The sequence below is a fragment of the Streptomyces sp. NPDC015130 genome (genome assembly GCF_043080005.1).
GTDB lineage: Bacteria > Actinomycetota > Actinomycetes > Streptomycetales > Streptomycetaceae > Streptomyces.
The window spans coordinates 538947-592329 of sequence record NZ_JBIBVC010000002.1 but is presented as its reverse complement, the minus strand read 5'-3'; the positions used below and the strand labels follow the sequence as shown (position 1 = coordinate 592329).

Sequence of the window (53383 nt, the reverse complement as noted above, 5' to 3'; positions counted from 1 at the left end):
GCACGTGCCGCAGCGGCCCTCCGTCGTGTACGGCTCCGGCCTCGGCCTCGGCGTCCGCGTCCGCGAGCTCCTCGGCGACGAGGAGGCGGCGCGCTCGGTCGTCCTCGGCTACGCGGAGACCGCCACCGCCCTGGGCCACGCCGTCGCCGACGGCCTCGGCCTCGCCCCGTACCTCCACTCCACCCGGCGGCCGGTGGCCGGGGTCGCCCGCGCGGGCGGCTTCGAGGAGTCCCACTCGCACGCGACCTCGCACCTCCTGCTGCCCGAGGACCCCGCGCTCCTCGCCGGCGGCGGGCCGCTGGTCCTCGTCGACGACGAGTTCTCCACCGGCAACACCGTCCTCAACACGATCAGGGACCTGCACGCCCGCTACCCGCGCGAGCGGTACGTCGTCGTGGCCCTCGTCGACATGCGCTCCGGCGCCGACCTCGGCCGCCTGGACGCCTTCGCTGAGGAGATCGGCGCCCGCGTCGACCTGATCGCCGCCGCCGCCGGGACCGTACGCCTCCCGGACGGCGTCCTGGAGAAGGGCCGGGCCCTGGTGGAGCGGCACGAGACCGCGCACCGCGCCGCCGCGCCCGCCGGCGGCACGCCGCCGCCCGTACGCATACCGCTCGACTGGCCCGAGGGCCTGCCCGACGGCGGCCGGCACGGCTTCACGCCCGAGCACCGGGAACACCTGGAGAAGGCCCTGCCGGCCCTGGCGGCCAGGATCGAGGAGGCCCTGCACCCGGCCACGGGCACGGAGAGCGGCCCCGCGGCGGTGTCCGGCCCCGCGGCCGGGACTCCCGGGCAGCAGCCCGGCATCCTCGTCCTCGGCTTCGAGGAGCTGATGTACGCGCCGCTGCGCCTCGCCGGCGCCCTCGAGGACGCCGGACACGACGTCCGCTACTCCACCACCACCCGCTCGCCCGTCCTCGCGGTCGACGACCCCGGGTACGCGATACGCACCCGGCTCGTCTTCCCGGCCCACGACGACCCGGCCGACGGCCCCGGCGAGCGCTACGCGTACAACGTGGCGGGCGCGGGCTTCGACACCGTCGTCCTCGTCGTCGACTCCGCCGCCGACACCCCGGAACTGCACGCCCCGGACGGCCTGCTCGCCCAGCTCGCCGCACACGTCCCGCGCGTCCTGCTCGCGGTAGTCCCGGCGTACGAGCCGCCCACGGCCTCCGTCGCGACGCCCGCCACCACGGACGAGCCGCCCGCCGCCTCGTCCACGCTCACGCCCACGGTCTCCGAAGCTCCCGAAAGGAGCTCCATGCTGCCCGAGCCCCTCCGCGGCCCCGCCTTCTCCTCGTACGCGCCCGAGGAGGTCGGCTGGCTGCTCCAGGACCTCTCGGGCGTCGAGCTGGAGGCGCCCACCGAGGAACGCGAGGAAGCCATCCAGAGCGGCGGCGCGCACTACGCCGAATCGCTCCCCGTCGAGTACCAGCCCAGCGCCCGCTACCAGGAGCTCTTCCACTCCGCCCTGGAGAGCTCCGCCGCCCGGATGGCCCGCGCGGTCGGCACCGTCACCGAGACCGTCCTCGCCGAGAAGCCGGGCCGCGCCCCCGTCCTGGTCTCGCTCGCCCGGGCCGGCACCCCCGTCGGCGTCCTCATGCGCCGCTGGGCGCAGGCCCGCCACGGCCTCGACCTCCCGCACTACGCCGTCTCCATCGTGCGAGGCCGCGGCATCGACGCCAACGCACTGCGCTGGCTCGCCGCCCACCACGACCCCGCCGACGTCGTGTTCGTCGACGGCTGGACCGGCAAGGGCGCCATCACCCGTGAACTCGCCGAAGCGATAAAGGAGTTCGAGACGGCCGAGGGGATATCGGGCTTCGACCCGGAGATCGCCGTCCTCGCCGACCCCGGCGCCTGCGTCCGCACCTACGGCACCCGCGAGGACTTCCTCATCCCCTCCGCCTGCCTCAACTCCACGGTCTCCGGCCTGATATCCCGCACCGTGCTCCGCTCCGACCTCGTCGGACCGAACGACTTCCACGGCGCCAAGTTCTACCGGGAACTGGCCGGTTCGGACGTCTCCGGCGCCTTCCTCGACGCCGTCGCCGCCCGCTTCGACGAGGTCGCCGAGACCGTCGACGTGGACGTCAAGGAACTCCTCGCCGCCGACCGCACCCCCACCTGGGAGGGCTGGGCCGCCGTCGAGCGGATCAGCGAGGAGTACGGCATCCACGACGTGAACCTGGTCAAGCCCGGGGTCGGCGAGACCACCCGCGTCCTGCTGCGCCGCGTCCCCTGGAAGATCCTGGCCAAGCGGGGCGCCGAGGCCGACCTCGCGCACGTCCGCCTGCTCGCCGAGCAGCGCGGGGTGCCCGTCGAGTTCGTCGACGAACTCCCGTACAGCTGCGTCGGCCTGATCCACCCTCAGTACACGAGGGGTGCGACGGGCGCCGACGGCAAGGCGGTGGTGTCCCAGTGAGCACGCCACTGACCACGACCCTGGTCGCGAGCGACCTCGATCGCACCCTCATCTACTCGAGCGCGGCCCTCGCCCTCGGCATGCCCGACGCCCAGGCGCCCCGGCTCCTCTGCGTCGAGGTCCACGAGTCCAGGCCGCTCTCCTACATGACGGAGGACGCCGCCGGCCTCCTTGAGCGACTGGCCGCCGAGACCGTCTTCGTACCCACCACGACACGGACCCGCAAGCAGTACCAGCGCATCCAACTCCCGGGCGCCACACCGAAGTACGCGATCTGCGCGAACGGCGGGCACATCCTCGTCGACGGCGTCTCCGACCGCGAGTGGCACGCGAAGGTGGTGACCCGGCTGGCCGAGGAGTGCGCGCCGCTCTCCGAGATCCGCGCCTACCTCACCGCCACCACGGACCTGTCGTGGGTCCGCAAGCACCGGGTGGCCGAGGACCTCTTCGCCTACCTGGTCGTCGAGCGCGAGCGGCTCCCCGAGGACTGGCTGGCCCGCTTCGGCGAGTGGGCGGGGGAGCGCGGCTGGACCGTCTCGCTCCAGGGCCGCAAGGTGTACGCGGTACCGAAGCCGCTCACCAAGAGCGCGGCCGTCCGCGAGGTCGCCCGCCGCATCGGCGCCACACTCACCCTCGCGGCGGGGGACTCGCTCCTCGACGCCGACCTGCTGATGGCCGCGGACCGGGCCTGGCGCCCCGGCCACGGCGAACTCGCCGAGACCGAGTGGACCGCGCCCCATCTCGACGTCCTCGCGGAACGCGGCGTCGCGGCGGGGGAGGAGATCCTCCGCCGCTTCCGCGCGGCCGCGGCGCCGGGGCAGTAGCTACGACGCCGGGGAAGTAGCCACGACGCCGGGGAAGCAGGGGCGCGCCGCCCCGCTCAGCCGCAGCAGCCCCCACCACAGCAGCCACCGCCGCCGCCACCGCCCTGAGCGGGGGCGGCGGCGCTGCTGCTGCCGCCGACGGCCACGGCCGAGAGCAGCTTCACGGTGTCGTCGTGCCCGGCGGGGCAGGAGGCAGGGGCGGAGGACTCGGCCATGGGACGGCTGAGCTCGAAGGTGTCGCCGCAGGTGCGGCAGCGGTATTCGTAACGAGGCATGGGAACAGGCTAACGGCGACGGGCCGCGGAGGGCAGGGCAGGAAGGGGCCCTCGACGAGCACGCGACGAGGAGCGAGAACGAGGCGCTCCACGACGAGCGAGACGAGGAGCGAGAACGAGGCGCTCCACGACGAGCGAGACGAGGACAGGACGAGCCCCCTCCCCCTCAGTCCCCCTCCCCGTCTCTCCTTCCCGCCGCCTTCTGACTCAATGCCCGGCGGCGGCGGTGCCCCGGTCCTCGCGGATCTGCTCGACGACCCGGGCGGCGTCGGTGCGGACGCCCTCCAGCTCGGTCAGGAAGTGCCAGTAGTCCGGGTGGCGGCCCTCCAGGGAGCCGACGGCCCGGTCGAGCCGGGCGACGGCCTCGTCGAGGGGCCGGGCATGACGGGGGTCGGGCGTGTTCCGCCCGGCCATCGCCAGCCGCTGGGCGTCCCGGACCGCGAAGCGGGTGCGGTCGACGTCCGCCGACGGGTCCTTCGCGACGGCGTCCAGACGGCGCAGCCGCTCACCGGCGGCTGAGACGGCCTCGTCGGTCGAGTCGAGGAGGGCGCGGACGGTGGAGAGCCGGGAGGTCGCGTCGGGCCACTGCTGCTCGGCGCGGGCCTTCGCGGCCTCGGCGAGCCGCTCCTCGGCCTGCCGGAGCGTGCCGGCGGCCTGCTCGGGCACGTGCTGGAGGTCCTGCCAGCAGGCCGCGGAGAACCGCCGCCGCAGCTCCGAGAGGACCGGCTCGACGCCCTCGGCGCGGGTGGTCAGCGCCTCGGTGCGGGTGCGGAGGGAGACGAGCCGCCGGTCGATCTCGGCGGCGCGCTGGGGGAGCCGCTCGGCCTCGGCGCGTACGGCCTCGGCGTCACGCAGGACGCGGTCGGCGCGCTGGAGGGTCTCGGGGACGCCGTGGCGTCCGGCGCCTTCGTTGAGCCGGGTCAGTTCGGGGCCGAGCTGGGCGAGCCGGAGGGCGAGGTCGTCGGCGCGCAGCCCCCCGTCCCGTACGGCGTCAAGGGCGGCGCTCGCGCCGCGCAGCGCCTGGCGGGCCCGCTCGACGGCGGGGACGAGCCGGGCGAGCTGGGTCTCGGCGCGGTCGAGGAGCGGCCCGAGGCCCTCCTCGAACCGGTCGAGCTCGCCCTTCACCCGGTCCAGCTCGTCCTTGGCGCGGGACAGCTCCGCGCGGGCGCGGTTCGCGGTGGCCGCGTCGAGCTCGTCGCGGTCGAGTTCGTGGGCGTCGACGGCGGTGATGTAGCCGTGGCTGACCTCGTCGATCCGGCGCCCGAGGGCCTCGAACCCCTCGACGGCGCGGCGGGCGTCCGGGGAGCTGTCGGCGGCGGTGATCGTCTCGATGGAGATCCGCAGTCCGCGCTGGGCGGTGTCGAGCTCGTAGAAGGCAGCGGCGGCGGCGTCCTTGGCGGCCTGGGCCTCGGCCCGCTGGCTCTCCCCGCGCCCGCCGAACCAGCGGCGCGTACCGCCGCCAGCGAAGGCCTGCGGGAGCAGCGCCCCGACCAGCAACGGCAGCGCGAGGGCCAGCCGGAACGTGGACGGAATCCTGGGCGCCGCACAGCCCCCAGGGGGTGTCCTGCCGTCGCTAGCCGCCACGTACCTCTCCCCGTGCTGTGTCCGCCGTCACCGGTCCGGTTCATTCTCCCACCCGGTAAGGACGAACACACGGGCCGATCAGTTCGCCGTTCGGACGGAGATGTCACCGTCGTCGGTGCGGACGCTCAGGGAGTGCTCGGCGCCGACGCGGCGGGGGACGTCGAGGCTGACGTCGCCGTCGCCGGTGGTGGCGGTGGCGTCGTACTGGGCGGTGGGCACGGTGACGGAGACGTCGCCGTCCCGGGTGACGACGCCGAGGCTGCGGGGCACGGACCCGAGGGTGACCTGCACGTCGCCGTCGTCGGAACGGGCGAGGACGTTCGGTGCGCGGGTGCCGCCCTCGATCTCCAGGTCGCCGTCCTTGCTGCCGAGATCGAGGTCCCCGGTGCTCCCGGTGACCCGGACGTCACCGTCGTCGGACCGGACCTTGAGGGGCGTGGCGAAGCCCTCGGCCGAGATGTCGCCGTCCTTGTTCTCGACGCTGACGACGACGTCACGCGGGACCTTGACGCGGTGCACGGCGGCGCAGTTGGAGGCGACGGCATCGCAGTCAACCCGCAGGGTGAGCCGCCCGCCCTCCAGCTTCCAGCTGGTGTCGGGCCCCGACCCCATGAACACCCATCCGTCGACCTGCCGCTCGACGAGGACGTCGTCGACGTCGGCGGGCACGAGGACGAGGTCGGAGTCGTCGGTGTCCACGACGAGGCTGTCGCCGTCGAACGCGAAGGTCTTCTTCTCGACCGGCGCCTCCCCGGCGTCGGCGGTCCCGCAGGCGCTGAGCGCGAACAGAGCGACGAGGACCCCGCCGGCGGCGAGGAGCGGGTGGCGTGCGTTCATGGCGTTCTCGATCCCCCAGAGGAAAGTGTCGTCACCCCGAAGGTACGAGCCCCGCACCCCCCGTCACGATCCGGCGACCCACCGTCCCCGGGGTAGGGCTACCCCCCTGCACCCCCTGCGGATTCGGCCCCCACCCGTCGGCCATGTACGCTGTTGTCTCTTCCACGGGTGCGTAGCTCAGGGGTAGAGCGCTGCTCTTACAAAGCAGATGTCGGCGGTTCGAAACCGTCCGCGCCCACCAGTGCAAAGGCCCCTCGCCGATCATGGCGAGGGGCCTTTGGCGTCTGCTTCGCTGGCCGCCGGGCGGACGGGTGGTGCGCGGCCCCGAGGTCCCCGCCGTCGAGGCGGTGATCGCCGGGCTCGGCGGACAATGGCGGCATGACGTTGACGATCTGGGTCGATGACTGGCAGATGCAGTGCTGCGGAGAGAGCGTCGCGCCAGGGGATGTCGTCTCGTGGACCCTGCTGGAGGTCGATCCGGAGGACTACGCCGACCTCGTCGGTGGCGAACGTGCGGAGGGGATCGACTTCCGCGAGGAGCACCACGGCCAGGGGGAGGGGCGCGCACCCACCTCGGTGGAGGTGGTGTCGGTCGTCGAGGTGCACTGCCGTTACGGGGTGCCTCCGGGAGCCACGAGCCGGGTGAACCACCCCGTTCCGGGCACGACCGTGCTGGTTCCGGTCGAGGAGGCGGACGGGTGGGCGAAGGCCAGGCCTGATGTGCGCTTCGCGGGTTACCTGGTGACCGCCCGACCTGTCACCGACCCGCCGGAGGGTCCGGCTGCTCGCGGGCGATGAGGGAGTCGGCGGAGCGGCCGGTTCATGTGCCTGCTGCCCGGGTTCAGGGTCGGTCGGTCGCTCGGGACTGGGCGGTCATGACCTCGTCGCCGTGTTCGAAGGCCCATGCGCCGAGTGTGCCGATCGGGTCCAGCAGCGTGCGGCCCAGGGCGGTGAGTTCGTATTCGACGCGTGGTGGCGCTTCGGGGTGGGCGGTTCGGGTCACCAGGCCGTTGAACTCCAGGCGGCGCAGCGTCTCGGTCAGGACCTTGGGGCTGATGCCGCCGATGCGTGTCCGCAGTTCGCCGGGGCGCTTGGGGCCGTCGCGCAGGACCCAGATCAGTACGGGGTTCCACGTGTGGGAGAGGAGGTCGAAGGCGAGGCGGGCGCGGCAGTCGGCTACGAAGGCGTCGGTCGTCGTCACTTACCGAATGGTGCCTGACGGGTTTTCTAGTGTCGTGCCGAACGTGGTGGAAGCGGCTGAGGAGGGGGACTTGTCGGTGAAGATCGGTGTGCTGGGTACGGGGAACATGGCGGACGCCCTGGCGACGCAGTGGGTGCGGGCCGGGCACGAGGTGTTCTTCGGGGGACGGAGCGAGCGGAACGCCCGGCGGCTCGCGACGCGGGTCGGGGGCGGCGCGGGGTACGGCAGTCTGCGGGAGGCGGTCGCGTTCGGAGAGGTGGTGCTGGCAGCGCTGCCGTACGGCGTGGGAGCCGGCGTCGTCCGGGAGCATCGGTCGGCGCTGGCGGGGAAGGTCCTGCTCGACTGTGCCAACCCGGTCGGGCCCGGCTTCCGGCTGCTGACGGAGGGCGGTCCCTCGGCAGCGCAGCGGCTGGCCTCGGCCGCGCCGGGCGTGCACGTCGTCAAGGCGTTCAACCTCTGCCACGAGGACGTGTGGCGGATGACCCCGCCGGTCTTCGACGGGCAGCCTCTGAGCGTGCCGGTCTGCGGGGACGACGAGGCGGCACTCGCCCTGGTGCGCGAGCTCGTGCGGGACCTGGGCTGTGAGCCGGTGGCCGGGGGCGGGCTGGACCGCGCCGGACTGCTGGAGGCGACCGCCGCGCTGTTCATCGGACTGTGGGTGGGGGAGCAGGCGGACGTCCGGGCGATCGCGCCGCCGTTGGCCTTCGCGGAAGGTCCACGTGCCGGGAGCGCGTGAGTGGTCAGGGTGGCGTGGCGGGAGGTGTCGGTGCAGCTGAGGGGGCGGGTCGGGAGTCGAACGGTTGAGCCCGAGTCGCCGGCGGTTGCGTAGGGTCGGAGACCATGAGCACTCGGACCCTTTATCTGTTCGCCTCGGCGGCCCCGCCGCTCTTCGACGTCGCCCGTGTCATCGAGGGTGCGCAGGCCGACGGCTGGGACGTCTGCCTCGGGCTCACCCCGACGGCCGCGCGGTGGCTGGCCGAGTCCCTCGACGGTCTTGCCGTGCTCACCGGGAACCCGGTGCGCTGGGAGTACGGGCTGCCCGGGCAGCCGGATCTGTGGCCGGCCCCGGACGCGGTCCTCCTGGCGCCTGCCACCTTCAACACCGTGAACTCCTGGGCCCTCGGCCTCACGGGCACCTTCGTCGTCGGGGTCGTCGCGGAAGCGATCGGCAAGGGCGTCCCCACCGTGACCGTGCCGTGTGTGAACGAGGCCCTTGTCCGGCACCCGCAGTTCGAGCGGTCGGTCGAGACCCTTCGCGGTGCCGGGGTCGCGGTGCTCCACGGCGAGCCCGGTCAGGGCGAGGCGGCGGGCTTCCCCTGGCAGGAGGCCCTTGACGCGGTGGGGCGAGTCGGCGCGCGGGCCTGATGTCGGACCTGACGAAGTCTGTCCTTGTGTGCGTGTGAAGTCGGCGAGGGTGAGGCGGGGCTGTGCGCGAGTCGGACTGGGACGACGACAGCGGCTACCGGGCGGCTGTGCGGCGTACGCGGATCTTGATGGGGTTCGGTCTGGTCGTCGCGGTCGCCGTGATCGGGGCTGTGGTGGTGACCGCTCTCGGGGTGGCCCTCGTTCTGGGGTGGGCGGGGATCCTCGACCGGTAGGCGGGGCCCCGTGTCGGGAAGTTGACGTGGGGCTCGGCCGGCCGGTGTACTCCCCGCATGGTTGACGTGGGGGACGCGCCCGAATCCGTGGTGCAGGGCGGCGAGATGACGCCGCAGCGGTACATAGAGACCCGGCTCGCGCAGTACCAGGAGTGGTACGACGTCAAGGCCACCCGGATGAAGGCGATGCACCTGCGGATGCGGACCGTGTCCGTCGTCGGCGGGGCGCTCGTACCGGTGTTCGTGAATGTGGACCTGGCGTTCGCCCGGGTCACGGCCACCGTGCTGAGCGTGGTGGTCGTCGCCGCCGTGTCGCTGGAGAGCGTGTACCGGTACCGGGAGCAGTGGAAGAACTACCGGTCGACCGAGCAGCTCCTCGGGCACGAGCGGGTCTACTTCGAGACCAAGGTCGGGCCGTACCACGGTCTGTCGAAGCGCGAGGCCTTCTCCGCGCTCGTCGCCCGCGTCGAGCGGGCCATCGCCGGCGAGAACTCGGCGACCCTGAACGTGATGACGCTCGGCGGGCAGGTCAACGCCGACGTGCAGCAGCACGGCGTGCCGGCCGCCCGGCAGGAGCCGGAGGGTTCCTGAGACGGCCGGGTTCCTGGGGCGGTTGGGCCTGGGACGGTCGGGTTACCGAGACGGCCGAGGGCCCCGGGTTCGCCGGGGCCCTCGGTACGTCAGACGCGGTGCTGCGTCAGCACCACTTGTAGTCGACCCGCGTCGAGTTGTACGAGCAGCTGTCGACCCACGTGCCGTTCGCCTTGCGCAGCGTCGCCGTGTCCTTGTCGTTGTTCCAGACGTACCAGCCACGGTTCTGGTAGACGTTCGCGGACGTGTTCGTGCCGCGGCCCGTGCGGACCGTCACGATCTTGCCCTTGCCGAGGGTGAAGTTGCCGAAGGTGTACTTGTGGTTCGCGGCGTCCTTCAGCGTCCAGCCCCGCAGGTTCACCGCGGCGCCGGTCGTGTTGCGTATCTGCACGTACTCGGCGTTGAGGCTCGAGTTCGCGCCGCGGTCCGAGCCCGGGCTGTCGTAGTAGATCTTGTACAGGTGGACCGAGCCGGCGGCCTGGGCCGGCGAAGGCAGCAGCAGAACGCCGGAGGCGGCGGCCGCGGTCACAGCCGCGAGCGTGCGTGCACGAAGCATGAATGTCCCTCAGTTTCTGCCGGGCACCCGCCGATGGGGCCCGACGAGCACACAGGATACGCACGTCCTTCACTCCGTCAGCACATGTTCGGCCAAGGCGAGAAAGGCGAGGAAGGGCGGGGAAGGGCGGCCTAGGGTGTGGGCATGGGTGCTGAGGGTTTTCGGGTTGTCGTTCTCGGGTCCGCCACGCCCTTTCCCCGGCCCGGCAACCCCTGTTCCGGCCTCCTCGTCGAGGGCGGCGGAGTCCGCGTCTGGGTCGACGCCGGGACCGGGACCCTCGCCGAGCTCCAGCGGCACCTCGCACTCGGCGACATCGACGCCGTGTGGATCTCGCATCTCCACGCCGACCACAGCGCCGACCTGCTCACCGCCTACTACGCCCTCCTGTACGCCGGGCTCGACGTGTCCGTGCCGATGCCCCTCTTCGGGCCCGCCGGCATCGCCGACCGGCTCGCCGGGTTCCTGACCAACGGGCCCGAGCGCAGCCCCGTCGAGCGGGCCTTCGCCGTCGAGGAGCTGTACGACGGGCACGTCACCACCCTCGGCGGGCTCACCCTCCGGACGCGGGCCGTCGAGCACGCCGGCCCGGACGCCTTCGCCCTGCGCGTCGACAGCGAGGACGGACGCTCGTTCGTCTACTCCGGGGACTGCGAGCCCTGCCCCCCGCTCGTCGAACTCGCCCGGGGCTGCGACCTGTTCTTCTGCGAGGCCGACGGGGACGTGCCGGGCCACCACTCCGCCGCGCAGGCCGGGGAGAGCGCCGCCGCCGCCGGTGCCGGGCGGCTCGTCGTGACCCATGTCGGAGCGGGTGTCGAGCCCGGCGAGGCCGTCGCCCTCGCCGGGGCGGAGTTCTCCGGCCCCGTCGCCCACGCCGACCCCGGCGCGCGGTTCGAGGTCACGCGTCGAAGTCGTACTCCAGGACGTACGACGACGAGTCCAGCGTCATCTCGTTGAGCTCCACCGCCACCCCCGGCCCCGTGAAGGCCGTCCGCCCGATCAGGACGACCGGCGTCCCGAACTCCAGGGCGAGCCGGTCCGACTCGTCCGCCGTCGGCATCCGGCAGCGGATCTCCTCGCGGAAGCGCACCGGCCGGTGCCCCAGCTCGGTCAGCCGGGCGTAGGTGCCGCCCGGACCCGTGTCCCGCTCCGTGATCGCCGTCCCGCGCACCAGCTCCGCGGAGAGGTACGAGACCGAGAGCAGCACCGGCTTGGCGTCCAGGACGAAACGGCGGCTGCGGACGCAGACGGGCGCGCCCGGCGCCAGGTTCAGCGCCCCCGCGACCCGGGCGCCGGCCTCCGTCTCCGCCACCTCGATCTGGTCCACGACCAGCTCCCGGTCCTCCACGTCCGCCGACCAGACCGAGCGGCCGCTGCCCCAGCGCTCCCCGGCGAGGCGCGGGATGCCCCGGCGGCGCAGCGGGCGGAAGACCCGGACGAAGACCCCGGCGCCCTTGCGCGCCTCGGCGAGGCCCTCGTTGCGCAGCACGGAGAGGGCCTGGCGCGCCGTCATCCGGGCCACCTCGTAGGTCGACATGAGGTCGTTCTCGCCGGGGAGCCGGTCGCCCGGCGCGAAGTCCCCTGACTGGATCGCGGTTCTCAACTCGTCGGCGATGCGCTGGTACTTGGGCCGACGAGCGCTGTCCTGGTCAGTCACGGGTGGACCACTCCCTTCATCTGCGGGACACCCTAGGCGCACCCCCGGTCCGGGGTGCACACGTGTGCGCCGTCCCGCCGGGTCGATCCATCCATCGGGGGACATCTCTAGAGATACGTTGACAGGGCGAGGTGTCCCCGCTTCTCTGGTGGTCCCCAGCTTCAGGATTCGGGACGGAGGGGATGCGTGCAGCCACTGCCGGAGGTCGGTGACCTCGTCCGTGACACCGCCACCGGGCGGGTCGGTTTCTACGTGGGGAGCGCCTCCGGACGCTTCCGGATCCGGGCCGTCCACGGTGGCGCCGAGTGGGACGCCGAGCCCGCCGACGTCCAGCCCGCCACGCCCCTGCGCGAGCTGCGGGCCCGCGCGGCCGAGATCAACGCGCGTAGCCGACGCGGTCTCGGGGCGTGACGGAGCGGTTGGTGCCGGGGCCCGGGGTGGTGCTGTCTGTGGGGCCCGGGGCGGTGGTCGGTCGGGCCTGGCGCGGTCTGTCGGTGGGGCCCAGGGTGGGTGTCGGTGGCGCCTGGCGCGGTCTGTCGGTGGGGCCCAGGGTGGGTGTCGGTGGCGCCTGGCGCGGTCTGTCGGTGGGGCCCGGGGCGGTTGTCAGTGGGGCGCGCCACACTGGAGGCATGTGCCGCAGCATCAAGACGCTCCGACCGCCCGCGCTGCCCGAGGAGGCGACCGAGGAGGACTTCCGCGCCGCCGCCCTGCAGTACGTCCGCAAGGTCTCCGGCTTCCGCGCGCCCGCCGCCCACAACCGCGAGGTCTTCGACCGCGCCGTGGACGAGATCGCGGACGCGACCGCGAGACTCCTCGCCGGCCTGGAGGTGCGCGGGGCGCACCCCGCCGTCACGAGACCGGTGCGGGAGCCGCAGCCGGACGCCGTATGAGGTACGCGGCGAGGCCGCCCGCCAGGAAGAGCGCGAGGGTCGACACCCCCGCGCTGAACCAGGTCGCGCCCAGCCACTGCCCGCCCAGCCAGCCGAGGCCCACGCTGTAGGAGGCCCAGGTCACGCCCGCGAGCGCCGACCACGGCAGGAAGTCCTTGCTCCTCCGCTTCGCCGCGCCCGCGCCCAGGGAGACCACGGAGCGGCCCGCCGGGGCGAAGCGCGCGAGCACCACGAGCAGCCCGCCGCCCCGGGCCAGCGCGGTGCCGAGACGTTCCTGCGCCAGGGAGAGGCGCCGCGAGCGGGCGATCGCCCGGTCCAGCCTGGCCCCGCCCCGCCGGGCCAGGCGGTACGCCAGGAAGTCGCCGAGCACGGACGCGCTGGCCGCGCAGAGGAGCAGCGGGAGGACCGAGGGCACGTCGGGGGAGGCCGCGGTGGCCGTCGCCGCGGCCGTGGCGGCGGTGATCACCAGGAAGCCGCTCGGCAGCACGGGCAGGAAGACGTCGAGCAGGATCGACGCCGTCACCACCGGGTAGATCCACGGGCCGGCGGTCAGCGACCGCAGCGAGCCGAGGCTGTCGAGCAGATTCACAGGGCCAGAGCCTACGCGGCGGTGGGGGAGACCCCGCCGGGCGGGTACCGGGGTGCCGCGTGGGGTGGTGGGGCCCCGCGCGCTGCCCGTGTCTTCGTACGGGAAAGGCCGGAAACCGTCCTCCGGTTTCCGGCCCGTCCGTGGGTGCGAGGCCTCAGGCAGCTATCGGCGCGCCCTGCTCCTCGTGCTTCCGGCCGGCCTTCGCGCCCGCGCCGCCCCGGGCGCCGAAGAGGCCGTCGAGGGCCAGCGCGCCCGGGCCGGTGAAGACCAGGAGCGCGAGGGCCCAGCAGAACAGGGCCGCGGTCTCGCCGCCGTTCTGCAGCGGGAAGAGGGCCTCCGGCTGGTGGACCTTGAAGTACGCGTACGCCATCGAGCCCGAGGCGATGAACGCGGCGCTCCGGGTGCCGAGGCCCGCCAGGACCAGGACGCCGCCGACGAGCTGGATCACGGCCGCGTACCAGCCCGGCCAGGTGCCGGCCGGGACGGTGCCGCCACCCATCGCGCCGCCGAGGACGCCGAAGAGCGAGGCCGCGCCGTGGCAGGCGAAGAGCAGCCCGACCACGATCCGGAAGAGACCGAGCGCGTAGGGCTGGGCCTGGTTCAGGCGGCCCGTGAGGCTGCTCGGCTGAGCGGTGTTGGAGCTGGTGTTCATGGGGGTGACCCTTCGGCCTGACCCTGTCCGTGGGGAGGACGGGGTGTGGGGGACGGAAACCGACGAGGCCGCAAGGTTAGGCACCCCTCACCAGTACTTGCAAGTTCAACATTCGGCCACCGGGGAGTGTGTGGTGAGGCTCACTCCCCGGGGCCGCCGGCATGACGCCGGTTCAGGAAGGGACGTTTCAGCAGCCGTTGAGCACGGACTGCAGGGCGCTCTTCTCGGCGGAGTCGACGCTGAGGTTCCAGTGGTGCTTCACGTGCACCCAGGCCCGGGCGTACGTACAGCGGTAGGCCGTGCGGGAGGGCATCCACTCCGCCGGGTCAAGGTCGCCCTTGGCCTGGTTGACGTTGTCGGTGACGGCTATCAGCTGGGGTCGGGTCAGGTCGTTCGCGAAGGCCTGGCGCTGCGCGGTGGTCCACGCGTTCGCGCCCGAGCGCCAGGCCTCGGACAGGGCGACGACGTGGTCGATGTCGAGGTCGGACGCGACGGTCCAGGTGGCGCCGTCGTACTCGGAGTACCAGCTGCCGCTGACGGAGGCGCAGCTGGAGTCGGTGACGACGTTCACGCCGTCGCGCTTGAGGACCGTCTCGCGGGTGTTGCACGCGCCGGACTGGGTGATCCAGTGCGGGAAGAGGTCCCGGCTGTAGCCGGTGGAGGAACCTTCCGCCTTGACCGTGAGGGCGGCGAGGTAGGTACGGGCGGTGGCCGCGCTGACGGGGGTGGGCATCGCGGCCTGGGCGGCCGGTGCCGTGGCGAGGAGGCCGGTGGCGGTGACGGCGGCGGAGGCGGTCAGTACAGCGAGTCGACGCGCGTAGATCATGCCGACGGGCATGTGAACTCCCTTGAGATGGGGGGACCTTGGCGGGTGCCGTCCCCTGTGGGGGTGCCGGGCGCTGGCCCGGTCATCGTGGCGGCGCGAGGTTTCCCTGGGGGATGCGCCAGGTAACAGGGTGGCGACATGGGCACGTCACATCAAGGGGTGCGGGCGGCCTGATGGAGCAACAAATTCCGCGCGCCGCCGCCGGGTTGCGGCGGGGCCCTACTGTGGCCGTGTGCTTCTGGACGTGACCGTCACCTTTGGGGCGGTACTCGCCGTCCTGCTCGCCCTCGCCGCGAGTGTCGTCGCCCTCACGCACCTCGGCCGGGCCCGCGACACCCTGCTCGCCGGCGCGCGCGCCGCCGTCCAGCTGGTCGCCGTCTCGCTCGTGATCGGCTGGGTCGTCCGCTCCGTACCGCTGCTGCTCTGCTTCCTGCTCCTGATGTACGCGGTGGCGGTGCGCACGGCGGGGCGGCGGGTCGTGCCCGCACCGGGGCGCGGCTGGTGGTGGGCGGGCGTGCCGATCGCCGCCGCCGTCGCGCCGGTCGTCCTCGCGCTCGTCGCCACCGGCCTCGTACCGGTGAAGGGGATCACGCTCGTGCCCGTGACCGGCATCCTCGTGGGCGGCGCGCTCACGGCCACCGTCCTCGCGGGGCGGCGCGCGCTCGACGAGCTGGAGACGCGGCGGGGCGAGGTCGAGGCGGGGCTCGCGATCGGGCTCGTCGGGCGCGAGGCGCGGCTCGAAGTGGCGCGGAAGGCGGCGGCGGACGCACTGCTCCCCGGCATGGACCAGACGCGCACGGTGGGTCTCGTCACGCTGCCGGGGGCCTTCGTGGGCATGCTGCTCGGCGGCGCGTCACCGCTGCACGCGGGCGCCGTCCAGCTCTTCGTCCTCATCGCGCTGCTCGCGGTGCAGGCGGTGGCCGCCGCGACCACCCTGGAGCTGGTCGCGCGCGGCCGGATCTCCCGGGAGGCGGGGGAGGGGGGAGCTACGCCAGGGCGGTCAGGGTGATCGTGCCGTCCGCCGTGGTGTCGACCCGCAGCCGGGTGAGGTCCTCGGCGTGGATGTCGGGGGCGAAGGCCGCCGCGCGCGGGCCCACGCCCACGATCCGCATGCCGGCCGCGCGGCCCGCCTGGATGCCGGCCTCCGAGTCCTCGAAGACGACGCAGTCAGCCGGGGCGAAGCCCAGCTCCGCCGCGCCCTTCAGGAAGCCCTCCGGGTCCGGCTTGCTCGCGCCGACGGACTCGGCGGTCACCCGCGTCGCGGGCATCGCCAGACCCGCCGCGCCCATCCGCGCCCGGGCCAGGGTCTCGTCGGCCGAGGTCACCAGGGCGTACGGCAGCTCGGCGATCGCGGCCAGGAAGGCGGGGGCGCCCGGTACCGGCACGACGCCGTCGAGGTCGGCGGTCTCCTCGGCGAGCATCACCCGGTTGTCGGCGTGGTTCTCCTCCATCGGGCGGTCCGGGAGGAGGACGGCCATCGTCGCGTACCCCTGGCGGCCGTGGACCACCTTGAGGACGGCGTCGGCGTCGAGGCCCTGCCGCTCGGCCCAGCTGCGCCAGCAGCGCTCGACGACGGCGTCCGAGTTGACGAGGGTGCCGTCCATGTCGAGGAGGAGGGCGCGGGCGGTGAGCGGTGCCGGGGTGGTGGCGGCCATCGAGGTCTCCAGGGAGGGGTGCGGAGAACGAAGCGGTCCCGCCCGCCGGTCAGGGAGTACGGGCGGGGCCACTTTGTTTTTCTACGATACAAAACCGGAGGTCGTCTTGGCCAGCCGGTCCCGCCCGCAGCGGTTCCCGTCCCGATCCGGCGGCGCGGCCGCCACGGAGCTCAGAGCCAGGTGCTCCGCTCCAGCGCCTCGCGCGTGTAAGGGCCGTAGACGCCCTTCGGGTCCTCCTCGATGAACATCCAGGACTGGTAGCTCTTCACCGCGCGCCAGACCCCCTGTCCGTACTCCCCGTCGATGGGGCCGTGGTACGCCCCCGCGAGCGTCAGGCGCTGCTGGAGCTCCTCCACCTCGGGGCCGCTGGAGCCGTAGCTCAGCGTCGCCGCGGACTCCTCGGTCTCCTCCGGCTGCGTCGGCTCCTCGGGTACCTGTGTGGCGGGCGGGGCCGTCGTCGCCGGGGCGGTCGTCGGGGCCGCGGTCGTCGGGGCGGCCGTGGTGGTGGCGGCAGGAGGGGCCGCCGCACCGGTCGTGGCGACGGGGGCGGTCCGGGAGGCGGAGGGGGTGGACGTGGCGGACGGGGAGGCGGACGTGGCCGTCGGGCGCACGGACGGCGACGACGAGCTCGGCTCCGGGGTCTCGGAGGAGGCGGACGGGGACGGGGCCTCCGACACGGCGACGTTCAGGGAGGCGCTCGTGGTGATCTCCAGGCCGGTCGCCCGGTCGTCGCCCTCGTCCCCGCCGCCGAGGACCGCCGCGGCGAGGGCGGCGGTGCCGACGACCGCGACGGCGGCCACCGCCGCGACGACCGTGCCGCGCCTGCGCCGCCGCGCCGCCGCGCGCTCGTCCGCCGGCCCGGCCCCGCGGTCGCCGCGGCCGACGCCGTGCAGCAGCAGGGGCATCGTCTCGGAGGGGTCGCCGCCGTGGTCCGCGGGGAGGTGGGCGCAGGGGTCCGCCTGCGGGTGGGCGCCGGAGCGGAGGTCGCCGTACGGGGTGCCGGGGGCGTCGGCGTACGGGGTGACGCGGGTGTCGGCGTACGGGTCGGGCTGTGCGGCGTACGGGTCGGGCTGTGCGGCGTACGGGTCGGGCTGTGCGGCGTACGGGTCGGGCTGCCGCGGGGTGGCGTCCGAGCCCCCGTGCACGGGAGAACCCGGGCGGATCGCCGACAGCTGGGCCGTCGGCGGGTCCTCCGCCGAGTCCAGCGTCACGTACGGCCTGATCCGCAGCGGATCGAAGTCCTCGGCCGCCGCCAGCTCCGCCCGGGCACAGGCGCAGCCGGGTCTGTGTACACCGCATTCAGGACAGGCATGTCCGGTCATGATGGGTCCCCTCCCCGAGACAACTGCGAGCGATTATGCAGCCCGTCCCTGTTTGACGGGTGAACGGCGTCACTCTCCGACAGGTCGTACCGGGGCATTCGGTTCAGGGCGGAGGAAACGCCCAAGGGGGACGCGTGCCCGCTCGCACCGCCCTGCGGACACCGCCCCGAATCCGCAACTCGACGGCGGCAAACCCTCTGTGACGGGCGCTCAGCGCCGCTCAGTAGGCTGTCCCCCTCCAAGATCGCAGCACAGGGGGATGGCAGGAATGAACAGCGGAGATCCACGTCACGCGAACAACCCGTACGCCGGCCAGGGCGGCCCCGGCGGACCCGGCGGGTACGTGGCGAACGGCGCGTACGGTACGCAGATACCGCCCGCCCCGGCTCGCGCGACCGCGAACCGAGGGGCCTGGATCGGCGCGGGAGCCACGCTCGTGGCGGCGGTCATCGGTGTGGTCGGTGCGTACCTGGTGAGCAGCAACAACAACGGCAACGCGAACCCCGCGCCGCCCGCCGCGCAGGGTCCGGCGACCGGGACCACCAGCCCCGGGGAAGAGGTCCAGGGCGGTGACAAGGCTCCCTCGGACTCGTCGGAGAGCCCGGAGGCCACCCGGTCCTCGGAGGTCTCGGAGGCCGCGGAGTCCTCGGAGCCCCCGGCTCCCGTGACCCCCTCCGGGAAGCCGGCCGGCACCGTCGAGTGGCAGGGTGCCCTGGCGCTCACCTACGCGGAGAACAAGGACCTGGACTCCGCGCCCCCCGTCCACTCCGGGATCAACGTGGAGAACGACGTCTCCATCTACACCTTCGGCACGACCCCGAGGATGCAGCTCGGGAACGAGGTCAAGGCGCTGGTGTGGAAGGACTCGACGAAGGTGCCCGCGTACGCGGACTGTGCCCGTGACATCGACACCCTGGGCACCTCGATGGAGGTGAAGCTGAAGACGGGCCTGGTCCTCTGCGCGAGCACGAACGACGGGCGGCTCGCCCGGCTCACCGTCAAGGAAGTGGGCGGGCTGGCCTCCGACACGAACGGTGTCTTCGACGTCGTCGTCTGGAGCCGCTGAACCGCCGCTCGAAGAGCCACGGGCCGGCAGGCCGCGGTCAGAGGTCCTTGCCGTACCAGACGTCCATGTACGGACCCGTGCAGTACGCCGGGATCTCGACGTACCCGTGCCGTGTGTACAGGGCGCGTGCCTCGACCAGGTCCAGGCGGGTGTTGAGGACCATCCGGCGGGCGCCGAGGCCGCGCGCCGCGTCCTCCAGCTCGCCGAGCATGGCCCCTGCCCCGCCGAGGCCGCGGAAGGCGTGGCGCAGGAAGACCCGGGTCAGCTCGGCGCGCCCGCCGTCGAGCAGCAGGACCCCGCCGCAGCCGGCCGGCTTGCCCTCGTACCGCGCGACGAGGAACTGCCCGGTCGGCGGGGTGAGCAGCTCGGCCCCGTCGTTCGTGAGCCCCTCGTCGAGCTCGGCGGCGGTCGCCGGGCGCTTCCAGTACCGGCTCGCGACGTCGTCGTAGTAGTCGCGGCGCAGGGCGGCGGCGTCCGGGGTGTCGACGCGCTCGGGGGAGAAGGTCCAGGTCATGCGCGCCATTGTGCGGCGCGCACGACCCGGGACGCAGCTCAGTTCTTGGGGGACGCCTGCTGGACGACCTCGAACGACCAGAGGGTGGACCCGGTGGCGGCGGGCTTCGGCCGCTCGCCGCCCTCGGCGCCCGCACCGCTGCCGCCGGCCCCGTGCGCGGCCTTCATCGAGCCGTTCATCCAGTTCTGGAAGTCCTCCTCGCTGCGCCAGCGGGTGTAGACGAGGTACTGGTCGGTGCCCTCCAGCGGGCGCAGCAGCTCGAACCACTCGAAGCCGTCGGAGCCCTCCACGGCCCCGGCGCGGGAGGCGAAGCGCTGCTCCAGGACCTCGCGCTGCTCGGCCGGAACGGTCAGGACGTTGATCTTCACCACGCTGGGCACTGGACACCTCTCACGACGTACGGATGTGTGTGCAGTCTCCTACACCGACCCGTCGGGACGGCGTGAGGTCCGCTCCCGGGCGCGGTCATGATGGTCCCGGCACGACACGACAGTGCGAGACGGACGGCAGGGGGCAGGGCATGGCCGGGTTCGGGTCGGCGGCGGGTGCGGAAGCGGTACGGGAGCTGGCGGCGCGGTGGCTGCCACGGCTCGGGGACCGGGACTTCGTCGTGTCGCCGGTCGGGCTGTGGACGGCCCTCGCGGCCGTCGCCTCCGGGGCCCGGGGGCGCACCGCCCAGGAGCTGGCGGGGCTGCTCGGGGTCGAGGGGGAGGCCGCGGCGCGGGCCGTGACCGAGGCCGGGCGCCGGCTCGGCGGGACGGACGGGGTCGCGGTGGCGACCGGGGTGTGGAGCACGGTGCCGGTGCTCGAATCCTTCCGTCGGGGGCTGCCCGGGGTCCGGTTCGGGGTGCTGCCGGAAACGGCGTACTTCGCGCTTCCCGACGCGGCCTTCGGGGCCACGGACGACATGTCCTGGGGCGAGGTCCCCGGCGCGCAGGAGGAGATCGACGCCTGGGTCCGGGCCGCCACCGGCGGGCGGATCCCGCGGCTGCCGCTCGCCCTCGACGGGTCCGAGGACCTCGTGCTGGTCAACGCCCTCGCCCTGAAGGCCTCCTGGCTGACCGCCTTCCCCGCGCACCTCACCCGCGACGAGCCCTTCACCGACGGGAACGGCGACACCAGGCCCGTACCGACCATGCGGCAGCGGATTCCCGCGGGGTGGGCGTGGCGCGTGGGCGAGGCCGTGGTCGTCGAGCTGCCGTGTGCCGGTGCCGGTGCCGGTGCCGGTGCCGGTGGCGGTGGCGGTGGCGGTGCCGAGGGCGAGGGCGAGGGCGAGGGCGAGGGCGAGAGTGAGGGCGCCCGGGTGCGGTTCGTGCTGGGGGCGGTGGGCGAGGGGCCCGGAGCGGTGCTGCCCGCCGCCTGGGCCGCTCCCCACGAGCGGGCGCCGCTCGGCGTCCGCTCGGTCGACCTCGCGCTGCCGCGCTGCACGCTCCGGACCGAGACCCTCGCCCACCGCCACCTCGACGCCCTCGGAGTCCGCCTCGCGCTCGGGCCCGAGGCGGACTTCTCGGGGCTCTCCGACACCGCCCTGTACATCGACAAGGTCGTCCAGGAGGCGGTGGTCGAGATCGCCGAGGAGGGCGTCGAGGCGGCGGCCGTCACCCAGGTGACGATGACCCGCAGCGCGGCCGCGCCCCGCCCCGTGGAGGTGGAGCGGATCGCCTTCGACCGCCCCTTCGGGCTCGTCGTCCTCGACGCGGCGGGCGAGGTGCCGCTGTTCGCGGGGTGGCGGCGGAGCGCGCCGGGGCACGACGCCCCCTGACCGCCTGTGTACGAAGCCCCCTGACTGCCGACCGCTTAGGGCGTGTTGCGAAAGTCCCGCCTGCCCGACGGCGCCTGGCACGCACGCTCGCCGCGTTGTCGGGATCACCCCGATACATCCAGTATCGGGGCGACCCTCCGCCTTGCGATCGCACGCACCAGACGCCGTCGGGCCCGCCCTTCGGGCGGCCGGCGCTACTTTCGCAACACGCCCTAGGCGACGACGCGGGCCAGCAGGAGGCCGTCGTACCCCTTCGTGCCGACCGTCTGGAACGCGGTGGCGTCCAGGCGGGGTTCGCGCGCCACCAGCTCGAACATCTCGCGGGTGCCCGTGATCGCCGGGTCGTCCGGGTGCGCGGTGGCGACCTTCCCGCCGCGCACGACGTTGTCGACGATGATCAGCGTGCCCGGGCGGGACAGCTTCAGCGCCCACTCCACGTACCGAGGGTTGTTGACCTTGTCCGCGTCGACGAAGACGAGGTCGAAGGGGCCCGCGCCCTCCTCCTCCAGGAGCGGCAGGCTGTCCAGGGCCGCGCCCGTACGGACCTCGACGAGCTTGTCGAGGCCGGCGCGGGCGATGTTGGCGCGGGCGACGTCCGCGTGGGCGGGGTCGTACTCCAGGGTGATCAGCCGGCCGTCGGCGGGCAGGGCGCGGGCCAGCCAGATCGTGCTGTAGCCGCCGAGGGTGCCGATCTCCAGGATGTTCCGGGCACCCTGCGCCGCGGCGAGCAGGTGCAGCAGCTTGCCCTGGTTCGGGGCGACCGCGATCTCGGGCAGTCCGGCCGCCGTGGACGCGGCGAGCGCGCCGGTCAGCGCCTCGTCCGCCGGGGCGAGCAGTTCGGTGACGTAGTGATCGACCGTGCTCCACTGGGGGTTCACCTGAGGGTTCGTCATGCGGTCGAACGTACACCGGGGGCGGGGTGCGAGCGCCGCCTCGACGCCCGTACGGCGAGGAGCGCCGCCGCCATGAGCAGCGCCCCGCCACCGACCGTCGCGAGCCAGGCCGGGACCTCGCCGCCGATCGTCAACAGGCGGTCGTTGTAGACGACTTCGCGGTACGGGGTGTCGGCGACGGTACGGAGGTGGTGGTCGTCGTCGATGCGCTCCGGGTGCGGGAACCTCTGCTCCAGGGCCGTCAGATGCGTCGGCGCGCCGCCGGTGAGGCGGGCGAGGGCGGCGCTCTCGTCGCCGTCGATCCGGCCCGCGAAGGTCACCTCGGGGCGGTCGCCGCCGATGGGGGAGCGGGGCTCCATCCGGTGGTCGGCGAGGACGTACAGGCCGAGCGTCTGCGGGGTGCTCGCGAGACGGGACAGCCGCATGGGGTAGACGAGTTCGGGGGAGGCGAAGCTGATCCGCAGCGGGGACAGCCGGCCGTACAGGGCGGCGCCCTTCTCCTGCGGGGCGAGGCGGACGGCGACGTACTCCCACTTCCGGTCCACGTAGGGCTTGAGCGCGCCGGGGAGCCGCTCGGGCAGCTCGAAGCCGTTGGTGCGCAGCCAGCCGCCGAGCGCGTCGGGGTCGGTGGCGGTCAGCCGGGCCACGTCGAAGGGGCCGAGCCGCTCGCGGCCGACGACGCCGACACCGGCTCCCGCGCCGGGCGGGGCGGCGGCCGCCCCGTCTCCGTACGAGCTGTCGAAGGGCCAGTCGCCCTCGCGCGGCCAGAAGTAGTACCGGTCGCGCTCCTCGGGCGCGGTGAGTGTCTCCAGTGCGTCGAAGAGGGCCGGGTCGCCGAGGTCGACCTCGGCGCGGCTCGGCACGGGCATGATCCAGGCGGCCCGCTTGGCGTTCCCGTGGACCTCGAAGCGCATCACGACGGTCTCGGTGCCGCCGTCCCAGTGGACGGCCGACTCCTCCCGGTCGACGCCGATGCGCTCGGAGCTGTCCGGGATCATCGCGCCGCAGCCGCAGGCGTACGCCGGTGCGATGAGCGAGCCGAGCTGGAGCGCGAGCAGCGCGACGAGCGTCGTCAGGATTCTGGTGGCCGGATTGCTTCTGTGTGTCCCCCGCATGTGGGATCGGACGCGGCCGGAGACGTTCCGGTTCCGGCCGCGCGCCGCTCCTGGGACACGTCCGGCCGGTCAGGCCGAGGTACGGACCCGGAGTTCCTTCACTCCGTTCAGCCAGGCCGCCCGCAGCCGGCGGGGTTCGCCCGCGAGCGTGAGGTCGGGCAGGACGTCCGCGACCGCGTTGAAGATCAGCTCGATCTCCTTGATCGCGAGTGCCTTGCCGAGGCAGAAGTGGGGTCCGCCGCCGCCGAAGCCCAGGTGCGGGTTCGGGTCGCGGGTGATGTCGAAGCGCTCGGGGTCGGTGAAGACCTCGGGGTCGTTGTTGGCGGAGGAGTAGAAGAGTCCGACGCGGTCGCCCGCGCGGATCTTCTGCCCGCCGATCTCGGTGTCCTGGGTCGCGGTGCGCTGGAAGGAGACCACCGGGGTCGCCCAGCGCACGATCTCCTCGGCCGCGGTCGCCGGCCGCTCCCGCTTGAAGAGCTCCCACTCGTCGGGGTGGGTGAGGAAGGCGTGCATGCCGTGGCTGATGGCGTTGCGCGTGGTCTCGTTGCCGGCGACGGCGAGCAGCAGCACGAAGAAGCCGAACTCGTCGGAGGAGAGGTTGCCCTGGCCCTCGGCGGCGACGAGCTGGCTGACGATGTCGGCGGCCGGACACTCCTTGCGGGCCGCGGCCATGGTCATCGAGTAGCCGATGAGCTCCATGGCGGCCTCGGCGCCGATCTCCTCGGTGATGGCGTACTCGGGATCGTCGTACGCGACCATCTTGTTCGACCAGTCGAAGATCCGGGAGCGGTCCTCCTGGGGGACGCCGATGAGCTCGGCGATGGCCTGGAGGGGCAGCTCGACGGCGACCTGGGTGACGAAGTCGAAGGTTCCGTCGGGGCCGGCGTTCCGCAGGGCCTCCTCGGCGATGGCGCGGGCGCGGTCGCGCAGCGCCGTCTCCAGGTTCCGGATCGCCCGCGGGGTGAAGCCGCGCTGGACGATCTGGCGGACCCGGGTGTGCTCGGGCGGGTCCATGTTGAGCATGATCAGCTTCTGGACCTCGATCTGCTCGCGCGTGACGTGCTCGTTGAAGCGGATCACGGCGGTGTTCGTGTTCGAGGAGAAGAGCTCGGGGTGCGTCGAGACGTACTTGACGTCCGCGTGGCGCGTGACCGCCCAGTACCCCTCGTCCTCGAAGCCCGTGACGCCGGCCGGCTGGGGGCACCACCACACGGGTGCGGTCTGCCGCAGCTGAGCGAACTCCGGGAAGGGTATGCGTGTACGGAGCAGGTCGGGGTCGGTGGCGTCGAACCCTTCGGGGAGATGGGGGCAGGGCATCGGCAACACGCTCCATTATCTGATGGCCCATCAGAAACTGCCGGGAAAGTTAGTAACGAGTTCGCCAAGTAGCAAGAGGCGGAGCGAGAACTGTTGCGGCCCGGACCCTTGCGTACCCGGGGTAGCAGTCATAAGACTGCACTCAGAACTAGAACGCGTACTAGTTCCCCCGGGACGCCGACCGGACGAGGTGCCGGGACACCCCGACCGGTCGAGGAGAGGACGAGCTCATGGCCGCGGAACCCGTCATCGTCGAAGCCGTACGCACCCCCATCGGCAAGCGCGGAGGCGCGCTCGCCAACCTCCACCCCGCCTATCTCCTGGGCGAGACCTACCGTGAACTCCTCGGCCGCACCGGCATCCACGCCGACTGCGTCGAACAGATCGTGGGCGGTACGGTCACCCACGCCGGCGAGCAGTCCATGAACCCGGCGCGGACCGCCTGGCTCACCATGGGCCTGCCCTACGAGACGGCCGCCACCACCGTCGACTGTCAGTGCGGCTCCTCGCAGCAGGCCAGCCACATGGTCGCCAACATGGTCGCGGCCGGCGTCATCGACATCGGGATCAGCTGCGGCGTCGAGGCCATGTCCCGCGTCCCGCTCGGTTCCGGTTCCAAGCACGGCCCCGGCAAGCCGTTCCCCGACGAGTGGAACGTCGACCTGCCCAACCAGTTCGAGGCCGCCGAGCGCATCGCCCGCCGCCGCGGCCTCACCCGCGAGCGCGTCGACTCCCTCGGCCTCCTCTCCCAGGAGCGCGCCGCGGTCGCCTGGGCCGAGGAGCGGTACAAGCGGGAGACCTTCGCCGTCCAGGTCCCCACCACCGAGGCCGAACAGGCGGCGGGACAGGGCATGTGGCGGCTCGTCGACCGGGACGAGGGCCTGCGCGACACCAGCATGGAGGGCCTCGCCCGGCTCAAGCCCGTCATGCCGACCGCCGTCCACACCGCCGGGAACTCCTCCCAGATCTCCGACGGCGCCTCCGCGATCATGTGGGCCTCCAAGCGCATGGCCCGCGCCCTCAAGCTCCGCCCGCGCGCCCGCATCGTCGCCCAGGCCCTCGTCGGCGCCGACCCGCACTACCACCTCGACGGCCCCGTCGACGCGACCCGCGCGGTGCTCGGCAAGGCCGGCATGTCGCTCAAGGACATCGACCTCGTCGAGATCAACGAGGCCTTCGCGTCGGTGGTCCTGAGCTGGGCGCAGGTCTTCGACCAGGATCTGGAGAAGGTGAACGTCAACGGCGGCGCCATCGCCCTCGGCCACCCGGTCGGCGCCACGGGTGCCCGGCTCATCACCACCGCCCTGCACGAGCTGGAGCGCACGGACAAGGAGTTCGCGCTCATCACCATGTGCGCGGGCGGCGCCCTGGCGACCGGCACGATCATCCAGCGGCTGTAGGGAACGGAAACGCCGCAGGCCCCGCCCCTCCGAGCGGAGGGCGGGGCCTTGCGGGTGCGCTGTGCGGCGGCTGAGCTCTTAGTACCAGCCGTTGGCCTGCCAGAACGCCCAGGCGGCGTTCGGGGAGCCGTAGCGCTCGTTCATGTAGTTCAGGCCCCACTTGATCTGCGTGGCCGGGTTGGTCTTCCAGTCGGCACCGGCCGAGGACATCTTCGAGGCCGGCAGGGCCTGGACCAGGCCGTAGGCGCCGCTGGACGAGTTGGTGGCGGAGGGGTTCCAGCCGGACTCGTGCGAGACGATCTTGCTGAAGGCCGCGTACTGCGAGGCGGGGACGATGTCACGAGCGAGCTCCTGCGGGCTGGCGGCCGAAACCGAGCCCGTCGTGCCGAGCACCGCACCCGAAGCGCCCAGCAGCACGGCTGCGGTGGCGGCGAAGGTCTTCTTGCGGGCGGCGACACGAGTGGTGAGCGAGCGGATCAACGTTTCTACCTAACTTCGGGAACAAGGGCCGCGCCGGGCGTTTTCGGCAAGCCGGAACCAGAGCCCGGGAGTCCCGGGAACTGGGGGGAACCGGCCGTCCGAGGCGCTGTGGTGAGCACCGGCTGCCTGGCGACGTCCTCAACAAAACCAGGGCCCGGGCCCCGGCGCAATGACCCCCTGTACGAGGAAGGTTCGGATTCGAGCGGAAGGTCCCGGGTGGTGGGGGTCGGGTGTTTCCGCAGGTCATGGCGGGATGTAGGGCGTTTTGGGTGGGTGTGCCCGTCTACTATTTCGCCTCGTACGTGACGTAGGTCCTGTGGGCCGCCTCACCCGGAGCGCCCCTTTTCGGGCCTTCGAATGTGACCTGGGCCTCGAAGTTCGCCCGTCGAGTGGCACGACGGAGGGCCTTCAGAAGCGTGGATCCGATGGTGAGCGTGAGGACGACGGTCAGAGCGGCGCGGCCGAGGTCCCAGCCGAGGGAGGTGGCGACGACATAGGCGAGGAAACGGACGAGGTTCTCGTGGAGCGGGGCACCCGGCTCGAAGGAGATCCCGCTGCTCAGGCCCTGGAGCAGGACCCAGCCCTGGAGGTTCATGACCGTTCCGTACGCGAACGCCGCCACGAAGCCGTACGCGGAGAGCATCAGCAGCTCACCCCTGCCCCGGAGCCGCTGCGGGGCCGGCAGGAGCCCGGCGCCCATCGTGAACCAGCCCATCGAGAGCATCTGGAACGGCATCCACGGGCCCACCCCGCCCGTGAGCAGGGCCGAGGCGAACATCGTCACCGAGCCGAGGACGAAGCCGAAGCCCGGCCCGAGGACCCGGCCGCTCAGGACCATCAGGAAGAACATCGGCTCCAGGCCCGCCGTCCCCGCCCCGAGCGGGCGGAGCGCGGCGCCCACGGCGGCCAGCACCCCCAGCATCGCCACCGCCTTCGCGTCCATCCCGCAGTCCGCGATCGTCGCGATCACGACCGCGACCAGCAGGGGGAGCAGGGCGGCGAAGAGCCAGGGCGCGTCCCCGGCGTGCGAGGTGACGGCCGAGCCGGCGTCCGCGAAGAGCGGCCAGGTGAAGGCCGCGGCCCCGATCAGGGAGACGAGGAGCAGGGCGGTGACGGAGCGCGGGCCGAGACGCAGGGGGCGACCGCCCGGGGGCTTCGGCTGGGCCTTGGCCGCGGGCTCCGTCGGGTGCCCCGCCGGGGCCTGCGTCGCGGGCTCCGGCGGGGGCTCCGTCGCGGGCTCCACCGGGTGCTTCGTCGGGTGCTTCGGCGGGCGCTTCACAGGGCCTCCTCGACCTGCTCGACGGTGAGCCAGGGCTGCGGCGCGAGGATCTTGGCGACCTGGGGGGAGAAGGCGGGGGAGGAGACGACGACCTCGGCGGTCGGGCCGTCCGCGACCACCTCGCCGTCCGCGATGATCACCACCCGGTGTGCCAGCTCCGCCGCCAGCTCCACGTCGTGCGTGGCCAGCATGATCGCGTGACCGTCCGCCGCGAGCGCGCGCAGGTGCGTGACGAGCCGGGCCTTGGCCGCGTAGTCCAGACCGCGTGTCGGCTCGTCGAGCAGCAGGAGCGGCGGGCGCCCGGTCAGGACCACGGCCAGCGCGAGCGCGAGCCGCTGCCCCTCGGAGAGGTCCCGGGGGTGCGTGTCGTCCGCGACGCCCGGCAGCAGCTCGGACACCAGGCCCCGGCAGGTCCCGGGCGTCGCGCCCGCGTCCGCGTCGGCCGCCGCGCACTCGGCGGCGACGGTGTCCGCGTACAGCAGGTCCCTCGGCTCCTGCGGTACGAGCCCGACCTGGCGGATCAGCTCGCGGGGGGCGGTGGTGTGGGGGGTGCGGCCGGCGACGCGGACGGTGCCGGAGGTCGGGGCGATCATGCCGACGAGGGTGGAGAGGAGGGTGGACTTGCCCGCGCCGTTCCGGCCCATGAGGGCGACGGTCTCGCCCGCCCGGACCTGGAGGCCCACCGAGCGGAGGGCTTCGACGCGGCCGCGGCGGACGGCGAGGCCTTCGGTGAGGAGAAGGGGAGCGGGGTTGGAGGTGGGGGTGGGGGTGGGGTCGGTAGTCGGGGTGGTCGGGCGGGTGCGGCGCCGTAGGAAGGGGAGGATTCCCCCACCCCGCCCTCCCCCAGAGCTTCGCCTGGGAGGTACCCCCATCCCGAAACCGGGGGCGATGCCCCCGGACCCCCGCGCCTCAAACGCAGGCGGGGCTGAGACTGCCCCGGCGGCGACGCTCGCCGGTTCCCGCCCCGCCAACCGCTCCTTCAGTCCGTCCGACCTCCGCCGCGCGTCCCGCACCGTCAGGGGCAGCGGGTCCCAGCCCGCCAGGCGGCCGAGCGACACCACCGGCGGGTGGACCGGGGAGATCGCCATGATGTCCGCCGGCGCACCCATCACACCCTCCGGCAGCAGGAGCACCTGGTCCGCGTACTGGACGACCCGCTCCAGGCGGTGCTCGGCCAGGAGGACCGTCGTGCCCAGGTCGTGGACCAGGCGCTGGAGCACCGCGAGGACGTCCTCCGCGGCCGACGGGTCCAGCGCGGACGTCGGCTCGTCGAGGACGAGGACCTTGGGGTGCGGGGTCAGGACCGAGCCGATCGCGACGCGCTGCCGCTGGCCGCCCGAGAGCGTGGCGATCGGGCGGTCGCGGAGCTCCGCCAGGCCCAGCAGGTCGAGCGTCTCCTCGACCCGGCGCCGCATGACGGCCGGGGCGAGCCCCAACGACTCCATCCCGTACGCGAGCTCGTCCTCCACCGTGTCCGTCACGAAGTGCGCCGAAGGGTCCTGCCCGACCGTCCCCACCACGTCCGCCAGCTCACGCGGCGGATGCGTGCGGGTGTCCCGGCCGTCGACGGTCACCCGCCCGGTCAGGGTGCCGCCCGTGAAGTGCGGGACCAGACCGGAGACCGCGCCGAGCAGGGTCGACTTGCCGACCCCGGACGGGCCGACGAGCAGGACGAGCTCCCCCTCGGGCACGGTGACGTCCAGGCCGCGCAGCGTGGGCTCGCGGTCCTCCTCGTACCTCACCGAGACGTTCTCGAAGCGGATCACGAGCTCTCCTTGGCAGCGGTGACGGCGACGGTGTCCTCGGGGACCGGGGCCACGAACGCCGGGACCAGGCCCACCAGGATCGAGACGGCCGGCCAGAGCGGCAGCTCCGGCCACTCCAGCGGGACGACCCCGGGGTGCAGCGCCTCCGGTGCGTACGCGTTCGCCCAGATCATCAGGACCGCGACCGTCACCCCGGAGCCCGCGACCAGCCAGGCCCGTACGCCCCAGCGGTCGGGCCGGTACCGGGTGCGCACCGTCCGCAGCCCGCCGAGCCGGAGCCCCGCCGTCGCCGCGAGGAGCCCGGCGGCCAGCAGCGGCAGCCCGTACCCGGCGCCCTCCGCCGCGAGCAGCCCGTACGAACCGGCGCAGACGCCGAGCAGCCCGCCCAGGGTCAGCACGTTCGTCGTACGGCGTACGGACACGGGGACCTGCGCCGTCCGGCCGTACCCCCGCGCGTCCATCGAGGCCGCCACCGCGATCGACCGCTCCAGGGCTCCTTCGAGCACCGGCAGACCGATCTGGAGCACCGCCCGGACCCCGCCCGTGGGGCGGCCCCGCAGCCGGCGGGCGGTCCGCAGCCGGACCACGTCGGCGACCATGTTCGGCGCGAAGGTCATCGCCACGACGACGGCGACCCCGGCCTCGTACAGCGCCCCCGGCAGCGACTTCAGCAGCCGCGCCGGGTTGGCCAGCGCGTTCGCCGCGCCCACGCAGATCAGCAGCGTCGCCAGCTTCAACCCGTCGTAGAGCGCGAAGACCAGCTGCTCGGCGGTGACCCGGCCCCCGATCCGTACCCCTTGCGCCCACTCGGGCAGCGGCACCTCGGGCAGCGTGAACAGGACGTGCGTCCCGGGGATCGGGGAGCCGAGCAGCAGCGAGAAGACGACCCGCAGGAAGACGACGAACAGACCGAGCTTCACGAACGCCCCGTACGAGCGCGCCCAGGGCGCGTCCGTGCGGCGGGCCGCCACGACGTACCCGGCGACCCCGACCAGCAGGCCGAGGAGCAGCGGGTTGGTGGTGCGCGAGGCGGCGACGGCCAGGCCGAGCGCCCACAGCCACCAGGCTCCGGCGTGGAGGGCGTTCGACCGGTTCGCCACGGGGGCCGTGAACGTCCGGCGGCTACGGGCGGGGCTCATGCGGGGCTCATCCGCGGCGGCGGGCCTTCCAGATCGCGGCGCCGCCGAGCGCGAGCACGGCCGCCCCGCCGGCGAGCACGCCGAAGGAGGGGCCGCCGCTCCCGTCGCCGGAGGCGCTGGTGGGGGCGGGGGAAGCGGCGGCGGACGGTGCCGTGGGCTGTGCCTTGCCCGGCTCGTCCGCCTCGCCCTCCGCGACCTGCTCGCCGCAGCCCCGCGCCGGATACCCGGCGATCCCGCACAGCATCGCCGCGGCGTCGTACCGCAGCGGCTTCGCCACCGCGGCCAGCGCCTCCGCGCCCGTCGCGTCCTCACGGACCTGGGCGCAGCCGGCCGTGACCGGCTTCGCCGGCGGCTGCTCGCCGGCCGGGGCGTCCTTCGGACCGCCGAAGTCGACGACGACGGCGATCCGCTTGCCGCCGTCCTTCTTCGCCACGCCCGCGCAGATCTTCGCGAAGTCGGGGGCGGCGGAGGGGCGTGAGGTGTCGTTCGTGCCCTGGCTGAGCGCGAAGCGGAAGCCGATCGACTCGCCGTCGGCGGGGCGGGCGGTGGCCGGCCCCTGCGAGGCGTAGGTCCAGGTCTTCCCGCCGTCGCTCTCCCAGAACGACCAGTAGCGGTAGCCGGCGGCCTGCGCGGGCGCCGCGGCGACGGCGGTGAACGCGAGAACGGCCCCGGCCACGAGGGCGCCACCGCGGGCGGCGACGGGGCGGAGGGCCGCGCTCCGGGCGGCGACAGGCCGGGCGTCGGGGGTGACGGTCCGGATGTCGTGCGCCTGGGTGGCGCCGGGCCGGGCGGTGCCGACCGCCCGTACGCGGCGCGTCCGGGTGGTGCCGGTCCGGGCAGCCGTGACGCCGGTGGCGGCGGCGCCGCCGATCCTGCTGTTCGTCACTTCTTGCGGCCGCTCACGAGGAAGCCGATGCCGACGCCGACGACCATGCCGATGCCGATGATCCACCACACGTCGAAGCCGGACTCGTCGTCGCTCGTGGCCGCGGCGGAGGTGTCCGGGGTCTTGGGCTCCGGGCCCAGGGCGTTGAGCTGCTCGACCAGGTCGGCCGAGCCGAACTCGCGCGGGTCGGCCTCCGTCGCGCGCGCGGCCAGGATCAGCTGCGCGTACGCGGCGGGGCCGCTCTCCTTCGCCCAGGCGGCGGAGTTCTTCTCCAGCCACTCCACCGCGGGCTGCGCCTCCTTCGTCGCGCCGGCGGCGGCGAGTGCCAGGACCGCGTCGGCGGTGTTGCCGATGTCCGGCTTCTCCGTCGTGTCGGTGGAGCCGGGCATCGGCGGGGCGGTGAGGTGGCCGGTCTTCGCGAGGGCCTTCGCCAGGTAGGAGGCGCCGTTGAGCGCGGCCCGCTCGGCGGTCGGCTTCGTCAGGTCCTGGCAGGTCGGGCTCTGCTCGGGGGAGGCCTTGGTGGAGACGATGCTCTTGCCGAGCCCGGCGAGGGTGGCCGCCGCGGTGGCGTCCGCGTTGGCGAGGAGCTTGCCGGTCTTGTCGGGCTGGTACGCGAAGGCTCCGGCGCCGGCCTTGTCGGTGCAGGGCAGCGCGAAGGTGAGGAGCGCGTCGTAGGGGGTGCGGCCCTCGACGGAGGTGTAGGAGCCGGGCTTGATCCCGGTCGCGCCGAGGGCGCCGACGACGAGCGAGGTGGAGTTCGCGTCGCTGGGGCCGCCGGGGGTGTAGCCCCAGCCGCCGTCCTTGTTCTGCACCGACCGCAGCCAGCCGTCGCCGGCCTTGACGGCCTTGTCGACCTTCTCCGGGAACATGGACTCGCGGCGGACGGAGCCGAGCGCCTGGACGGCGAGGGCCGTGGCGTTGGTGTCGCGCATGGTCTTCGCGTCGCAGGGGACGGTCGGGTCCGCGCGGTAGGCGCTGAAGGAGCCGTCGGCGCACTGCTGGTCGAGGAGCCAGTCCACGGCCAGGTCGGCGGGCTGGAAGCCGGCGCCCCGCTGGGCGAGGAAGGCGTACGACTGGCGCCACACACCGTCGTAGGTCGGGTCGTTCGTGCCGTACAGGCCGTCGGCGCGGCCGGACGTGGAGGGGGCCGGCGAGGGCGCGGCGGCGGCCGGCAGGGCCAGGGCCGCTCCGGTGCCGAAGACGACGGCGGCGGCTGCGAGCGCGGCTGCGCCGCGGCGGACGGTGTTCATGGGGCCCTCTCCTGCGGCCGGGCACCGGCACGCCACGGGGGCACCAGGCTCCGGCTCCGTATTCCTCGACGGTGCCGGCGGTCACGTCCCGGACGGGGCAGTCCGACTTGCCGCCCCTGGTGGGGGGTGGCTCACGGTTGCGGGTCAGTGCCGGATTCGCACCGGCTTCCCCCCGAACGGGCATGATGACGACCCGCTCACTCTACCGGCCCGTACGCCCGCCACCGGGAGGGTGCGAGGCGCCTCACACCGCGACGCGCGCCGCGCCACGGCCCGGGCCGCGAGTACCTCCGGGCCCCACATCGCGACGCGCGCCGCGCCACGGCACGGGCCGCGAGTACCTCCGGGCCCCACATCGCGACGCGCGCCGCGCCACGGCGGGGGCCGCGACTCCCGCCGGGCCTCACACGGCGACGTACGTGACCGGGTCCGTGCCGGCCACCGCCTCGGCGCGGCCCAGCTTCACGAGGCGGCGGACGTGGGCCTCGGCCTCGCTGACGGCGATGTTCCGGGAGCCGTGGGGGATCTCGGCCCAGGGGCGGTTCCACTCCATCCGCTCGGCGAGCTGCCAGGGGGTGAGCGGAGCGGTCAGCAGGCCGAGCAGCCCGGTGAGCCGTTCCTCGTGGTGGACGAGGAGCTCGTCGACCCGGCCGGCCGCGTCGGCGAAGGCGTACTGGTGGGCGGGGAGGACCTCGGCGACGCCGAGGCGGCCGATGCGTTCGAGGGAGTCGAGGTAGTCGCCGAGGGGGTCGGTCTCGTGGACCTCGCCCGGGTTCTCGTACAGCCCGATGTGCGGGGAGATCCCGGGCAGCAGGTGGTCGCCGGAGAAGAGCCGGCCGTGGCCCGGCAGCCCGGCGGGGTGCTCCTCCTCCAGGTGGAGGCAGACGTGGCCCGGGGTGTGGCCGGGGGTCCAGACGGCGCGCAGCCGCCGGCCGGCGAGGTCGAGGAGCTCGCCGGGGACGATCTCCCGGTCGGGCACGGCGGAGCGCAGCCCCGGCAGGGTCCGCATCCGGCCGGAGGCGCGGGCGGCCCGCAGCGGGGCGACGTGCTCCTCGGGGGCGCCGACGGCGGTCAGCTTCTGCGTCATGTAGTCGAGCCAGGTGCCGGGCTCGGCCTCGCGGGTGCGGCGGACGACGGCCGCGTCGGCGGCGTGCATGGCGATCCAGGCCCCGGACTCCTCGCGGACCCGGCCGGAGAGGCCGTGGTGGTCGGGGTGGTGGTGGGTGATGACGACCCCGTGGATCTCCTGGACCGACAGCCCCAGCGCGCCGAGTCCGGAGGTGAGTTCGCTCCAGGAGGCCGGGTCGTCCCAGCCGGTGTCGACGAGGACGGGGCCGCGGTCGGTGTCGAGGACGTGGACCAGGGTGTGGCCGAGCGGATTGTCCGGGATGGGCACCCGCAGGGACCAGACGCCTCCGCCGTGCTCGGTCACCTGGGTCATGTGCCCTCATCTCTCCAAGACCGTACGGAGCTTGCTCGACTCGTGCTGGACTCGTTGCCCATGATAACTAGAACTGATATCAGTTCTGAAGCACCGTCAGAAAGTCGGAGAACGAACGTCGGCGAAACTCATCTCCTCGGGAGGCAGCGGTCATGACCGAGCTTGTGGAGCACGGAAAGCTGTTCATCGGCGGCGAGTTGACCGATCCCCTGGGCGACGCGGTCATCGAGGTGATCTCGCCGCACACCGAGGAGGTCATCGGCCGCGTCCCGCACGCCTCCGAGGCCGACGTCGACCGGGCCGTCGCCGCCGCCCGCCGGGCCTTCGACGAGGGGCCCTGGCCGCGGATGGCACTGGAGGAGCGGATCGCGGTCGTCACCCGGATCAAGGACGCGATCGCCGTCCGGTACGAGGAGATCGCGCGCTCCATCAGCTCGCAGAACGGCTCCCCGTACTCCTGGTCCGTCCTCGCCCAGGCGCTCGGCGCGATGATGGTCTGGGACGCGGCGATCACCGTCGCCCGGGACTTCGTCTACGAGGAGCGGCGCGGCGGCGTGCTCGGCCCGCTGCTCGTCCGGCGCGAGCCGGTCGGCGTGGTCGCGGCCGTCATCCCGTGGAACGTGCCGCAGTTCACCGCCGCCGCCAAGCTGGGGCCGGCGCTCCTCGCCGGCTGCGCGGTGGTCCTCAAGCCCTCGCCCGAGGCGCCCCTCGACTCGTACATCCTCGCCGAGATCGCGGCGGAGGCCGGGCTGCCCGAGGGCGTGCTCAGCATCCTGCCCGCCGACCGCGAGGTCAGCGAGTACCTCGTCGGGCACCCCGGCGTCGACAAGGTCTCCTTCACCGGCTCGGTCGCGGCCGGCCGACGGGTCATGGAGGTCGCCTCCCGCAACCTCACCCGCGTCACCCTCGAACTCGGCGGGAAGTCGGCCGCGGTGATCCTGCCGGACGCGGACCTGGACACCGCCCTCGCCGGGATCGTCCCGGCCGCCTGGATGAACAACGGCCAGGCGTGCGTGGCCCAGACCCGCATCCTCGCGCCGCGCTCCCGCTACGAGGAGATCGCCGAGGCCTTCGCGGCGGCGGCGGGCGCGCTCGTCGTCGGCGACCCGCTCGACCCGGCCACCCAGGTCGGCCCGCTCGTCGCCCGGCGCCAGCAGCAGCGCTCGCTCGACTACATCGGCATCGGCCAGGCGGAGGGCGCCAAGGTCCTCGCGGGCGGCGGCCGCCCGGCCGGTCTCGACCGCGGCTGGTACGTCGAACCGACCCTTTTCGGCGGCGTCGACAACTCCATGCGGATCGCCCGCGAGGAGATCTTCGGCCCGGTCATCTGCCTCCTGCCGTACGAGGACGAGGCCGAGGCCCTCCGCATCGCGAACGACTCCGACTTCGGGCTCAGCGGCAGCGTCTGGACCGGCGACGTGGAGCGCGGCATCGACTTCGCCCGCGGGGTCCGCACCGGCACCTTCAACGTCAACACCTTCAGCCTGGACATGCTCGGCCCCTTCGGCGGCTACAAGAACTCCGGTCTGGGCCGCGAGTTCGGCCCCGAGGGCTTCGGCGAGTACCTGGAGCACAAGATGATCCATCTGCCCGCCGGATACGGGGACGCGTGATGGGGGACCGCTGGCACGTCGAGGTCGACCGGGGCGTCTGCATCGGCTCCGGGATGTGCGTCAACCACGCCCCGGCCGCCTTCCGCCTCGACACGGCCCGCCAGTCCCACCCGCGGGACCCGGAGACGGACGCGGGGGAACGCCTCCTCGCGGCGGCGGAGGGCTGCCCGGTCGAGGCGATCCTGATCACCCTCGCGGACGGTGGTGAACCGGTGTTCCCGCCGGAGGAGTGACCGGTCAGGGGCCGTTCGTGACGTACCGTCGTTTCCACGTGCAAAACTGTGCCCTTGAAAACGGGGGCAAGAGGCCTTCGTACATGCGTATTTGGGAGTGTCGTGCGCAAGGCGATGTGGGCGGCCGCGGCCGCTGGTGTGGTGCTGTTGGTCGCCGGTTGCGGCAGCGAGGGCGGTTCGGACAAGGGCGGTTCGGCGGCCGGGGGTTCCTCCTCGGCCGGTTCGGCCGCGACGGGCGGCTCGGGCGGCTCCGGCGGCGAGCGGCTCGACGGGGCCGCGGTCACCAAGGAGCTGACCGACGCGGCGACGGGCGCCGGCTTCACGCAGGACGCCTCGGGCGAGCAGATCCCGGCCGAGGCCAAGGACTGCATGGTCAGCTGGACGGCCGACGCCGAGAAGGCCGCGGACCCGGCGAAGTCCTACGCGGACACGGTCGCGACCCTGACCAAGGGCGGCTGGAGCGAGGAGCGGAAGACCGAGCAGGGCGGCTCGGTCATCAAGTCCCTGAAGAAGAGCACCTGGCAGCTCCAGGCCAGCAACCACTCCGCCGGCCCGCTGAAGCTGGTCATGTTCGTGGCCGTCGACGGCAGCCCGGAGTGCGCGGCGGCGATCGCGGGGGCCAACAAGGCCACGCCTTCGTCCTGATCCACCGGCGCCGCCCGCGCCCCCGGTGTGTGAACTCCCGGGGGCGCGGGCGGGATTCGTCAGCGGCCCCGCCGCCCCTGCTCCGGCGCGGAGGAGGGGTCCGGGGCCGTCAGGTCGATCAGCCGGCAGACCGTCTCGATATCGATCTTCACCTGGGCGATCGAGGCGCGCCCCGACAGCCAGGTGATCAGCGCCGAGTGCCAGGTGTGCTCGATCACCCGCACCGCCGACAGCTGCTCGGGGCTCGGGTGCTCCGCCCCCATCGCGTCCAGGATGATCGCGGTCGTCAGCCGCGAGACCGTGTCGACCTCGGGGCTCACCCCGCGGTCCGCGAAGGTCAGCGCCCGCACCATCGCGTCGGCGAGCTGCGGCTCGCGCTGGAGTGCCCGGAAGGCCCGCATGAGGGTCTCCGCGACGCGCTCCGCCGGGTCCGCCCCGGCCGGCGGCCGCTTCCTCAGCGTGGTGTGCATGTGCTGGAGCTGGTCCTGCATCGTCGCGACCAGCAGGTGGATCTTGGACGGGAAGTAGCGGTACAGCGTGCCGAGGGCCACCCCGGCCGCCTCGGCGACCTCCCGCATCTGTACGGCGTCGAAGCCGCCCCGCGCCGCGAGCTGCGCGCTGGCGTCCAGGATGCGGCGCCGCCGCGCCTCCTGGCGCTCCGTGAGAGGCGGTGCCGAGGGGCCGAGGCCCGCCCTGTTGTCTACGGTCATGGGTTCCCGTTCCGTGCGGTGGAGCGGCGGTGGGGCGACGGTGAGCGTCGGTCGGCGGCGAGGCGAGCGGCCGTGGGGAGCGACAGTATGGCGGCCCGGCCGCCGTGGCGCGAATCACCTGTTCCGGCTCTCACCATGGAGCTACCTGCCGGTAGATTCTGTCCTCCTTGAACGATCAAGCAGATCGTCCGAGGAGATCGAGAACGATCAAGTCTGTAACTTGTTCTAGATTAGCGCGAGCGGTTACGCTCCGGCGAAACACGCTCGAAGGGGGTCGCCGCATGACCGCGGAAGCCATAGAGGCAAGCCCGGCCGGCCCCCGGCAGGGTGTCACCGCGGACGGTGACGGTCCGTTGCGGATCGCTCTCCTCACGTACAAGGGCAACCCCTTCTGCGGCGGTCAGGGCGTCTACGTCCGCCACCTCTCCCGCGAACTCTCCCGCCTCGGCCACTCCGTCGAGGTCATCGGCTCCCAGCCGTACCCCACGCTCGACGACGGCGTGCCGCTCACCGAGATCGCCAGCCTCGACCTCTACCGCTCCCCGGACCCCTTCCGGACGCCGAGGCGCGAGGAGTACCGGGACTGGATCGACGGCCTGGAAGTCGCCACCATGTGGACCGGCGGCTTCCCCGAGCCGCTCACCTTCTCCCTGCGGGCCCGGCGCATGCTCGCCGCCCGCCGCGGCGACTTCGACGTCGTCCACGACAACCAGACCCTCGGGTACGGACTCCTCGGCGGCCCCCGGGCCCTCGGCGCGCCCCTCGTCACCACGATCCACCACCCCATCACCGTCGACCGGCAGCTCGAACTCGACGCCGCCGCCGACTGGAAGCGCCGCGCCTCCGTCCGCCGCTGGTACGCCTTCACCCGCATGCAGAAGCGCGTCGCCCGCCGGTCGGAGTCCGTCCTCACCGTCTCCGGCACCTCCCGCCAGGAGATCGTCGAGCACCTCGGCGTACGCGAGGACCGCATCCGGGTCGTCCACATCGGCGCCGACACCACGCTCTGGTCCCCGGACCCGGCCGTCGCCGAGGTCCCCGGCCGGATCGTCACCACCTCCAGCGCCGACGTCCCCCTCAAGGGCCTCGTCTTCCTGATCGAGGCGCTCGCGAAGCTCCGCACCGAGCATCCCGACGCCCACCTCGTCGTCGTCGGCAAGCGCGCCGAGGACGGCCCCGTCGCCCAGGCCATCGAGCGGTACGGGCTCGGCGGCGCCGTCGAGTTCGTCAAGGGCATCAGCGACGCCGAGCTCGTCGACCTCTACCGCTCCGCCCAGGTCGCCTGCGTCCCCTCCCTCTACGAGGGCTTCTCGCTCCCCGCCGCCGAGGGCATGGCCACCGGCACCCCGCTCGTCGCCACCACCGGCGGCGCGATCCCCGAGGTCGCGGGAGCCGACGGCGAGACCTGCCTCGCGGTGCCCCCGGGCGACGCGGGCGCGCTGGCCGCGGCGCTCGGACGGGTCCTCGGCGACCCGGAGCTCCGGGCGCGGCTCGGCGCGGCGGGGCGGGCCAGGGTCCTGGACCGGTTCACCTGGGCCAGGGCGGCCCAGGGGACCGCCGAGCTCTACCGCGAGGCGGTGGCCCGCCAGGGGGCCGGAGTCCGCCGGTGAGACCTCGCCATCGTTGCCGGGTGCAGCCCGGTGGGTGGGTTGTGCCCACCCTCCCCCAAGCTCTCGGCTCCGCTCGCGCAGGGGGGACCCCCATCGCCCGGCGGAACGCCTGCCCACAACGACTCTCCAACCGCGAAAGCAGGGTCCCGTGCTGACCGTCGACTTCACCCGCTTCCCGCTCGCCCCCGGCGACCGCGTGCTCGATCTGGGCTGCGGTGCGGGCCGGCACGCCTTCGAGTGCTACCGGCGCGGCGCCCAGGTCGTGGCCCTCGACCAGAACGGCGAGGAGATCCGCGAGGTCGCCAAGTGGTTCGCGGCGATGAAGGAGGCCGGGGAGGCCCCCGCCGGGGCGACCGCCACGGCCATGGAGGGCGACGCCCTCAACCTGCCCTTCCCCGACGACTCCTTCGACGTCGTGATCATCTCCGAGGTCATGGAGCACATCCCGGACGACAAGGGCGTCCTCGCCGAGATGGTCCGCGTCCTCAAGCCGGGCGGCCGGATCGCGATCACCGTCCCCCGCTACGGCCCCGAGAAGATCTGCTGGGCGCTCTCCGACGAGTACCACGAGGTCGAGGGCGGCCACATCCGCATCTACAAGGCCGACGAGCTCCTCGCCAAGATCCGGCAGGCCGGCCTCAAGCCGTACGGCACCCACCACGCGCACGCCCTGCACGCCCCGTACTGGTGGCTGAAGTGCGCCTTCGGCGTCGACAACGACAAGGCCCTGCCGGTCCGCGCGTACCACAAGCTCCTGGTCTGGGACATCATGAAGAAGCCCGCCCTGACCCGGATCACCGAGCAGCTGCTCAACCCGGTCGTCGGCAAGAGCTTCGTGGCGTACGCGACCAAGCCCCATCTGCCCGAGGCGGCTTCCTCGGACGCGGCCAAGTGACGAGCCCCGAGCGGATCGCCGAGCACCTCGTCCTGCCCGGCGTGCTCACCGCCGAGCAGGCCGCCGAGACCGTCGCCGGGATACTCGCCGTCCAGCGCGAGGACGGCGCCGTACCGTGGTTCCGGGGCCACCACCTGGACCCGTGGGACCACACCGAGGCGGCCATGGCCCTCGACGCGGCCGGCGAGCACGCCGCCGCGGCCCGCGCCTACGAGTGGCTCGCCCGCCACCAGAACGGCGACGGCTCCTGGTACGCGGCCTACCACGACGGCGACCCGGACGACGTCACCGACCGCAGCCTCGAGTCCAACTTCGTCGCGTACATAGCCGTCGGCGTCTGGCACCACTACCTGTCGACCGGCGACGACGCCTTCCTCGACCGGATGTGGCCCGTCGTCTACGCGGCCGTCGAGTTCGTCCTCGGACTCCAGCAGCCCGGCGGCCAGATCGGCTGGAAGCGCGAGCCCTCCGGCGAGGCCGTGGACGACGCGCTCCTCACCGGCTCGTCCTCCATCCACCAGGCGCTCCGCTGCGCCCTCGCCATCGCCGAGGTCCGCGAGGAGCCGCAGCCCGACTGGGAGCTGGCGACGGGCGCGCTCGGCCACGCGATCCGCCGGCACCCCGAGCGCTTCCTCGACAAGTCCCGCTACTCGATGGACTGGTACTACCCGGTCCTCGGCGGCGCGGTCACGGGGGCCGACGCGAAGGCCCGCATCGAGGCGGACTGGGACCGCTTCGTCGTCCCAGGCCTCGGCGTGCGCTGCGTCGTCCCCAACCCCTGGGTCACCGGCGGCGAGAGCTGCGAACTCGCCCTCGCCCTCTGGGCGATGGGGGAGTCCGACCGGGCCCTCACGATCCTCCAGGACATCCAGCACCTGCGCGCCGGGAACGGCATGTACTGGACGGGGTACGTCTTCGAGGGCGAGACGGAGAGCGACAAGGCCGTGTGGCCGGAGGAGCAGACCGCCTGGACCGCCGGCTCCCTCCTCCTCGCGGTCGCCGCACTCGGCGGCGAGGAGGCCACGGTCGCCGTCTTCGGCGGCGAACGCCTCCCCAGCGGCCTCGAACCGGACTGCTGCGGGGCCTGAGCGCGGCCCGGACGACGGAGACCGTGCGGGAGCCGGGCGGGAGTCGTCCGGAGGCCGTGCGGGAGCCGGCGGGAGTCGTCCGGAAGCCGGGCGGGAGCCTGCGCCGACTCCGTGCGAACCCGTACGGAGTCGTCCGGGTGGCGGGCGGTCGGGGGCGGGGTGAGGCTGGCGGACGCCGCTACCCCCAGGGAGGTCCCGCCGTGCCCCGAACCGTGTCCGAGCGCAGAGCCGTGTCCCGCCCCCTCACGCGGGGCGTCGTCGCCCTGGTGCTGTCCTGCACCCTGCTCCTGACGACCGCCGCCTGCGGCGACGACGACACGCCGAGCGCGAGCGCCGCCGCGACGCCGACGGCCACCGGCACCTTCGAGCAGCAGAAGCTGGCCAAGACCCGGTTCGTGGCCAACGCGGGTCTCGCCGCGGGCGCCGCGTACCAGTGGATCGTGAAGCCGTACCGCGCGGGCAAGTTCGCGAAGGGCGCGGACGGGCGGACCTTCGCCCTCGTGAAGGCGGGCCTCGCGGGCGCGTTCACCTACAACCGGCTCAAGGCGGCCGTGAACAACGCCAAGGGCGACCCGCTGCTCTCGAAGGCGGTCGCGCCGCTCTCGGCCGGGATCGAGTCGCTCAAGGACCTCGGGACCAAGCTCCGGAAGGGCGAGGCGGGCGCCGCGGACGTGGGGGCCTTTGAATCCGTCATCAACAGCGTCAAGGACGCCGGCAAGAGCGCCGGCGCCGAGGTGGTCGACCAGGTGCCCAGTACGGCCCAACTCGGCGGGTAGCTCAGGAGTTCAGCTCCGCCAGTACGCGGAGCGTCGCGGGGTCCGGTGAGGTGACCAGCAGGTCCGTCACCGGGCCCCGCCGCCATGCGTCCAGGCGCTCGGCGATCCGCTCCCTGGGGCCGACGAGCGAGATCTCGTCGGCGAATGCGTCCGGGACGGCCAGCACCGCCTCCTCGCGCCGCCCCTCCGCGAACAGCTCCTGGATGCGGGCGGCCTCCTTCCCGTACCCCATCCGCCCCATGAGGTCGGCGTGGAAGTTGCGGGCGGCGTGCCCCATGCCGCCGATGTAGAAGCCGAGCATCGCCTTGACGGGCAGCAGCCCGGCGGACACGTCCTCGCAGAGCTGTGCGCGGACCATCGGGGCGACGGTGAAGCCCTCGGGGAGCGTCTCCGGCAGCGCGTACACCTCGGCCCAGCGGTCCGGGGACCAGTAGAGCGGCAGCCAGCCGTCGGCGATGGTGAGGGTCTGCGCGATGTTCCGCGGGCCCTCGGCGCCCAGGAGGATCGGGAGGTCGGCCCGCAGGGGGTGCGTGATCGGCCTGAGGGCCTTGCCGAGCCCGGTGCCGTCCTCGCCGACGTACGGGTGCGGGTGGAAGCGCCCGTCGAGCGTGACGGGACCCTCGCGGCGCAGGACCTGGCGGATCACGTCCACGTACTCGCGGGTGGCGGTCAGCGGGGAGCGGGGGAAGGGGCGGCCGTACCAGCCCTCGACGACCTGCGGCCCGGACAGCCCGAGCCCGAGCATCATCCGCCCGCCGGAGAGGTGGTCCAGCGTGAGCGCGTGCATCGCGGTCGCGGTCGGCGTGCGGGCGGCCATCTGCGCGACGGCGGTCCCGAGCCGGATGCGCGAGGTGTGCGCGGCGATCCAGGTCAGCGCGGTGAACGCGTCGGAGCCCCAGGCCTCCGCCGTCCACACGGAGTCGTACCCGAGCCGCTCCGCCTCGCGGGCCAGGTCCAGGTGGGCGGGGGAGGGGCCGCGGCCCCAGTAGCCGAGGGCGAGTCCGAGACGCATGGCACGGAGCCTTTCTGACGATACGTCAGGTAACGGTGCTCGGGGACTGTACGCCAACGGCCCCCCGTCCGGAAGGGATTCCGGGCGAGGGGCCGTCGGGCGAGACGTGCGGGGTCAGCCGCGCTGGATGCCCGTGGTGTCCTGGAGGACGCCGCGGCGGCCGTCCTGCGTCTGCGCCACCAGGGCCTGGCCGCGCTGCTCGACCGCCAGGTACCAGGTGCCGGGCGCCAGCTCGGCGATCGGCGCCTGCGAGCCGTCCTCCGCGTACAGCTGACGGGCGACCGGGACCGCGAACCAGAACGGCGCGAAGTCCCCGGCCGGCTGCGCCTGCGGAGCCGGGGCCGCCTGCGGCTCGGGCTGCTGCGGGGCGTGCGGCTGAGGAGCGTGCGGCTGCGGGGCGCCCTGCGCGCCGAACGGCTGACCCGCGCCGTGCGACGGGTCCTGCGGGCCACCGGCACCGAACTGCTGCTGCGCACCCGGGTAGCCGTAGCCGCCGGGGACGCCCGGCTGACCCGGCTGGCCGGGCTGCATGCCGTACGGCTGCGGGGTCTGCGGGCTCGGCGCGCCCACGAGCGGGGCCTTCAGCGCGGGCACCAGCGGACCGGCGACGGCGGCACCGGCGAGCACGAGCGAGGCGATCAGGCCGAGGATGAGGCCCGCGCCGGCGTTGTTCGCCTCGAAGATCCACATGAGCAGGTTCCACGCGGAGGCGATGGTGAAGGCGGCGCCGACCTGGCCCAGCTCCAGACCGGCCACCTTGCGCTGCTGCGGCAGGGCGCGGGAGGCGACGACCAGGGCGGCGCCGGCGATGCCGAGGAAGAAGGCACCCCAGCCGAGGTAGGACACCTCCCACGAGTTCGGGGTCTCGTACTGCTCGCAGAGCGCGTCGGGCCCGTCGCAGCCTGCGACACCCAGGAACGAGGCGATGAGCAGCACCACCGCTGCACCGATCAGCACGCCATCGCCTCGGGTGAGGGAGCGGATATTCACGTAAGAGTCCTTCGTCGGGTCGTCGTCGCGTCGTCGTCGCGTCGGAGTGGCGCTCAAGGTCGTGGCACGGGGGCGGCCCCATGTTACGGAGCGAATCTATCGCTCGCCGGTTCTACCCGTTGAGGTAGGTGGCGATGCCGTCCGCGATTCCCTGGGCGGCCTTCTGCCGCCATGCCGCCGACGTCAGCAGCGCCGCATCCTTCGGATCACGCATATTGCCGCATTCGACGAACACCTTGGGCACGGTTGAGAGATTCAGGCCGCCGAGGTCCTTGCGGACGTCCAACCCCGTACCTCCGCCGAGATAGTTGGCGGGCTTCGTGCCGGTCGCGCGGGCGAACCGGTCGGCGACGGCCTCCCCGAGCTCACGGGACGGTCCGACGATCGGACCGGTGTCCGCCGCTCCGGCGCTCACCCGTGCGGGAAGGATCACATGGAAGCCGCGGTTGCCGACGGCCGAGCCGTCCGCGTGGACGGAGACGACCGCGTCGGCGCGGGCCGCGTTGCCGATCGCGGCCCGCTCGTCGATGCAGGGGCCCCAGGGGCGGTTGGCGTCGTGGGTGAACACGACCTTCGCGCCGCGCGCGGTGAGGAGGTCCCGCACCCGGTGGGAGACGTCCAGGGTGAAGGCTGCCTCCGTGTACGCGGCCTGCGCGGCCGTGCCGTTCGTGGACGTGCCGGTGGTGTCGCACTCCTTGCGGGCCGTGCCGATGTCCACCTTCGCGTTGATCTCCCGCGGGTGCTTGAAGTTCCCGGGGTTGTGGCCGGGGTCGACGACCACGGTCCGTCCGGCGAGCGAGCGGGACCCCTGCGCCCCGGAGGGGGAGGAGGGGACGGCGGTCGTGGACGCCGTGGGCGCCGTGGGCGTCGTGGTGGAGGCGTCGGGCGCGCCCGGTGCGGTGGGTGTGGCGTCGACGGCGGGGGGCGGGGTCGGCGTCCCGCCCTTCCCGGACGCGGTGGAGTCCTCGGACGCCTGGGAGGCTCCGCAGCCGGCGAGCGCGGCGCAGCAGCCCGCGAGGGCCAGCGCGAGGGCGAGGGTACGGGGGGCGGTCTTCCGGTGGTCGTACGGCACCCCGCGACTTTAGGCCCTGCGAGGGGCGGACGCCGGTAGCGGGTAGGTCGCAGCTTGGTCACCGGCTTCGCGGAACCGTGGACGCGTGTGCGTGGACCGTGAAGGGTAGGTGGAAGGAGTTGCGGTGGGGTGTCACCGCGCATTGGACCCACGAGGGGGAACCGTGGTGGGGGAAGAACCGAACGACGCACGTCCCGAGCCGTCCGACCGGGTGCCGGGAGCGGGAGACGGATCGTTAAACAGACCGCCGCAGGGCGGTGGCGCCGGTGGTACGGGTGCCGCGGGTGGTACGGGCGGGGGCTTTGGGGCTCCGGCGCCCTGGGAGGCCCCGCCCGGCGGCCCGCCGCCCGGTGGTCCGGCGCAGGGTCCCGCGAGCGCCTCCGGCCCGGGAGCCCACGGATTCCCGGGAGCACCGGGAGGCCACGGAGCCCCGGGAGCCCACGGAGCCTCGGCCCCGCCTCCCGGCTTCGGCCCGCCGCCCGCGGCCGGTGCCGGGCAGGGGTACGGAGCGCCCGGGTCCGCGCCCGCGACCGCGCCCGGCTGGGCCGGTGCGGGGACCCTGCCGCCACCGCCCGCCGCCCCGCCGGGGTACGGCCCGCCGCCCGGCCAGGGGCCGCGCGGTGAGGCGAACCCGGCGCAGGCCGCCCTGATCGGCCTGCTCAACCTCTCCTGCCTGGGCCTCGGCTACGTCCTCCTGCGCCACTGGATCGGCGCCGCCCTCTGCTGGGCCGCCACCGTGGCCCTCCTCGTCCTGGCGCTTCCCGCCGACGTCGACGGCGTGCCCGCCGGCCTCCTCATCGGCTACGGCGTCTTCCTGCTGGCCGTCGCCGCCGACGGCGCCCGGCGCGGACTGCGCGCGACCCTCCGGATCGGCGCCTCCTTCCGGCGCCTGGCCCTCCCGCTCGCCGTCGTGCTGCTCGCCGTCCCCGCGGGCGGCTCGCTCGCCTACGGGGCGGCCCGCGACGAGGCGCGCGAGCAGGCGCTGCTCGACCGGCTCGCCGCCGCCGACGCCGAGGTGAAGTCGACGGAGGGCCTGCCCTTCGACAAGGCCCAGCCGCTCCTCACCAAGGCGCTGGACGTGTACGAGGACCTCGGCACGAAGCACGCGGGCTCCAGGGCCGGCAAGCTGGTCCCGGCGCGGCTCGACGCGTACTACGAGACGGTCTCCGGACCGTACGAGAAGAAGACGTACTGCGAGGCGATCACCCCGCTCAAGCACCTGCGCGGGCTCGCCGACTCCTTCGACAAGGGCCTCCTGGGCTCCCGGCCCGCCAAGGCCGACGAGCCGCTGGCCCACTCCCTCTACGAGTGCGGGACGGCCGCGCTCGCCGTCGCGACCGCCAAGCCGACGGCCGCCGAGAGCCTCAACGAGCTCCTCGGCACCTTCCCGAAGTCGTCCCACGCCACCCGCGTCGAGCCCGCGGTCCGGGAGGCGGTCAAGAAGCGCACGAGCGTGCTCGACACCGTCCCCGAGCCCTGCGAGACCACGGCCGAGCTGCGCACGCTCAGGACGACCCTCAGGGACATGACGGACGCCTCGCTCGACGGCGTCACGCGCGAGGCCGTCGAGGGCCTCCGGCGCGGCGACTTCGCCTGCGGGACCGACCAGTTCAAGGACAAGGAGTACGAGGACGCGGCCAAGACCATGACCGAGTACGCGACGGCCTACCCGGACAGCCCGCAGGCCGCGCACGCCCGCTCCATCGCCATCGCCGCCGAGATCGCCGACGAGGAGCCCGCCGCCGGCAAGAGCCTGCCGCCCGCGGAGGCCCCCGGCGGCTCGCGCATGATCCTGGTCGTGAGCAACGACGGCCCGGGCGCGGTGGACCTGCTCTACACCGGACCGACGACCGGCAAGGTCACGCTCAAGACCTGCGCGACCTGCACCAAGTACCCCGGCCCGATCTTCTCCCAGGGCAAGAAGGTCAAGGCCTGCCAGGGCCCCGCCTCGAAGTACCCGAAGGCGACCCTGCTGCTGCCCGCCGGTGACTACCACTTCCTCCAGAAGCGGGCGGGCACCGGTTCCTCGTACAGCGACACCAAGACCAGCAAGGTCAAGATCGAACCGGGTTACAGCTACACCAACTGCCTGTACGTGACCTCGGGCTACTGATGTCGCCGGGGCCCCTCAGCCCCGGCGGCGCAGGACCCGCAGCGAGTCGGTGACCGACACCTCGTCGAAGTCGCCCGACTCCAGGGCGCGGAGGTAGATCCGGTACGGCGCCTGGCCGCCGTCCTCCGGATTCGGGAAGACGTCGTGGATGACGAGCAGGCCCCCGGGGGCGACCTTGGGGGCCCAGCCCTCGTAGTCGTTCGTCGCGTGCTCGTCGGTGTGCCCGCCGTCGATGAAGACCAGCCCGAGCTGACCGCCCCACGCCTTCGCGACCAGCGGCGACCGGCCGACGACCGCGATCACGTGCTCCTCCAGACCCGCCTTGTGGAGCGTCCGCCGGAAGGTCGGCAGGGTGTCCATCAGCCCCACCTCCGGGTCGACCACGGTCGGGTCGTGGTACTCCCACCCCGGCTGCTGCTCCTCGCTGCCCCGGTGGTGGTCCACGGTCACCGCGACCGTCCCCGCCTGCCGCGCCACGTCCGCGAGGAGGATCGTCGACCGCCCGCAGTACGTCCCGACCTCCAGCAGCGGCAGCCCGAGCTTCGCGGCCCCGGCGGCCGCCTCGTACAGCGCGAGGCCCTCCCCGACGGGCATGAAGCCCTTCGCGGCCTCGAAGGCGGCAAGGATCTCGGGCGCGGGCACGGACATGATGGGCTCCTACTGGCGAGTACGCGGGTTACGGGCGCCTATCGTGCCCTACGCGACCCCCGGCGCGCCCTCCGCGTCGCACTCGAACCACACCGTCTTCCCGGCGGCCGTCCCGTCGACCCCCCAGCGGTCCGTCACCGCCTCCACCAGCGCGAGCCCCCGCCGGGCCTCGTCCAGCGGCCCCGGCACGTGCCGCACGACGTTCGCGACGAGCTCGGTGAGCGCGAGCCCGGCGGCGTCGGCCAGCCGGTCGAGCTCCCACCGCGTGAGGTGGATGCGCAGGATGCGGCGCATGTGACCGGCGGAGTGCTCACCGACGGTGAAACCCATGCGGTAGCTGGTGGCAAGTGCCGGGGGATAGAGGTCAGCGTCAGCGGGTACTGGAGCGAGAGGTGCCGCCGCTGGTGTGGGTCGTCTTGAGCGAGGCGGTGTTGCGTCAGGAAATCGGGGGCCGGGAGGTCATGCGTAACCAACTCCGGCACCTGTTGGACATGCAGGAGCGGGAGTGGGTGAAGATCCAGATCCTGCCGTTCGAGGCTGGCGCGCATGCGGGATCGATGGGCTCCTTCAACCTGTTGCGCTTCGAGGACGACCCTGATCTCGTCTACACGGAGGACTTCGTCCAGGGGCATATGACCGCCGATTCGGCTGCGTTCAGGGAAGGGTCACTCCGTTACGATCACTTGCAGGCTGCGGCTCTCTCGGTGGAGGACTCGGCCGACCGGATCGCTCGCGCCATGGAGGAGCAGTATGGGGACCAACCAGAACCTGACGGGCGCGCACTGGCGTAAGTCGCCCTACAGCGGCGACACCGGGGGAAACTGCATCGAGTGCGCCCCCCTCGGCACCGCCGCCTGGCGCAAGTCCTCCTACAGCGGCCCCAACGGCGGCGAGTGCATCGAAGTAGCCGATCTCACCGCCCACATCGCCGTCCGCGACTCCAAGAACCCCCAAGGTCCCGCCTTCCTCGCCCGCCCCGCCGCCTTCACGGCCTTCGTGGTGGCCGTGGCCGAGGGGCGGATCGGCGGGCGCTGACCGTGACGACCCTCTTAGGGACGATGATCCTCGCCATCGGCCTGCCGGCCTGGGCGGGGATCACCTACGTCGGGCTGGTCCGGGCCCGGCGGGGCAACGCGCTGCCCGAGCCCCGGCTGCCCCGCGCCCGCCGCACACCCGCCAGGAAGGCCGCGTACCTCGCCGCGCTCGCCTACCTCGCCGGTGGCGCGCTGCACGTGTACGGGCTGTCGTACCTGCCGTTCCTCCAGCCCGAGGACGCGTGCTGGTTCAACGCGGGGGCGATGGTCGTCCCCGACTCCAGCAGCGCGCTGCCGGTGAGCCTGGTGTGCCACGGCGAGGAGATCGTCCCGCCGTGGGTCAACCCCGGGCTCCTCGTCCTCGCAATCACTGCCGTCGGCGCCACCGCCACGAGCATCGTCCTGGCCCTGCGGACACGCGCCGCGAGGCGAGCTCTCCGGAGAGCGGACTCCCGTTCCGCTTGACGGACTTCGCTATCAACTCGTGCCCAGGGATGTCTACTCGGGGTTGGGTAGCGCTGTGCGCGTCCGGGGCCGACCATCCCGTCGTGACGCGCCTACGTCATCTGCGGTCGGGGGGACAGCACCGCCACGGGGAAGGCCGGCCACGCCGACGAAGGAGAAGCGCATGAGTGACCCCGAGTTCGATCTGCCCCCTCAGGCGGCACCCGAAGTCATCGCCGGGTGGAACGACCTGGCCGACGGGGTCTGCCGCGAGCTGACCCGGGCCGGCCTGCCCGCTCGCAGGGGCGACCTCGACGGCGGACCACAGTTCAGGCCGGGCGCAGAGGTTCACGTGGATCCCCTCGCCGACGGCGGGGTGTACGTGGACTGGGAGACGGACGCGGAGCTGCGGATTCCCGCCCTCGAACTCTTCGCGAAGGGCATCGACTACGCGGATCCGCCTGCCGTCGTGCGCCACCACCGGAACGTCCACGCGTTCATGCGGGACGCCATGACCGGGATTCTCGCCTCGGCCGGATTCCAGGTGGAGGAAGCGGATCCGCACACGCACGGAGGTGCTTTGTACGTGAAGGGCCGGCGTCCCTGATCCACCGGGCGGCTCGATGAAACCGAAGCCCCGCCGGGAGAACCCCGGCGGGTCTTCACGCCCCCGCGAGGACCCCGCGCAGCTTCCGTATCCCCGCCTTCCACTCCTCGCCGTCCGACTCCTCCCACAGCTCCAGGAGCTCCGATTCCGGGCCGAGTACGCGGTCGAGGGCGGCCACGGCCAGGGGGCGGAGGTCCGTCGGGAGTTCGGGCAGGGGCTGCTTCGGGGCGTACGAGGTCGTGACAGGGTCGCCGCCGGGGCACTGCGCGGCGAGCAGGGCGGCCGAGGCGACGGCCTTCTCCGCGAAGTACGAGTCCAGGAAGGCGTCGTCGCGGGTCGCGGCCACCTCCTGGAAGGCCGCGCGCAGCACCTCCGCGCGCTTGTCCGCCGGGGCCTCGTCCACGCTGTACGAGAAGTCGGCGGCGGTGTCGTTGTCGAACGGACCGATGTCCCAGGTGCCCATGGTGTGTTCGTTCCTTCTGCTCGTGATCCTTCGCGATCTGTGGGCATCGTGACAGGCCTCACTGACAACGCCCCGGGCGCGGACGGGCGTGCGAGGATGCGCCGTCTGTTACCGATCATGAAAGGACGTGCCCATGCGCGCGTCGTTCAGAGCGCTCCTCGCCGCGCTCTTCTCGACGGTCCTGCTGCTCGCCGCCGGGACCGGGACCGCCCGGGCGGACGAGGTCACGCCGGAGACCGCGAAGCCCGTGCGGTTCATCTCGTACAACGTGTGCGGGGCGAAGTGCCCCCTCCCCTTCCCGCAGAACGCGACGGAAGCCCAGAAGGACGCCACCAGGGCCGCGTGGGTGTCCGGGCTCGTCGCCGAGGTCGACGGCTGGGACTCCGACCTGGTCATGCTCCAGGAGCTCTGCTACGGCCAGTGGAAGCTGATACGTGACGCCCTGGCCCCGGCGCAGCGCGCCGGAAAGGCCTCCTACGACACGGTGTGGGGCGCGGCGCTGCCCTCCGCCTCCGCATGTGCCCAGTGGGACAAGGACGACCACCGCTTCGGGCTCGCGATCTTCTCGAAGGGCGCGGGCTCGGTGGTCCCCAACACCCGCACCGTGACGTTCCTGCCCGAGGTGGAGGGTCTCCCGACGGAGGACCGCATCCTCCTGTGCGCCCGGACCGCGCTGGACGGCCGGACGGCCCGCGCCTGCAACACCCACATCGATCCCCACGACGCGACCACGGCTGTCCAGGTCCCCAAGGTGGCCCAGCTCGTCGAGGCCGGCCGGGTGGACGGCGAGCCCGTCGTCCTCGCGGGGGACTTCAACCAGGTGCCCGAGCACCAGGACATGGACACCCTCTACAACCACGGCACGGGGTCGACCGGCCTGTTCCAGGAGGTCGACGAGAACGACGCGTCGCAGTTCACCAAGAACCCCGACTGCTCCGGGACGGCCGTCCGCTGCCGCAGCGGTGAGGACACCGCCACCACGGTCTGCTCGGCTGGCACGCCCTCGGACGCCAAGATCGACTACGTCTTCCTGAGCTACGACTGGTTCAAGACCGTGCAGGGGGACGCCCTGCCCTGCACGGCGGGGTCGTCGCTCTCCGACCATCACCTCCTGCGCGGTGCCGCCGCCTGGGAGAAGTAGCCCCGGCGGCGCGCATCGCAGCAGGAATCCCCGCGGGTACGTATTGTCGCCAGCGCTGCACCCGCACACACAGAGAGAAGAGGAACCCATGGGAGTCACGCGAGACGTCATCGAGGCCGGTGACGGCCAGAACTTCCCCAAGCCCGGCGACGTGGTGACGATGCACTACACGGGCACGCTGGAGGACGGGACGAAGTTCGACTCCTCCCGCGACAGGGGCGAGCCGTTCGTCAGCCAGATCGGCGTCGGCCGGCTCATCAAGGGCTGGGACGAGGGCGTCCCCCAGATGTCGGTGGGCGAGCGCGCCAAGCTGACGATCACCTCCGACTACGGCTACGGCGACCGTGGCGTCCCCGGTGTCATCCCGCCCGGTGCCACGCTCGTCTTCGACGTGGAGCTCATCAAGATCGGCTGAGTTCGTCCCGGCGGACGCCCTCCCGCATTCCGATCCGTATCTGACCTTCCGTCAGAATGGAACGTGTTCTAGTCTGCGGCGCATGGGCATCGCCATCACGCACGAACAGCGGGAGCTCGCCCGATCCGTCCGCGGCTGGCTCACCCGCGCCGTACCTCCCGAAGAGGTCCGCAAACACCTGGACGTCCCCGGCGCCTCCGCCGGACGGCCCGCCTACTGGGACGCCGCCGTCGGGCAGGGGCTCCTGGGGCTCCACCTCCCCGAGGAGCACGGCGGCGGGGGCGGCGGTCTCGGAGACCTCGCCGTCGTCGTGGAGGAGACCGCCCGGGCCCTGCTGCCCGGGCCGTACCTGCCCTCCGTCCTCGCCGCCGAGGTCCTCCACCGCGCCGGACAGGGCGCCCCGGCCGCCTCGGTCGCCGCCGGGGAGCGGATCGCGGCCGTCGCCCTCGGCGGTACGGGCGGCCTCACCGCCGTCCGTACCGCGAGCGGATGGCTCCTCGACGGCTCCCCGCCCCCCGTCCTCGGCGGCGCCCAGGCCGGGCTCCTGGTCCTCCGGGCCGCCACCGCCGACGGCTCCGTCTGGCTCGCCGTCGACGTCACGGACACCCAGGGCCTCACCGTCCGGGCCCACGAGAGCGCCGACCCGACCCGGCCCACCGGCGAGATCACCGCCCGCGCCGCGCACGTGCCCGCCGCGTGCGAACTCGCCCTCGACACCGCCCTCGTCCACGACCTCGCCGCCGTCCTCCTCGCCGCCGACGCCTGCGGCACCGCCGCCCGCGCCGTCGAGACCGCCGCCGAACACGCCCGAACCCGCGAACAGTTCGGGCGGCCCATCGGACAGTTCCAGGGCGTCAAACACCTCTGCGCCGACATGCTCGTCCGGCTCGAACAGGCCCGCGCCCTGACCTGGGACGCCGCCCGCGCCGGAGACGACGAGGCCGAGGTCCGTTCCCTCACCGCCGCGCTCGCCGCCGCCACCGCCCTCGACGCCGCCTACACCTGCGCCAAGGACTGCATCCAGATCCTCGGCGGCATCGGCTTCACCTGGGAGCACGACGCCCACCTCCTGCTCCGCCGCGCCGTCGTCGCCCGCCAGCTCCTCGGCACCGGCGACCACCACCGCCTCACCGCCCTGCGGCACGCCTCCGACGGCGTCCGGCGCGGCCTCCGCCTCGACCTGCCGCCCGAGGCCGACGCGTACCGCCGGGCGGCCCGCGAGGCCCTCGCCCCCGCCGTCGGGCTCGCCCCCGCCGACGCCCGGCGCGCCCTCGCCCCCACCGGCTACGCGGCCCCGCACCTCCCGGAGCCGTACGGACTCGGCGCGGACCCGCTCCGCCAGCTCGCCGTGCAACGGGAGCTGGAGGCGGCCGGGATCACCCTCCCCGGGCTCGGGATCGGCGCGTGGGTCGTCCCCTCGCTCCTCACCCACGGCACCCCCGAGCAGCAGGAGACGCACCTCGGCCCGACCCTGCGCGGCGAACGGCTCTGGTGCCAGCTCTTCTCCGAACCCGGAGCCGGCTCCGACCTCGCCTCCCTCCGCACCCGTGCCGAGCGCACCGAGGACGGCGGCTGGCGGATCACCGGGCAGAAGGTGTGGACGAGCGCCGCCCAGTGGGCCCACCACGGCATCCTGCTCGCCCGCACCGACCCCGCCGCCCCCAAGCACCAGGGGCTGACCTACTTCCTCGTCGACATGCGGAACACCCCCGGCATCGACATCCGGCCGCTCAAGGAGATCACCGGGGACTCCCTCTTCAACGAGGTCTGGTTCGACGGCGCGGTCCTCCCCGCCGACGCCGTCGTCGGCGAGGTGAACGACGGCTGGCGGGTCGCCCGCAACACCCTCGGCAACGAACGCGTCCACATGGCCGACCAGGTCGCCTTCGACACCGGCCTCGAAGCCCTCATCGAGCGGGCCGGGCGCCACGACAGCTCCGTCCGCGCCCGGATCGGCGGCCTCGTCGCCGAGGCGCACGCCCTCGCCTGCATCGGCCTGCGCACCACCCTGCTCCAGGTCTCCGGCCTCGAACCGGGCGCGGGCGCCAGCGTCCGCAAGCTCGTCCAGACCCTCCACCAGCAGAAGG

Annotated in this window: 58 protein-coding genes, 1 tRNA gene, 1 pseudogene and 1 riboswitch (2 of these 61 only partly in view); of the genes and pseudogenes, 30 read left to right on the top strand and 30 right to left on the bottom strand. The window is 73.4% G+C overall.

The features are described from left to right. Both ACF08F_RS05990 and ACF08F_RS05985 read left to right on the top strand, forming a co-directional pair. A protein-coding gene (locus ACF08F_RS05990) for a phosphoribosyltransferase (protein WP_392297257.1) crosses the window boundary here: on the top strand, positions 1 to 2425 show its 3' portion. Its footprint begins 140 nt before the window's first position; 2425 of the gene's 2565 nt are visible here — the last part of the coding sequence; its start codon lies beyond the left edge, outside the window; its stop codon occupies positions 2423 to 2425. Further along, positions 2422 to 3249, top strand: coding sequence for an HAD family hydrolase (locus tag ACF08F_RS05985; RefSeq protein ID WP_392297256.1), 828 nt, complete (start codon positions 2422 to 2424; stop codon positions 3247 to 3249). Before ACF08F_RS05990 ends, ACF08F_RS05985 begins: the two co-directional genes overlap by 4 nt. A 56-nt stretch (positions 3250 to 3305) precedes the next feature. Here the strand turns inward: ACF08F_RS05985 and ACF08F_RS05980 are convergent, their stop codons facing one another. The 3 genes from ACF08F_RS05980 to ACF08F_RS05970 all read right to left on the bottom strand — a co-directional run bounded on the left by ACF08F_RS05980 (position 3306) and on the right by ACF08F_RS05970 (position 5945). After that, positions 3306 to 3524: a zinc ribbon domain-containing protein gene (locus ACF08F_RS05980; protein ID WP_392297255.1), complete on the bottom strand. Its 219-nt coding sequence runs from the start codon at positions 3522 to 3524 to the stop codon at positions 3306 to 3308. Between the two features lie 207 nt (positions 3525 to 3731). Next, entirely contained in the window at positions 3732 to 5057 is a 1326-nt protein-coding gene (locus tag ACF08F_RS05975; protein ID WP_392297331.1) for a hypothetical protein, read from the bottom strand. Between the two features lie 129 nt (positions 5058 to 5186). After that, entirely contained in the window at positions 5187 to 5945 is a 759-nt protein-coding gene (locus ACF08F_RS05970; protein ID WP_392297254.1) for a DUF4097 family beta strand repeat-containing protein, read from the bottom strand. A 166-nt stretch (positions 5946 to 6111) separates the two neighbouring features. Between ACF08F_RS05970 and ACF08F_RS05965 the strand changes: the two genes are divergently transcribed. Together ACF08F_RS05965 and ACF08F_RS05960 are read left to right on the top strand one after the other, a co-directional pair. Next, positions 6112 to 6186 (top strand) — tRNA-Val (locus tag ACF08F_RS05965). A gap of 137 nt (positions 6187 to 6323) precedes the next feature. Continuing rightward, a complete protein-coding gene (locus ACF08F_RS05960; protein WP_392297253.1) occupies positions 6324 to 6743 on the top strand; it encodes a DUF6578 domain-containing protein in 420 nt (139 codons plus the stop codon). Between the two features lie 43 nt (positions 6744 to 6786). Here ACF08F_RS05960 and ACF08F_RS05955 read toward each other — a convergent pair whose 3' ends face one another. Continuing rightward, a complete protein-coding gene (locus ACF08F_RS05955) occupies positions 6787 to 7146 on the bottom strand; it encodes a winged helix-turn-helix transcriptional regulator (protein ID WP_392297252.1) in 360 nt (119 codons plus the stop codon). 76 nt (positions 7147 to 7222) lie between these two features. Here ACF08F_RS05955 and ACF08F_RS05950 point away from each other — a divergent pair, with 76 nt between their 5' ends. The 4 genes from ACF08F_RS05950 (at position 7223) to ACF08F_RS05935 (ending at position 9335) form a co-directional block, all read left to right on the top strand. Next, positions 7223 to 7882, top strand: coding sequence for an NADPH-dependent F420 reductase (locus ACF08F_RS05950; protein WP_392297330.1), 660 nt, complete (start codon positions 7223 to 7225; stop codon positions 7880 to 7882). Positions 7883 to 7986: 104 nt separating this feature from the next. Continuing rightward, entirely contained in the window at positions 7987 to 8511 is a 525-nt protein-coding gene (locus ACF08F_RS05945) for a flavoprotein (protein WP_392297251.1), read from the top strand. Positions 8512 to 8573: 62 nt separating this feature from the next. Next, complete coding sequence (locus ACF08F_RS05940; RefSeq protein WP_392297250.1) at positions 8574 to 8744, top strand: hypothetical protein; 171 nt, start codon at positions 8574 to 8576, stop codon at positions 8742 to 8744. Between the two features lie 57 nt (positions 8745 to 8801). Then, complete coding sequence (locus ACF08F_RS05935) at positions 8802 to 9335, top strand: DUF4231 domain-containing protein (protein WP_392297249.1); 534 nt, start codon at positions 8802 to 8804, stop codon at positions 9333 to 9335. Between the two features lie 106 nt (positions 9336 to 9441). On the opposite strand, the gene ACF08F_RS05930 is transcribed toward ACF08F_RS05935, so the two are convergent. After that, complete coding sequence (locus ACF08F_RS05930; protein ID WP_392297248.1) at positions 9442 to 9891, bottom strand: lamin tail domain-containing protein; 450 nt, start codon at positions 9889 to 9891, stop codon at positions 9442 to 9444. Positions 9892 to 10035: 144 nt separating this feature from the next. Between ACF08F_RS05930 and ACF08F_RS05925 the strand changes: the two genes are divergently transcribed. Beyond that, positions 10036 to 10845 (top strand): MBL fold metallo-hydrolase, encoded by an 810-nt coding sequence (locus ACF08F_RS05925; RefSeq protein WP_392297247.1) that lies wholly within the window; start codon positions 10036 to 10038, stop codon positions 10843 to 10845. Here the strand turns inward: ACF08F_RS05925 and ACF08F_RS05920 are convergent. Next, a complete protein-coding gene (locus ACF08F_RS05920) occupies positions 10787 to 11545 on the bottom strand; it encodes a GntR family transcriptional regulator (RefSeq protein WP_392297246.1) in 759 nt (252 codons plus the stop codon). The genes ACF08F_RS05925 and ACF08F_RS05920 overlap by 59 nt on opposite strands. A gap of 186 nt (positions 11546 to 11731) precedes the next feature. Between ACF08F_RS05920 and ACF08F_RS05915 the strand changes: the two genes are divergently transcribed. Further along, on the top strand, positions 11732 to 11956 hold the full coding sequence (locus ACF08F_RS05915) for a hypothetical protein (protein ID WP_392297245.1): 225 nt from the start codon (positions 11732 to 11734) through the stop codon (positions 11954 to 11956). Positions 11957 to 12174: 218 nt separating this feature from the next. Then, positions 12175 to 12435, top strand: coding sequence for a DUF2277 domain-containing protein (locus ACF08F_RS05910; protein WP_392297244.1), 261 nt, complete (start codon positions 12175 to 12177; stop codon positions 12433 to 12435). On the opposite strand, the gene ACF08F_RS05905 is transcribed toward ACF08F_RS05910, so the two are convergent. From ACF08F_RS05905 to ACF08F_RS05895, 3 genes are all read right to left on the bottom strand, one after another. Then, a complete protein-coding gene (locus ACF08F_RS05905; protein ID WP_189504777.1) occupies positions 12395 to 13018 on the bottom strand; it encodes a DedA family protein in 624 nt (207 codons plus the stop codon). The two genes, ACF08F_RS05910 and ACF08F_RS05905, sit on opposite strands and share 41 nt — an antisense overlap. Positions 13019 to 13178: 160 nt before the next feature. Continuing rightward, the gene (locus ACF08F_RS05900; RefSeq protein ID WP_392297243.1) at positions 13179 to 13676 is read right to left on the bottom strand and encodes a DoxX family protein; all 498 of its coding nucleotides are present in this window, start codon (positions 13674 to 13676) and stop codon (positions 13179 to 13181) included. Between the two features lie 187 nt (positions 13677 to 13863). Then, entirely contained in the window at positions 13864 to 14514 is a 651-nt protein-coding gene (locus ACF08F_RS05895) for an HNH endonuclease family protein (protein WP_392297242.1), read from the bottom strand. Between the two features lie 220 nt (positions 14515 to 14734). Here ACF08F_RS05895 and ACF08F_RS05890 point away from each other — a divergent pair, with 220 nt between their 5' ends. Beyond that, on the top strand, positions 14735 to 15511 hold the full coding sequence (locus tag ACF08F_RS05890) for an ABC transporter permease (RefSeq protein ID WP_392297241.1): 777 nt from the start codon (positions 14735 to 14737) through the stop codon (positions 15509 to 15511). On the opposite strand, the gene ACF08F_RS05885 is transcribed toward ACF08F_RS05890, so the two are convergent. Both ACF08F_RS05885 and ACF08F_RS05880 read right to left on the bottom strand, forming a co-directional pair. Continuing rightward, entirely contained in the window at positions 15489 to 16157 is a 669-nt protein-coding gene (locus ACF08F_RS05885) for an HAD-IA family hydrolase (RefSeq protein ID WP_392297240.1), read from the bottom strand. The two genes, ACF08F_RS05890 and ACF08F_RS05885, sit on opposite strands and share 23 nt — an antisense overlap. 170 nt (positions 16158 to 16327) lie before the next feature. Beyond that, the gene (locus ACF08F_RS05880) at positions 16328 to 17479 is read right to left on the bottom strand and encodes a peptidoglycan-binding protein (RefSeq protein WP_392297239.1); all 1152 of its coding nucleotides are present in this window, start codon (positions 17477 to 17479) and stop codon (positions 16328 to 16330) included. A gap of 268 nt (positions 17480 to 17747) precedes the next feature. Between ACF08F_RS05880 and ACF08F_RS05875 the strand changes: the two genes are divergently transcribed. Continuing rightward, the gene (locus ACF08F_RS05875; RefSeq protein ID WP_392297238.1) at positions 17748 to 18545 is read left to right on the top strand and encodes a hypothetical protein; all 798 of its coding nucleotides are present in this window, start codon (positions 17748 to 17750) and stop codon (positions 18543 to 18545) included. Positions 18546 to 18582: 37 nt separating this feature from the next. Here ACF08F_RS05875 and ACF08F_RS05870 read toward each other — a convergent pair whose 3' ends face one another. Both ACF08F_RS05870 and ACF08F_RS05865 read right to left on the bottom strand, forming a co-directional pair. Further along, positions 18583 to 19068 carry a GNAT family N-acetyltransferase gene (locus tag ACF08F_RS05870; protein WP_392297237.1) on the bottom strand — a complete coding sequence of 162 codons (486 nt, stop codon included), beginning with the start codon at positions 19066 to 19068 and terminating at the stop codon, positions 18583 to 18585. A gap of 29 nt (positions 19069 to 19097) precedes the next feature. Beyond that, complete coding sequence (locus ACF08F_RS05865; protein WP_392297236.1) at positions 19098 to 19439, bottom strand: antibiotic biosynthesis monooxygenase family protein; 342 nt, start codon at positions 19437 to 19439, stop codon at positions 19098 to 19100. A 140-nt stretch (positions 19440 to 19579) separates the two neighbouring features. On the opposite strand from ACF08F_RS05865, the gene ACF08F_RS05860 reads away from it, so the two are divergent. Further along, the gene (locus ACF08F_RS05860) at positions 19580 to 20821 is read left to right on the top strand and encodes a serpin family protein (RefSeq protein ID WP_392297235.1); all 1242 of its coding nucleotides are present in this window, start codon (positions 19580 to 19582) and stop codon (positions 20819 to 20821) included. A 212-nt stretch (positions 20822 to 21033) separates the two neighbouring features. Here ACF08F_RS05860 and ACF08F_RS05855 read toward each other — a convergent pair whose 3' ends face one another. From ACF08F_RS05855 to ACF08F_RS05845, 3 genes are all read right to left on the bottom strand, one after another. Continuing rightward, complete coding sequence (locus tag ACF08F_RS05855) at positions 21034 to 21714, bottom strand: O-methyltransferase (RefSeq protein ID WP_392297234.1); 681 nt, start codon at positions 21712 to 21714, stop codon at positions 21034 to 21036. After that, positions 21711 to 22829 carry a DUF2330 domain-containing protein gene (locus tag ACF08F_RS05850; RefSeq protein WP_392297233.1) on the bottom strand — a complete coding sequence of 373 codons (1119 nt, stop codon included), beginning with the start codon at positions 22827 to 22829 and terminating at the stop codon, positions 21711 to 21713. Before ACF08F_RS05850 ends, ACF08F_RS05855 begins: the two co-directional genes overlap by 4 nt. A gap of 69 nt (positions 22830 to 22898) precedes the next feature. Further along, positions 22899 to 24146: a cytochrome P450 gene (locus ACF08F_RS05845; protein ID WP_392297232.1), complete on the bottom strand. Its 1248-nt coding sequence runs from the start codon at positions 24144 to 24146 to the stop codon at positions 22899 to 22901. Positions 24147 to 24376: 230 nt separating this feature from the next. Here ACF08F_RS05845 and ACF08F_RS05840 point away from each other — a divergent pair, with 230 nt between their 5' ends. Next, positions 24377 to 25546 (top strand): steroid 3-ketoacyl-CoA thiolase, encoded by a 1170-nt coding sequence (locus ACF08F_RS05840; RefSeq protein WP_392297231.1) that lies wholly within the window; start codon positions 24377 to 24379, stop codon positions 25544 to 25546. Between the two features lie 78 nt (positions 25547 to 25624). On the opposite strand, the gene ACF08F_RS05835 is transcribed toward ACF08F_RS05840, so the two are convergent. The 7 genes from ACF08F_RS05835 to ACF08F_RS05805 form a co-directional block, all read right to left on the bottom strand. Further along, the gene (locus ACF08F_RS05835; RefSeq protein ID WP_150270713.1) at positions 25625 to 26026 is read right to left on the bottom strand and encodes a transglycosylase SLT domain-containing protein; all 402 of its coding nucleotides are present in this window, start codon (positions 26024 to 26026) and stop codon (positions 25625 to 25627) included. Between the two features lie 286 nt (positions 26027 to 26312). After that, positions 26313 to 27161, bottom strand: coding sequence for an ECF transporter S component (locus ACF08F_RS05830; RefSeq protein WP_392297329.1), 849 nt, complete (start codon positions 27159 to 27161; stop codon positions 26313 to 26315). Between the two features lie 140 nt (positions 27162 to 27301). Then, entirely contained in the window at positions 27302 to 29071 is a 1770-nt protein-coding gene (locus ACF08F_RS05825) for an ABC transporter ATP-binding protein (RefSeq protein WP_392297230.1), read from the bottom strand. Next, positions 29068 to 30210, bottom strand: a complete 1143-nt coding sequence (locus ACF08F_RS05820; RefSeq protein ID WP_392297229.1) for an energy-coupling factor transporter transmembrane component T — start codon at positions 30208 to 30210, stop codon at positions 29068 to 29070. The genes ACF08F_RS05825 and ACF08F_RS05820 overlap by 4 nt, the downstream gene beginning before the upstream one ends. A 7-nt stretch (positions 30211 to 30217) precedes the next feature. Then, positions 30218 to 30970 (bottom strand): SCO2322 family protein, encoded by a 753-nt coding sequence (locus ACF08F_RS05815; RefSeq protein WP_392297328.1) that lies wholly within the window; start codon positions 30968 to 30970, stop codon positions 30218 to 30220. 122 nt (positions 30971 to 31092) lie between these two features. Continuing rightward, entirely contained in the window at positions 31093 to 32346 is a 1254-nt protein-coding gene (locus ACF08F_RS05810) for a prenyltransferase/squalene oxidase repeat-containing protein (protein WP_392297228.1), read from the bottom strand. A 95-nt stretch (positions 32347 to 32441) separates the two neighbouring features. Further along, positions 32442 to 32518, bottom strand: a riboswitch (cobalamin riboswitch). A 231-nt stretch (positions 32519 to 32749) separates the two neighbouring features. After that, complete coding sequence (locus tag ACF08F_RS05805) at positions 32750 to 33787, bottom strand: MBL fold metallo-hydrolase (protein WP_392297227.1); 1038 nt, start codon at positions 33785 to 33787, stop codon at positions 32750 to 32752. A gap of 152 nt (positions 33788 to 33939) precedes the next feature. Between ACF08F_RS05805 and ACF08F_RS05800 the strand changes: the two genes are divergently transcribed. The 3 genes from ACF08F_RS05800 (at position 33940) to ACF08F_RS05790 (ending at position 36278) form a co-directional block, all read left to right on the top strand. Next, complete coding sequence (locus ACF08F_RS05800; protein WP_392297226.1) at positions 33940 to 35400, top strand: aldehyde dehydrogenase; 1461 nt, start codon at positions 33940 to 33942, stop codon at positions 35398 to 35400. Further along, positions 35400 to 35633, top strand: coding sequence for a ferredoxin (locus ACF08F_RS05795; RefSeq protein ID WP_392297225.1), 234 nt, complete (start codon positions 35400 to 35402; stop codon positions 35631 to 35633). The genes ACF08F_RS05800 and ACF08F_RS05795 overlap by 1 nt, the downstream gene beginning before the upstream one ends. 102 nt (positions 35634 to 35735) lie before the next feature. Continuing rightward, complete coding sequence (locus ACF08F_RS05790; RefSeq protein WP_392297224.1) at positions 35736 to 36278, top strand: hypothetical protein; 543 nt, start codon at positions 35736 to 35738, stop codon at positions 36276 to 36278. Between the two features lie 59 nt (positions 36279 to 36337). Here ACF08F_RS05790 and ACF08F_RS05785 read toward each other — a convergent pair whose 3' ends face one another. After that, positions 36338 to 36988 carry a TetR family transcriptional regulator gene (locus tag ACF08F_RS05785; RefSeq protein ID WP_392297223.1) on the bottom strand — a complete coding sequence of 217 codons (651 nt, stop codon included), beginning with the start codon at positions 36986 to 36988 and terminating at the stop codon, positions 36338 to 36340. A gap of 281 nt (positions 36989 to 37269) precedes the next feature. On the opposite strand from ACF08F_RS05785, the gene ACF08F_RS05780 reads away from it, so the two are divergent. The 4 genes from ACF08F_RS05780 to ACF08F_RS05765 all read left to right on the top strand — a co-directional run bounded on the left by ACF08F_RS05780 (position 37270) and on the right by ACF08F_RS05765 (position 41357). Beyond that, positions 37270 to 38598: a glycosyltransferase family 4 protein gene (locus tag ACF08F_RS05780; protein WP_392297222.1), complete on the top strand. Its 1329-nt coding sequence runs from the start codon at positions 37270 to 37272 to the stop codon at positions 38596 to 38598. A gap of 148 nt (positions 38599 to 38746) precedes the next feature. Continuing rightward, positions 38747 to 39493, top strand: coding sequence for a class I SAM-dependent methyltransferase (locus tag ACF08F_RS05775; protein ID WP_392297221.1), 747 nt, complete (start codon positions 38747 to 38749; stop codon positions 39491 to 39493). Further along, positions 39490 to 40581 (top strand): prenyltransferase, encoded by a 1092-nt coding sequence (locus ACF08F_RS05770; RefSeq protein WP_392297220.1) that lies wholly within the window; start codon positions 39490 to 39492, stop codon positions 40579 to 40581. Before ACF08F_RS05775 ends, ACF08F_RS05770 begins: the two co-directional genes overlap by 4 nt. 200 nt (positions 40582 to 40781) lie before the next feature. Next, positions 40782 to 41357, top strand: coding sequence for a hypothetical protein (locus tag ACF08F_RS05765; RefSeq protein ID WP_392297219.1), 576 nt, complete (start codon positions 40782 to 40784; stop codon positions 41355 to 41357). Between the two features lies 1 nt (position 41358). Here ACF08F_RS05765 and ACF08F_RS05760 read toward each other — a convergent pair whose 3' ends face one another. The 3 genes from ACF08F_RS05760 to ACF08F_RS05750 form a co-directional block, all read right to left on the bottom strand. Then, positions 41359 to 42369, bottom strand: a complete 1011-nt coding sequence (locus ACF08F_RS05760) for an LLM class F420-dependent oxidoreductase (protein ID WP_392297218.1) — start codon at positions 42367 to 42369, stop codon at positions 41359 to 41361. Between the two features lie 114 nt (positions 42370 to 42483). Next, on the bottom strand, positions 42484 to 43359 hold the full coding sequence (locus tag ACF08F_RS05755; protein WP_392297217.1) for a DUF5336 domain-containing protein: 876 nt from the start codon (positions 43357 to 43359) through the stop codon (positions 42484 to 42486). A 112-nt stretch (positions 43360 to 43471) separates the two neighbouring features. Beyond that, on the bottom strand, positions 43472 to 44431 hold the full coding sequence (locus ACF08F_RS05750) for an N-acetylmuramoyl-L-alanine amidase (protein ID WP_392297216.1): 960 nt from the start codon (positions 44429 to 44431) through the stop codon (positions 43472 to 43474). Between the two features lie 736 nt (positions 44432 to 45167). Between ACF08F_RS05750 and ACF08F_RS05745 the strand changes: the two genes are divergently transcribed. After that, on the top strand, positions 45168 to 46544 hold the full coding sequence (locus ACF08F_RS05745; protein ID WP_392297215.1) for a hypothetical protein: 1377 nt from the start codon (positions 45168 to 45170) through the stop codon (positions 46542 to 46544). A 15-nt stretch (positions 46545 to 46559) separates the two neighbouring features. Here ACF08F_RS05745 and ACF08F_RS05740 read toward each other — a convergent pair whose 3' ends face one another. Together ACF08F_RS05740 and ACF08F_RS05735 are read right to left on the bottom strand one after the other, a co-directional pair. Then, positions 46560 to 47192, bottom strand: a complete 633-nt coding sequence (locus ACF08F_RS05740; protein ID WP_392297214.1) for a class I SAM-dependent methyltransferase — start codon at positions 47190 to 47192, stop codon at positions 46560 to 46562. A 48-nt stretch (positions 47193 to 47240) separates the two neighbouring features. Next, the gene (locus tag ACF08F_RS05735) at positions 47241 to 47522 is read right to left on the bottom strand and encodes an ATP-binding protein (protein WP_392297213.1); all 282 of its coding nucleotides are present in this window, start codon (positions 47520 to 47522) and stop codon (positions 47241 to 47243) included. 29 nt (positions 47523 to 47551) lie between these two features. Here ACF08F_RS05735 and ACF08F_RS05730 point away from each other — a divergent pair. The 4 genes and pseudogenes from ACF08F_RS05730 to ACF08F_RS05715 all read left to right on the top strand — a co-directional run. Then, positions 47552 to 47983: pseudogene (locus ACF08F_RS05730) on the top strand (DUF5753 domain-containing protein); the annotation flags it as partial. Continuing rightward, positions 47943 to 48227 (top strand): DUF397 domain-containing protein, encoded by a 285-nt coding sequence (locus ACF08F_RS05725; RefSeq protein WP_392297212.1) that lies wholly within the window; start codon positions 47943 to 47945, stop codon positions 48225 to 48227. The pseudogene ACF08F_RS05730 and the gene ACF08F_RS05725, both read left to right, overlap by 41 nt. A gap of 2 nt (positions 48228 to 48229) precedes the next feature. Then, positions 48230 to 48691: a hypothetical protein gene (locus ACF08F_RS05720; RefSeq protein ID WP_392297211.1), complete on the top strand. Its 462-nt coding sequence runs from the start codon at positions 48230 to 48232 to the stop codon at positions 48689 to 48691. A gap of 163 nt (positions 48692 to 48854) precedes the next feature. After that, positions 48855 to 49277 carry a hypothetical protein gene (locus tag ACF08F_RS05715; RefSeq protein ID WP_392297210.1) on the top strand — a complete coding sequence of 141 codons (423 nt, stop codon included), beginning with the start codon at positions 48855 to 48857 and terminating at the stop codon, positions 49275 to 49277. A gap of 55 nt (positions 49278 to 49332) precedes the next feature. Here the strand turns inward: ACF08F_RS05715 and ACF08F_RS05710 are convergent, their stop codons facing one another. Continuing rightward, on the bottom strand, positions 49333 to 49740 hold the full coding sequence (locus tag ACF08F_RS05710) for a DUF4259 domain-containing protein (protein WP_392297209.1): 408 nt from the start codon (positions 49738 to 49740) through the stop codon (positions 49333 to 49335). 133 nt (positions 49741 to 49873) lie between these two features. Between ACF08F_RS05710 and ACF08F_RS05705 the strand changes: the two genes are divergently transcribed. The 3 genes from ACF08F_RS05705 to ACF08F_RS05695 all read left to right on the top strand — a co-directional run. Continuing rightward, on the top strand, positions 49874 to 50881 hold the full coding sequence (locus tag ACF08F_RS05705; protein ID WP_392297208.1) for an endonuclease/exonuclease/phosphatase family protein: 1008 nt from the start codon (positions 49874 to 49876) through the stop codon (positions 50879 to 50881). A gap of 88 nt (positions 50882 to 50969) precedes the next feature. Beyond that, the gene (locus tag ACF08F_RS05700) at positions 50970 to 51296 is read left to right on the top strand and encodes an FKBP-type peptidyl-prolyl cis-trans isomerase (RefSeq protein WP_055643825.1); all 327 of its coding nucleotides are present in this window, start codon (positions 50970 to 50972) and stop codon (positions 51294 to 51296) included. An 82-nt stretch (positions 51297 to 51378) separates the two neighbouring features. After that, a protein-coding gene (locus tag ACF08F_RS05695) for an acyl-CoA dehydrogenase (protein ID WP_392297207.1) crosses the window boundary here: on the top strand, positions 51379 to 53383 show its 5' portion. The gene runs 173 nt beyond the window's last position; only the first 2005 of its 2178 coding nucleotides appear in the window; its start codon is at positions 51379 to 51381; the stop codon falls past the right edge of the window.

What these genes read in the sequence shown, in the direction of transcription:
- ACF08F_RS05980 (WP_392297255.1), bottom strand. Translation starts at nt 3,524, where the DNA reads ATGCCTCGTTACGAATACCGCTGCCGCACCTGCGGCGACACCTTCGAG.
- ACF08F_RS05970 (WP_392297254.1), bottom strand. Translation starts at nt 5,945, where the DNA reads ATGAACGCACGCCACCCGCTCCTCGCCGCCGGCGGGGTCCTCGTCGCT.
- ACF08F_RS05960 (WP_392297253.1), top strand. Translation starts at nt 6,324, where the DNA reads ATGACGTTGACGATCTGGGTCGATGACTGGCAGATGCAGTGCTGCGGA.
- ACF08F_RS05945 (WP_392297251.1), top strand. Translation starts at nt 7,987, where the DNA reads ATGAGCACTCGGACCCTTTATCTGTTCGCCTCGGCGGCCCCGCCGCTC.
- ACF08F_RS05935 (WP_392297249.1), top strand. Translation starts at nt 8,802, where the DNA reads ATGGTTGACGTGGGGGACGCGCCCGAATCCGTGGTGCAGGGCGGCGAG.
- ACF08F_RS05930 (WP_392297248.1), bottom strand. Translation starts at nt 9,891, where the DNA reads ATGCTTCGTGCACGCACGCTCGCGGCTGTGACCGCGGCCGCCGCCTCC.
- ACF08F_RS05925 (WP_392297247.1), top strand. Translation starts at nt 10,036, where the DNA reads ATGGGTGCTGAGGGTTTTCGGGTTGTCGTTCTCGGGTCCGCCACGCCC.
- ACF08F_RS05910 (WP_392297244.1), top strand. Translation starts at nt 12,175, where the DNA reads ATGTGCCGCAGCATCAAGACGCTCCGACCGCCCGCGCTGCCCGAGGAG.
- ACF08F_RS05900 (WP_392297243.1), bottom strand. Translation starts at nt 13,676, where the DNA reads ATGAACACCAGCTCCAACACCGCTCAGCCGAGCAGCCTCACGGGCCGC.
- ACF08F_RS05895 (WP_392297242.1), bottom strand. Translation starts at nt 14,514, where the DNA reads ATGCCCGTCGGCATGATCTACGCGCGTCGACTCGCTGTACTGACCGCC.
- ACF08F_RS05885 (WP_392297240.1), bottom strand. Translation starts at nt 16,157, where the DNA reads ATGGCCGCCACCACCCCGGCACCGCTCACCGCCCGCGCCCTCCTCCTC.
- ACF08F_RS05880 (WP_392297239.1), bottom strand. Translation starts at nt 17,479, where the DNA reads ATGACCGGACATGCCTGTCCTGAATGCGGTGTACACAGACCCGGCTGC.
- ACF08F_RS05875 (WP_392297238.1), top strand. Translation starts at nt 17,748, where the DNA reads ATGAACAGCGGAGATCCACGTCACGCGAACAACCCGTACGCCGGCCAG.
- ACF08F_RS05870 (WP_392297237.1), bottom strand. Translation starts at nt 19,068, where the DNA reads ATGGCGCGCATGACCTGGACCTTCTCCCCCGAGCGCGTCGACACCCCG.
- ACF08F_RS05860 (WP_392297235.1), top strand. Translation starts at nt 19,580, where the DNA reads ATGGCCGGGTTCGGGTCGGCGGCGGGTGCGGAAGCGGTACGGGAGCTG.
- ACF08F_RS05855 (WP_392297234.1), bottom strand. Translation starts at nt 21,714, where the DNA reads ATGACGAACCCTCAGGTGAACCCCCAGTGGAGCACGGTCGATCACTAC.
- ACF08F_RS05850 (WP_392297233.1), bottom strand. Translation starts at nt 22,829, where the DNA reads ATGCGGGGGACACACAGAAGCAATCCGGCCACCAGAATCCTGACGACG.
- ACF08F_RS05845 (WP_392297232.1), bottom strand. Translation starts at nt 24,146, where the DNA reads ATGCCCTGCCCCCATCTCCCCGAAGGGTTCGACGCCACCGACCCCGAC.
- ACF08F_RS05840 (WP_392297231.1), top strand. Translation starts at nt 24,377, where the DNA reads ATGGCCGCGGAACCCGTCATCGTCGAAGCCGTACGCACCCCCATCGGC.
- ACF08F_RS05820 (WP_392297229.1), bottom strand. Translation starts at nt 30,210, where the DNA reads ATGAGCCCCGCCCGTAGCCGCCGGACGTTCACGGCCCCCGTGGCGAAC.
- ACF08F_RS05810 (WP_392297228.1), bottom strand. Translation starts at nt 32,346, where the DNA reads ATGAACACCGTCCGCCGCGGCGCAGCCGCGCTCGCAGCCGCCGCCGTC.
- ACF08F_RS05805 (WP_392297227.1), bottom strand. Translation starts at nt 33,787, where the DNA reads ATGACCCAGGTGACCGAGCACGGCGGAGGCGTCTGGTCCCTGCGGGTG.
- ACF08F_RS05800 (WP_392297226.1), top strand. Translation starts at nt 33,940, where the DNA reads ATGACCGAGCTTGTGGAGCACGGAAAGCTGTTCATCGGCGGCGAGTTG.
- ACF08F_RS05795 (WP_392297225.1), top strand. Translation starts at nt 35,400, where the DNA reads ATGGGGGACCGCTGGCACGTCGAGGTCGACCGGGGCGTCTGCATCGGC.
- ACF08F_RS05785 (WP_392297223.1), bottom strand. Translation starts at nt 36,988, where the DNA reads ATGACCGTAGACAACAGGGCGGGCCTCGGCCCCTCGGCACCGCCTCTC.
- ACF08F_RS05780 (WP_392297222.1), top strand. Translation starts at nt 37,270, where the DNA reads ATGACCGCGGAAGCCATAGAGGCAAGCCCGGCCGGCCCCCGGCAGGGT.
- ACF08F_RS05760 (WP_392297218.1), bottom strand. Translation starts at nt 42,369, where the DNA reads ATGCGTCTCGGACTCGCCCTCGGCTACTGGGGCCGCGGCCCCTCCCCC.
- ACF08F_RS05740 (WP_392297214.1), bottom strand. Translation starts at nt 47,192, where the DNA reads ATGTCCGTGCCCGCGCCCGAGATCCTTGCCGCCTTCGAGGCCGCGAAG.
- ACF08F_RS05735 (WP_392297213.1), bottom strand. Translation starts at nt 47,522, where the DNA reads ATGGGTTTCACCGTCGGTGAGCACTCCGCCGGTCACATGCGCCGCATC.
- ACF08F_RS05725 (WP_392297212.1), top strand. Translation starts at nt 47,943, where the DNA reads ATGGGGACCAACCAGAACCTGACGGGCGCGCACTGGCGTAAGTCGCCC.
- ACF08F_RS05715 (WP_392297210.1), top strand. Translation starts at nt 48,855, where the DNA reads ATGAGTGACCCCGAGTTCGATCTGCCCCCTCAGGCGGCACCCGAAGTC.
- ACF08F_RS05710 (WP_392297209.1), bottom strand. Translation starts at nt 49,740, where the DNA reads ATGGGCACCTGGGACATCGGTCCGTTCGACAACGACACCGCCGCCGAC.
- ACF08F_RS05705 (WP_392297208.1), top strand. Translation starts at nt 49,874, where the DNA reads ATGCGCGCGTCGTTCAGAGCGCTCCTCGCCGCGCTCTTCTCGACGGTC.
- ACF08F_RS05700 (WP_055643825.1), top strand. Translation starts at nt 50,970, where the DNA reads ATGGGAGTCACGCGAGACGTCATCGAGGCCGGTGACGGCCAGAACTTC.